Raw genomic sequence first — 57,671 nt, forward strand, 5'->3', positions numbered from 1 at the left:
AGGTGGATGAACGGAGTTCTGAGGTGGATTCATCCAGTTCAAAGGTGGATGAACGAGTATCTGAGGTGGATTCATCCAGTTCAAAGGTGGATGAACGGAGTTCTGAGGTGGATTCATCCAGCACAGCTTATCATTCGCTCAAACCCATGTGCTTATATTGTAGGCTGTGTCTAACCTACAGTTGTACCCTGAACTAGGGTTTTAGCTATGCAGTCTAGAAATTTATTTCAGGGCGGTTAAACAACGCAGATACTTAAACTTACTTACTAGTTTGCAACTAGCAGCCCGGTGCAAAAATTTTTCGCCACATTTTCCTGTACTTGATTCACAATCATAGAAACAAATTCGTCAAGGTCGAATGGCTTAAGTAAATATTCTTCAAACTCTACATCTGGAATTTGGTCACAAGTACCTGTGATAGATGTTGAAGTCACAATGATTGGGATATGCTTACCATTGTTTACTTCCATAGCATCCAATGTGTTTAGCAATGTATAAATACTTTCACCTAAAAACCTAATTTCACAGACAATAATGTTGGGTGTGAACCAACCCAGGATTTCTAAAGCTTCTTTTATAGAACCAGCGCTAATCACATTTGCGCTCAGGTCTTCCAGTAAAAAAGCATACAAATCTCTACTATCGCGATCGTTGTCTACAACGAGTACTTGTACACCTTTGAGTATCCCAACTGCCAAGCAAAAGTCATTGATTAAATTCATAATAAGACCTGCGATTAAGACTTGAAAGGCAAAGCGATCTGAAAAATCCGTAGTCTTAAGGTGATGAGACAAGCAGATAGGTCAAATAAAAGGTAGCAGAGAACCATTTAATGGTTAAAATTACTAGGTTCTATTCTTGTATTATGAGCAGGTATTGTTTTATTTCCTAAATGAATTGATTAACTACGACACAAAACGTAGAAAAACTTTTCAAAAAAGGGTACGGTATGTTCCCTCCAAGAATCTGTGGTTCAATTAACTGAAAATACCTGTAAAGAATTAATCAACAAAACTATTCTCATTCCCTGTCCTTAAGTTCCTTCTAAGGTAAAATAAGGTGGCTTCAATTTCTTGCCTGATAACAGGGGTTACTACTCGATTGCTATGTAAGCAATCGAGTAGTAACTGATTAGCATCATAGTAATGTTGTAACACTTGCTGTTGTTCAAGGCTAAATTATCACTGGTGATTAATATTGCGATAATTAACGATTGTCTTGTTTAACTGTTCAGCCCAGGTTGAATAGTTCGTCCGCCACCACACATCAAACTGTTCTTGACTTTGACGAGAATTGGGAAATTGGTCAGAGAGTTGTTGCAGGATTTATAAAGTCCAACATCCAGAACAATGCCCACAATAGTCGAGAGAGCATCTCCACAGGCGTGGATATGGGCGAAATCCCAATACGGTTCGGTTAAAGGGGAAAGGGGAAAGGGGAAAGGTTTTGAATACATTCTTTACACTTTCCCCAGACCACAAGGAAAGTGAAAAATGCTTATCCGAAACGTATTGGGCGAAATCCTGGCTCCCGTCAATTATAGCTAAGTGCTGAGTGCTGAGTAAAAATCCAGTTTTTTCAAGACTTTGAGCAATCAACACTGTCCTAATCTGTGTGACTACGACTATAATTGCACACTCCAGCAGCAGCTCATCTAATGCGGCATCCAGAAACATCCCTTGGTCGAAGTTGCTGGCTAGAGCGAAGTGAGGAGTCCGACTCAAGCCCAGGTAAAATGCTCGAACTATTGCATCATTGTTGCTGAATCAAGGGATGATTCTTGTAGGGTGGGCGACACGAGCGCCCTGAAATACAAGGGACGGGCAAGATACCCATCCTACAAAACTAGCAAAATCATCCCGCAAATATGCAATGCCGGAAATCCTATATTAGCTCTGCAATTGATTACAAAGCTAATATAGTAAAAGTTTTATTTATCGTAAATTCAAGTTGAATTGTTAACTCACTTTTTCAAAACTACATTGAAAGAATTTAAATATCCAGTAATGGTTTTAGCTAGTGTCTTTTGCTGTTTTTTTGTAGTTATTGCCATTACTTGATATAGTCTTCCTTCGGCAACATACATTCTACTTATAGTGATTTTCCCTCCAGAATTGATATACTGAATTTCTTTGCCGGGATGATTATTGGAACTACGAATGTTTCGTTGACTAATTAAATTGCTTTTCGTAGTCTTTAAAGCCATATCCCGCGCATTATTAAGTACAGCTTGAGGGTCAGCCATTTGACCGTAACTATAAGGAAAATCATTGTAAGCAACTATGTATGCTACTTGCTGTTTTGGTGGTTGAGCGACAAATATTTCTAGGTTAATTTCCCCCATATAAGTTTTTTGGGATTCGGTATTTCTATTGGGGCTTCCCGGCATCAAAATTGTAAAACGTCCATCTGGAGCAGTATATAACTTCCATTGTGGCTGCACGGGTTGAGAAACCTTTGGTTTGACAACAGCTACCGGAGATTTGGGTTGACGCGCTTCCACAAGAACAGAGCCACCACAGACAATGGTGGCGGCTATTAGTGGTAACAGACTTTTAACTGTCATATTTTTTGCCCTTTGAGATGCTGATCTCACTGATGATGCCAGCTGTTATAACCTAGCAGCACATAAAGCAGCACCAATTAGGCCGACTTGTGAGTTGAGGATAATATACACCGGGATCTCTTCGAGGAGGCGGCGCATTCTACCTTTTTGGGTGAAATTTAATAAGAAACCGTTATTTTGGATTAAGGGCAGGATTTTGGGCGCAATTCCACCAGCGATGTATAAGCCACCGTAAGGTAGGAGTTTCAGGGCGAGATTGCCGGCTTCTGCACCATAAGCTTCTACAAATAATTGCAAAGTTTGTTCACTGAGGCGATCGCGTTTTTCTAGTGCAGCTGTACCAATGACAGCACCAGGATCGACACTTTTCTCTTCTTGTCCAGCTTCTTGTTCCCAAATTCTAACGATTTGGGCAATATCTGGTGATTCGGCGGCAAATTTGCGATCGCGCAGAAATTGGTAAATTGCCACAATTCCCATTCCAGAAACCACGCGTTCTACAGAAACGCGCTGGATATCATGTTTACCCAGCAGGTATCTTAACAGTTGAAACTCGATCTCGTTTCGAGGGGCAAAGTCAGCGTGTCCACCTTCTGAGGGAAAAACTTGATAGTGGTTTCCCTGCTTAATTAAAAATCCTTGCCCTAAGCCAGTACCAGCACCAATAATTCCAATGGGGGTTTCGGGTTGAGGTTTGCCAACTTGCAACGTCAGCAAGTCTTCTTTTTGTAAACCTGAAATGCCATAGCCAACGGCGGCGAAGTCATTAATCAAAGAAATATGCGGGATACCCAATTCTGCTTCTAAACGTTCGGTATCTAGGAACCAGGCTAAATTGGTCAGTTTGGCAGTATTTTTGACAATGGGGCCTGCGATCGCAAAACAAGCCTTTTCTGGTATTGGTGTATTAGCTTTGAGCAAAAACTGCTGTACTATGGGTACTAAATCGGGAAAATCAGCACTGTGGTAACTTTCCTGATAAATAGTATGTAAAGCTGGTGAATCTGATTTTTCAACCAATTGCAGAATAGTTTTCGTCCCACCAATGTCTCCTGCTAGTAATAAAGTCATAGAATTTATTCGCGAATTAATTACTTTTTTTTGTAGGATATACCCAACGTAGCAGAAGGCATGAACGCAAATCTCTATCAGAGGTTTAAGCAAATCGAATAACTTCTTCTATGTGGGTTAAATGGGAAGTGTCTCCCGTTAGTTCCAATAACCATTCTGGTTCCTGGCGTACCACTTTTACCAAAGAACATAAAGAAGCTTTAACTTCTGTTTTGGCAATTTCCCCCACTAGTCCCATTGCTCCACCCAACACAGATGCACCATGTGCCACTAGCAGGATATCCTCTGGGAAGAACTCAGTAGCTAAACATCTAGCAGTTTGTCCAGAACGTTCTCGCACTTTTTCGTGAGTTTCAGGATATTTGGCAGCGATGCGCGAGGTGTAGCTGCGGTCAATTCTGGGGAATAACTCTGCTAATGCTGGAGTTGAGAGCCTTTCGGGTTCTTCTGTCATCCAAACTGGATTTAGCCATTCACTCAAACCTGTTTCGAGTTTAATTGGCAAGTCGAGCATTTCTGCAACTGCGTTTGCCGTTTGTACAGTTCGCAGGAAAGGAGAAGCGAAAATATGACCAATATTTTCTTTTTTCAATCGTTTAGCTAACTGCTGTGCCTGCACCATACCATCATCAGACAAGGGTGGATCGTAGCGTCGTTCAGCAGTAAGAAACCAATCAGGGTTTACGAAATCGAGGCGGTTAGCGTGTCTTGCTATCCAGACTATTTGACTCATGGGTTTAATTATTCCGGTGAATATAATTCCCCGCTAAACAAATATATAGATATCTGCAAGGAGGGCTGCAAATATTAATATAGGACAAAAATCGTAATATTATTTAATAATACTAATGATTAGGAAAAGTTATAAGTGCTGTCAAGTAGCTTTTATTAAAGCCTTTTTAGCCATTTTTCTAAAGCTACATCAACAAATCCATTTAGAGGTTCATAGTCACCAAAATCAAATACTACATATCTTTTCATTCCAACAGCATATCTTTCAATATCAACTTCCAGTAACTTACATTCTTCATAAATTATAGGCTCATTATTATTAAGCTTTCTCATGACTCTATTACGATCTTTACAATATTGCCGAATATATTTAAAATCGGTGGTATACAGCATTTTTGGCTCTCTATTGATAATTGTATATAGTTTTGCTATTCTGTTGGAAATTAACTTTTTATATGAAGTTATCTTTTCACCAATTCCACTTGGTACATACCCCTCTAACAAAGCATTACCTTGCCAATCTGTCCAAATTCTTGCTCTACTTATGCGACCGCTACTATTATTTTTTAAACCTAACCATAAAAATATAATTGGCATTCCTTTACTATCAAAGTAAAATTCAGCACAGAATTTACTTGTTTTACTATTACCATTTCCATATTTAAAACTAACAGCAGAAGATATTTCTTCCATCCGTTTATCAAAACTTAGAACCTTTTGACGAATTTTCAATATTCCTTCTTGTTGTTCAGAAGAGCATTTAGCTAGACGGTTCATCAGCCCTCTAGAAGGTGGAGGTATATCTTCATTTTTCTCTCTGTCCTGATGAGGAATTTTTATTTTTGAAACTTTCTCATCATCTAAATTTTTTATCTGTAAATAATAGTTGGATTTATCTAATAAAACTGCAAATTCAAAAAAATCAATAGATAAATGATGATACTTTTTGTCTATAAAATTATCTCTATGAAAATTAGGCTTAATTGCTATTAAGTTAATAGGTTGTTGATAGTCTATTTCGTCTTCTAAAGGTTTTACTTCCTGTAAAGCGTCATAATATCGAGTTAGCTGCTGAATAATATATCTATCTTCAGCATTTTTCAATTCCAACACCACTAACTGTTTATTTTCTCTCAATGCTAAAATATCACAAATTTGACCATTAACATAATATTGTCGCTTTAGGGGAATTAATCCGAAAAGTTCCTTTAAATTAGCCCAGACAAAATCTTCTAAATCAGCTTCAGTCGCAAATTTCCAACTATTACCCGTTTTTATTAAATTTACGAAATCCATTGTCTGGCTCTAAGTTTAGTAAATTACTACCTTTAGTATTCCCAAAACTAGATATGAATATATAGAATTATTTATAATTTTAACCATTCAAATAGTTGCCCTACAGTTAATTTAAAATCGCTAACTAAATCGGGAACTGGTAATATTTCTTGTTCTTCTTGTAAAAGTTCTGGTTGCTGCTTTGGTGGATAGACTAAAACAGAGCGATCGCCTGGATCAATTAACCAACCTAAACGACTACCATGTTTTAAACAGTGCAAAATATTTCCAGTTACTTTAGTCTGGCTTTGATCGGGCGAAAGAATCTCAATTGCCCAGTCTGGATAGGTATGAAAAACATTTGCCACCTCTCCATGTTCATCTAAGGGAATCCGTTCCCAAGCAAATACAGCTACATCAGGGACAATTGAACGTCCGCCAAAAGTACACCTCAATTCTGGGAAAGCAAGGGCAATTTTTCGATTTTCACCTACTTCATTTATACCTGTGACTAACTTACCCTGTAATTTACTATGTTTTCCTTGAGGCATTGGCTTTTGAATAATTTGACCGTTGATGTATTCTGAGCTAGGCTTTGTTTCTGGTAGGCTCAAAAACTCTTCTAAAGTTAGGGGTTTAGTGGGTGATTTTACCATCTGATTGCACCTCCCAAATTTTAATTTAATTATTTACCCTAAATAAGCCTTTTTAACTCGCTCATCACTAATTAATTCTGATGCTGCACCTGTTAAAGTTATAGAACCAGCCTCTAGAACATAACCACGATCGGCAATTTGCAGCGCCAGATTTGCGTTTTGTTCAACTAATAGAATAGTCACCCCTGTAGCCCGGAGATTTTCAATAATTGAGAAGATTTCTCGGACGATCGCAGGTGCTAAACCTAAGCTAGGCTCGTCTAAAAGCAATAGTTGTGGTTTACTCATGACAGCACGTGCGATCGCTAACATTTGTTGTTCGCCACCGCTGAGAGTTCCTGCTAGTTGATTGCGTCTTTGTGACAAGCGGGGAAATAGCTCAAATTGGCGCTGAATATCTGCTTTTATCTCGGCTTGATTGGAGCGAATATAAGCACCCAAAAGTAAATTATCAAATACAGTTTGCCTGGCTAATACTCTGCGTCCTTCAGGGCAATGGGCGATACCAAGTTGTACAACTTCGTGAGTTTGGCGGCGGGTAATATTATGTCCATTATAGATAATTACACCACTATTAGGATTAACTACTTTAGATATGGCACGGAGTGTAGTCGTTTTTCCAGCACCATTAGCACCAATTAGAGTAACTACCTCACCTTTTTGAATAATTAAATTAATCTTTTTTAAAGCTTGGATGCCGCCATAATTAACATCAAGTTCTTGAACTTCTAAAATTGTATAGCTTGGCTTACTATCGGCTTTCATGGGCGGTTTACATCTAGAAATGTTGATTCAAAATCTAAGATACATCAATCATACATTTCTTAAAACAGTGCATAGACGTTGCTTCAACTTCAAACCAACGCCATAATACCGCAATCTTTATGATGTACCATTAATTACTGATAAATATATCAAGCGTCCAGTGGCAAAAGTAGCAGATATTGGTAGCAAGCGACTAATTAATTTAGCTCCCGATGCATGGGTAAAATGGGTGACACAGCGTCCTGAAGTCGTGGCGAAAGAAATTCTCGGCTCTGAGTTTCATTGGATTAGCCGGGAAACAGATGTGTTGGTGAAAGCATACAGTGCTACTCACGGAGATTTTCTAGTATTAAATGAACTACAGTTGCGTTACACGGCACAGATGCCTCTACGGATGAGAGCCTATGCTGCCTTGGCCCAAGAACGCTACCGATTGCCAACTTACCCAGTACTGATCAACATTTTACCGCCTCCATCCACCTTAACTATTGTCAATAGTTACGAGCAGGAATTTTTGGGATTACGTGCTATCCAAGATTATCGCGTAATTAATCTGTGGGAAATCGATGCTGAAATAGTATTTGAGCAATCACTACCATCGTTGTTACCCTTTGTGCCAATCCTGCGAGGAGGGGGAGAGGTATCAGTTGTGCAACGCGCATTACAGGCGCTACGAGCCGATGAACAGTTGAACGAGTTAGAATCATTGCTGGCATTTTTTGCTAGCTTTGTTTTAGACACGCCTTTAGTGCAACAAATCATGAGGTGGGATATGGCAGTATTGCGAGAATCGCCTTGGTATCAGGAAATTGAGCAAAGAGGTATTCAGCTAGGTCTTCAGCAGGGTGTACAACGGCAGTTAGTACGAGTATTACGACGACGCTTTGGCGAAATTCCTCATGAAGTGGAAGCAAGGCTTGAGGGCGAAAGTGTGGAAAAATTGGAAAGCTTAATGGATAGCGCGATCGCTGTGAGTTCTTTAGACGAATTTGTAGTAATTTTGTCTAGATAAATTCATTCATTTCCTAAATAAGCTTCAATTACAGCCGGGTTATTTCTGACTACAGATGGTTCACCCAAAGCAATTAATTGACCAAAATCTAATACCGCAATGCGATCGCACAAACCCATAACTAATGGTACATGGTGTTCAATAAGGACGATCGTCAAATTGAAGCGATCGCGCAGGCTACGGATAAATTCACTCAATTGCTGCTTTTCGTTAGGGTTCATCCCCGCCGCCGGTTCGTCGAGAAGTAAAATTTGCGGTTGTAATGCTAAAGCACGGGCAATTTCTAGTCGCCGCTGATCGCCGTAAGCAAAGTTTTTGGCTTTTTCGTCAGCGCGATCGCTTAATCCCACCAAATCTAATAAATCTAAAGCTTTTTGTTTTGTTTTTAATTCTTCGCGAGGCGCTGGTGGTAATCCCAAAACTCCTGTAATCATATTACTTTTAGTGTGTAAGTGTCGGGCGATTATCACATTTTCTAATGCCGATAATTCCCCAAACAACCGGATATTTTGGAAGGTACGGGCGATACCTAAAGCCGCAATTTGATGGGGACGCAGTTGAGAAACTTCTGCACCTTGATAAATTAATTGGCCGCCAGAAGGTGGAATAAAGGCAGTAATCAAATTAAACAGTGTTGTTTTGCCAGCGCCATTAGGGCCAATGAGTCCAAAAATCTCATGTTTATTTACACTAAAAGATACATTATTTACCGCCACTAAACCACCAAAGCGGCGAGTTAATGCTCTTGCTTCTAAGACTATACTGTTATTATTTACTGAAATGCTATGTGACATTTTTGCATACTATTATAAATATAAAACTTACGCAATCACTCTCTAAAAATCTTATTCTTTTGCACCCCTTGCGGTTCGTTTTTTTATTTGAAAAACATCTGGAGTAATTAGCCCTTGTGGGAAAAAGATTGTACCTATTACTATTAAAAAGCCAAAAATAATTAATCTACCATCTCGCAAAAACTGTGCTAACCAATTAGGTAAACCACCAGTATCAGCTAGGCTTCGCAGAATCTCTGGTAAGGCTGTAAATACCATACCTCCAATTACTGGGCCTAAAAAAGTTCTTGAACCACCAATTAAAACAAAAGTTAAATATATAATGCTGGCATCAAAAGTACCTTGACGAGCATTCCAGGTATTGAGGAAGTGAGCGCTAATTGCACCTACAATCCCTGCAAGCATAGCGCCTAACGTAAACGCTAAAACTTTGTAATAAGTCGGATCGATTCCCATTGCACCCGCAGCCAATTCATCTTCGCGGATAGCGATAAAAGCCCTGCCGACGCGGATACGTTCTAAACGATAAAGTAGCACCATACTAATTAATAGTAATGGCAAAGCAATCCATAAATATTCAAGTTGTGTTTGGAAAGGTTGAGGAATACCAAAAATTCCAACAGCACCGCCTGTAATATCTAAATTGAGAGAGATGACGCGCAGAACTTCCACAAAAGCGATAGTTGCGATCGCTAAATAAATTCCTCGCAACCGTAATGCTGGAATTCCCACTAATATACCCAACAAACCAGAAATTACACCCGCAATTAACATCTCCAATAACAAGAATGGAATTGGGAATAAACTACTGTCAGATGTAAAAATTTTTGTGGATAAAATTGCTGCAATATATCCACCTAAAGCATAAAATCCTGGACTAGCTAAAGACAATTGTCCTGTCATTAGCGGTAAGTAAAGTGATAACCCTATTAACGCCCCCAATACCATAGAGACAATTAAAGAAGCGTAAGTAGCGAAAAAATCAGCCATTTTATTGAATATATTTTGATTAATTTTAATCAAACTATCGCTTTTATTAACTATTAAGCTGTTAATATTTGCTCTGCTGTCAGCGTCAGTTCAGGAAAAGTTCGTGACACTATTCGTTCTGAATCTCTAAAATGTGTGCATTGGTATTTACCCTCAGCATCTAATAGAAAAACAAACACAGCCGGAACTTTTGGATTTCCCAAATACTCTCTTAGCCCAATTGCCAAATAATCTACAATCCAATATTCTGTAATACCTAAGCGTTGATATTCATCTAATTTATCAATGTAGTCATCTTCCCAATTAGTTGATGTCACCTCCACAGCTAATTGAATGGGTTCTTCAAGTGCAGCATAAGCAGAGCGATTTGAGCGCCATTTATCTTTATCTATGACACTTACATCAGGCTTGCGCCCTTGCTCTATGCCATTGGCAGTTATAGTTTTAAAGACTGCTGTATTTTTTACTACGTAATTAAGATTTAAACGTTTAATTTCATCTTTGAAAGAGTCAGCCGTAAAGTCAGCGACATCATCATGATTTCTGGTTGCACGCACTTCTACAATTTCTCCATCTACAAGTTCATATAAACCTTCTTCTGGACACTGTTCTAAAAATTGGTCAAAAGTTAATTTTTGTTCGATGTATGTTTTCATGACACTACGTCTCTTTAAACTTTCTGAATAAACCGCCGCCCTAACAAACCTTGGGGTCTAACTAATAGCATGATAAACAAAATTGCAAAAGCTACTGCGTCTTTATATCCAGAATAATCAGCAGGAACAAACGCCTCTACTAATCCAATTAATAAACCTCCCAAAACTGCACCAGGAATACTACCTAAACCACCTAAGACAATTACTGCTAAACCCCGCAAACCAAAAGCAATGCCGAAATATGGCCCTGCAATACTAACACTAGAGGCAACTAAAGTTCCTGCTAATCCTGCTAAAAAACTGCTGATGAAGAATGTTAGGATGATAAAGCGATCGCTATTAATTCCTAACAAACTAGCTGTGGTTGGATCTTCTGCGATCGCTTGCATTGCCTTACCATATTTAGTCCGATTGATAAAATAGGTAAGAATTGCCACAATCACTACTGATACAGTAAAAATTACCACTTGAACACTGCGAATCGGAATTGGGTTTTCTGGACTACCAAAGTTAATTGCAGGTGGCAAATTACCGTAAGTATTTGCGGGATATGTGTAACTTTCCGCGCCTATTAAATACTGGATTAAATTCACAATTACCACTGCTACTCCCAAGCTGGAAACAACAGTTAGCAAAGGATCGGAACCTTGACGGCGCAAAGGTTGAAAAGCAACGCGTTCCATCACTACCCCTACCAATCCCGCTAAGGTGCTTCCTAAAATTAAGGATATAGCAAATGGTAATTTTATCGGCAAGGCTGCATTAGCCAGCAAGCCATTAAATCCAAAGTTCCCACCCATAAGTGCATAAGTGAAATATGCACCCAAGGTAAAAATCGCGCCATGAGCTAAATTAATAATGCCCAAAATAGAATAAACCAAGGTATATCCCAAGGCAAAAATTGCATAAACACTGCCAATGGATAACCCATTTAATAATTGCTGCAAAAAGATATTGATATTCATGTAGCAACTATTTTAGAAATGTGAATTTACCTTGACTTCCATCTTTTTCCATCTTGATTTGGGCAACATAGAAATCTTTTTGCACAACTTCACCTGTGGGAGTAAAACCAATTTCACCTAATGGTGTATTGTATGTTCCTTCAAGTATTTGTTTGTTTAGCTGCGTCCGTAATTCTGGTAGCTGTAGTTTGTTGATTTTGCTCTTTTTATCTAAAGATTGGAGTGCTTCAACATAAACCTGCACTGCTGCAAAAGCTTGAGCGCTAAATTGGGGTGGTTCTTTTTTATATTCTTCAATATAGGCTTTACGAAATGCCGCGTTAATTTCACCTGGATGTTCTGGACTGTAGGCTTGAGCTATCAATACCCCATCACAAAGTGCTTTACAAACTGGCAATAAATTCGATGTATTTAGACCATTTCCACCGACAATTAAGCCTTTATAACCCAGTTCCCGTAATTGCCTAACTAAATTACCACCATCAGCAGCCAAGCCAGAAATAATCACCAAATCTGGTTTGAGATTAATTGCATTGGTCGCTTGGCTTTGAAAATCTGTATCACTAGTTTGGAATTTTTGGACTGTTACCAATTCTAGCCCTTGATCCTGAACTGTTTGCTGAAATATTTCCGTTTCTGACTTGCTAAATGCATCATTTTGGGCATAGAAAACTGCAACTTTTTTCAGTTGTGGGTTTTGCTTAAGTGCCGCTTTCACCGAATTAGGCGCAACGACGGAAACTGGTGCAGAAACACGAGCAACGTAATCACCAATTTCGGGAATATTTTTAGCAGTATTTGATGGCCCAATAATTGGTACTTTTGCTCGTTCGCCAATGGGATCGGCACTAAAGGCTTGCTGTGACAAAGTTGGCCCGACAATTCCAACAACTTTATCTCTATTAATTAGAGTTTGAAAAGCGTTAATTGCTCCTGCTTCATCACCGCTAGTATCTTGAAAAACTAATTTAATTGGTGTGCCATTAACACCATTTTTACTATTGAAATACTTTTGGGCAAGTTTGGCTCCAGCGACTTGTTCTTGACCCAGTAATGCCACATTGCTAGTTTGGGCAACACCAATACCGATGGGAATACCACCTGATGATGTACCCGTTGTCGCTGGGGTATTGGTTGCAGTGTTATTTGGGGTACTATTTGGAGTATTAGTGGGAGAATTTGTCACTGTGGTAGTGCCACCACCACAACCTGTTAGTAGCAAAGCGCAAGTTGATAATAATGCTGTTGTCCGAGCGATCGCGTTGTTCATCGTTGGATAACCATCTAGTTATGAGATATTCGGCAAGAGTTAATAGCAAAGTTCATAATCTGCAAACAAAATGATGCAGATTTACACTTTTGCACGAATTCTATTAAATCATTCTTATTTCACCATGCAAAGAGAAATATTCAAAGTACTTGTAAATACAAATTATTATAATTAGTAATGATTTTATCATTCCCTGGTTCTAGTGCTATGAAGTCGCTAGAAAACTATCCACGTAATTTTAGGTCGGTTGAGTATTGAGTAAGGAATGTTAAGTGCTTTTTTCATTACCAGTTAATTCTCTCGGTTCGTAGTGACGGCAACCGTTACATGGGCCTTCAGGATTGATCGCACAGCGGATGTAGCCAGACCGAGCATTAAACTTGCAGCTGATATCGCCAATTAAATAACCCACGCCTTCTAAATAATAGCGATCGCCTTCCACAGGTCTGACGTTGTGCCGTCCCTGTACCACTGGAAAATTCATGGCTGCTTGCCTCATCCGTAAGCGCGATCGCTGGGTTTTGCGGATCATCCACAGAGAAAACAAGGACGGTAAAAAACCAACGGCAATCACTAAAAGTGTCTTTAGCACCTTCTTTTTACCTCTTCTGTGCGCTGATTGATTGTCCCTGATGTTACACTCTGGTTTTACGGAAGTGCAAATATTAGGGCGGCTTTGTTTCTTTGTCACCAACTATGGTTGCAAAGAAATAATGGCAGTGTGGTATCTAACAATTTTAATAAATAAGTTGCTTCTGCCACTTCAATCAGCATAACTGTTACAACCCAAGGGTGAGATGCCGTTGAATGTTGATAATTTTAAGATTTGTTGACTAATACCTTTTTGAACAAGCATTTTGTGTCAGCCTCAGCCCCATTCTTGTTTTTTGTCTGTGGCTGCGATGCTATTCTTTTTTTGGTTTGCTGACGAAGTTGCTGTGCTAACTGTGTGGCTTCCCTTTCGGCTCGGAATAAATCAACTTTTCGCGTCGTCAGAATAAATGAGTTGTCAGGCTTTCGTTTCACCCAAGGGACGGTAACTGTAAAATACTGACAAATATTTTTGTATGGCTCCTGATTTAGAATTGGGTAACTTTTTTGAGTATTTAGGGTGTTAGCGATCGCTTTCAACTCGAATATCGCTGCTTCTAACTCTCCTGCCATCCGATTGATACGTTCGACTTGTGCAATCAAACGCTCCCCTTCACTGATGATTTTTTCCTCTTGGGGTCGGAGTGGCACTATTGCAGTAGTTACAGATTTAGGCTGCAACAACGAAACTTTCCGCAAAATGGGCTTTTTGTCAATGTTTTGGATTTTTTGCATACTACCTCAACCAAGGCTAGCTGACTTGTAAGGCATTTTAGCAGCAAATAGTACTTTTGTACTAAAAGTTTTTCTTTGAACATCAGCGAATTTCAAAGTCCCTCTCCCCAGCTTAGGAGAGGGATTTAGGGTGAAAGCTCATTGATTCATGCAAGAAGTCTATTTTGATGAAGCGAGAATAGCACCATCAAATATGCTCCACTGTGAAAACACTTAGACTCATCAACACTGATAATATTGTTAATTAGAGTTATCGCTTGTTAATCACTTTATGAGAATAAGAATATACGAAATAGCTGATACCAAAGAAATTATGAAATTGTTCTACGACACTATTCATGAAGTGAATATTCACGATTACACACAAGAACAAGTAGATGCTTGGGCACCAGCAAATATGGATATTGAAGTTTGGATTAGAAGTTTAGGAAGTAAGTTTACTTATGTAGCAGAAGAAGACAAAATTATTGGTTTTGGAGAATTAGAGGCTAATGGTCATATCGACCGTTTTTATTGTCATAAAGATTTTCAAAGGAAAGGTGTTGGTAAGAAAATCTTAGAACAGATTGAATTAAAAGCACACTCTTTAGGAGTGGAAAAGTTATTTACAGAAGCCAGTATTACAGCTAAACCTTTTTTTGAGAGTCAGGGATTTATTGTTATCAAAAAGCAAGAAGTAGAGCGTAGAGGGCAAAAGCTGATAAATTTTGTCATGGAAAAACACTTCAAAAATTTCTAAATTCATCAGATTGAAGCAATTTCAAAAAAGTTGTTCTAGTTTATGCTTTGTAACCTACAGCCAGCATCACAGAAGCAGGGATTTCCACACCATTTTCTGTGACATACTTTGAGGCTCCCTTGATAATTGCGTTTTCAATATTACGCCGTTGCTCATCGCTTTGGATTGCCAACATCGACCCCAGACGCGCCGAACTTACAACAATCTTTGGCATCACATCTTCAGGTGTAGAGAAAGTCCAATTGATGGGCAGTTCCCTGACAGACACCTGAGTGAATCCCTGAGCGCTTAAAACCATTTCGCATTCAGTGGGGTCGCCAAAGCGGAATAGGGGTGGCCCAGAAGGTAGATCCACATCCATACTGCCATAAGTCTGCACCGAACCCAGTATCAGAGCCATAAACGGATTACGCGTTGGCGGTGTCCAGCAGGTGAAAGCATAGCGCCCTCCCTGTTTGAGTACGCGAAAGGATTCAGCGATCGCTTTTTCTGGGTTTGGGAAATGAAGAATACCCAAGCTACAAACCACCGCCTCAAACTGGCCCGACTCGAAAGTTAGGTTTTCAGCGTCCCCTTGATAGAATGACCCTTGAGGACATCGCACTTTGGCAATGGCCACCATATTCTCTGCAAAGTCTAATCCTGTGACTATAGCTTGCCGCTTTAGTGCTGCGGCACTAAGCCAGCCAGTGCCGCAAGCTACGTCTAGCAATCGAATACCAGACTTAGCTCCCACAGCATCCAATATGGCTTCATCTACCTGAGATGTCACAACAGCGATCGCGCGATCGTATTCTTGAGCTACAAGAGAAAATTTGTCGCGCTCAAATTGCTTGAATGCCTCGTGAGTAATGGTGAAATCATCTGTCATTTATTCACATCTAATAACCGTGAAGTTTGGAACCGACTCATCCACTTCTCTAAATAAACTAGATTGCCTTTTTGCTCATTTGGATCTTTAGTATCTAAAGGATGAGGCATCAGTCCCAAAATCGTTGCTGTCGTCACGCAAAACATCGATTTTTGGAAACTCATACAAATTTGAACTCGCAAATCATCTTCACCCCGAAGACTGCGACGATAAATTTCGTGCAAATATTCTGGAAGATAATGACGCATATCTTGCATCAACAAGGTAGGAGGAATACCTGCGCCACCAATGGGTAAAGGATCGGCATACAATGCACCATATTGAAATCGACTTTGATCGGGAGAGATTTGATAAGCTTGGGCGTTGTATGAAACAGTACCGTGGAAAGGAGTTCCCCGGAAAAATACTGCCTCTACATAAGGTATTGCTGTATCTGCTAAGAAAGTCAAACCAACGCTTTTAGGAATGATTTCATAGACCTTACCTCGAACTTTGACAGCATAAGTAATTGGGTTTGATGCATTTGCTACTAACCCTGATTTAATGTGGTCTACAACTTGGGGAATCGATTTGATTTCGCCTCGGTCGTAGCGGTCTGATAAGTTGAGGAACATATCAGCCATGACTCGCCAGAATTGACCTAAACCGGTGTAGTAAGCAGAGACACGTAACTGTTCTGTTAAAAAATCTGGAAACAGTTGGTTAATACCCAGAATCAAGGGATTATTTTTAAATTTTGCGTTAATAACGGCTTGCGCTCTTTCTTGAAATTCTTGTGTATCTAAATACGTATCTAATCCGCCGCCACCATGCCACATCATGCCTTTCATGCAATATTCGGCATATTCAAAATTAATTCGGTCATGCCACCAGTGACGAAGTAATTTCTGAAAAGAAACCTCTCCATTAAAGTATTTAAAAAATGGGAAAAATACTAAAAACTGATGCTCGGCAATATAGTTAAGATTTATTGAGTAAGCATCTAAAACTACTCCATAGCTTTTAAGAATACCAACAACTTCCAGGACATTCTCTGGACTATCGGGGACTAATGCATCTCCTTTTTGTAGGCGTTCAATATACTCAGCTAAGGGATTGTGAGGAGCTTTTTTTTTAATAGTTACCATTGCCATCTCTCCAAAAAGTTTAGGGATTGGGGCATTGGGTATTGGGCATTGGGTATTGGGTATTGGGTATTGGGCATTAGGAAAACTCTTCCCTATTCCCGATTCCCCATTCTCCATTCCCCATTCCCTACTCCCCATTCCCCATTGCTTTATCCAAGGACACTGCTAATACTACGTTTTGGGTATTTACCATTGCTGTAATTGTTGGTTCAGTCCAACGTACTAACCAACCAGGTTGAATGCCGAAAATCACAATCAGCACAGCTAAAATTGCGGCTGGGATGCGATCGCTCCAATACACACGTGGTAAGTTGGTAACTGGTGCAGATAGGCGTCCAAAAAAGGCGCGGTTGACGAGAATTAAGAAGTAAACTGCTGTTAAACCAGTACCAAGCATACATAACAGGGTTTGCACTGGAAAAACTGGAAAACTTCCCCGATAAACTACGAATTCAGAAATAAACCCTAGCATTCCTGGTATACCAGTGCTGGCCATGACTCCGACAATCATCAAGCTACCGATTACTGGCATACCCCGTTCCGGGTTCAGTAATCCTTGAATAATTGCTAAATCACGGCTTCCGGCTTTTTTATACACAACTCCTACCAGCAAAAACAGCATGGCGGAAATCAAGCCGTGGCTAATCATTTGCATCACAGCACCCAATACACTTAAAGGTGTGGCCGCCGCAGCCGCTAAAAGCACGTAACCCATGTGCCCAATGGAGCTGTATGCTACCATTTTTTTCATATCGGTTTGGGCGATCGCACAGGATGAACCATACAGTACACTCACTACTGCCCAAATCGCCAACCAAGGGGCTAGATAAGCCCAAGCTTCTGGTAACAAGTTCATGCCAAATCGCAGTAAACCGTAAGTTCCCAACTTCAACAGCACCCCAGCCAATAGCACGGAAATCGGTGTGGAAGCTTCAACGTGAGCATCTGGCAACCAAGTGTGGAAGGGAACCAAGGGAATTTTAATTCCAAAGCCGATCAAAATTCCTGCTAGCAATAAAAGCTGTGTTCCTAGAGGTAAAGTTGTCGCGTTCAAGGTTGCTAGTGCAAAGCTAGAGGAACCACTCAGCCAAACCATACCGAGGAAACTTGCTAAAAGCAGGATTCCCGAAACGGCTGTATAAATGAGAAATTTAGTCGCAGCATAACCGCGTTTGGCGCCACCCCAAATGGCTATCAACAAATACAGCGGAATTAGTTCCAATTCGTAAAACAGGAAAAATAAGAGTAAATCCTGTGCTAGAAAGGCTCCTGTCACCCCAGCGCTTAATAATAGTACCAAAGAGTAATAAAATTTAGGACGCTGTAGCGATTCATCGCTGCTGTAGATGGCAATGGCAGTTAACAATCCATTTAAAACCAGTAACGGCAAAGATAAACCATCTATCCCAAGGTTATAGTTCAAGCCTAAAGCATCTACCCAAGGGAGAGACTCGGCAAACTGTTGAGTGATTTCCCCTGGATGAAACTGAATTGCTAGTACGATTGTCCATAAGAAAGCGATAATGGCAAAAACCAAAGCCACCCCACGGGCAAATTTCCCACTGATGCCAGAGGGAGAGAAACCAATTAAAGCTGCGCCGATTAACGGCACTAGAATTAAAACACTAAGCATAGACTTTAGGTAAGGAAAGCAGGGGGCAGCACTTCGGCTACGCTCAGTGACCAGGGGAGCAGGGAGAAAATAATAAATTTTTAACTCCTTAACTCCTTAACTCAGCACTCAGCACTCAGCACTCAGCACTCTTAAAAAGGCAATTTATCTAGTAAACCCAATGACCAACTGATGAAAAAACCCAGGACGCTGACAACTGCTAGGATGGTCAACATATAGCCCTGAGATTGCCCAGAAATGCTGTACTTTAAGGTTTGTCCGCCGAAAATGGTTGCAAACCCAACCAAGTTTACTAAACCGTCAACCAAGTAGCGATCGCTCCAAGCAGAGATTTTAGATAGCAGTCCTACTATACTTACCACGGTTACATAATAAACTCGGTCAATATAAAAATCATAACCTAACAGGTCTTGCAGAAATCTCCACGCCAGGATTCTGGATCTTGACCAAGCTTTGTGCAGGTAAACTGTACACCCTACACCTACCCCCACTACGGTAGAACTAAACAAGGCTAACACCACATACCAATTAATACTTTCCCAATCTGGTAGTAAGTACCATTGCTGTAACATTAGAGGTAAAAGCAGAGTCAGCACTGTTAGAAACACCATTGGGAAGGCCATCTGCCAACCAACTTCTGGGGTGCGACGGGTTTTTTGTTGCGGTTTCCCCCAAAAGACTAATCTAAATACTCTTGTCAAATTCAATGCTGTCAAACCATTGACTAATATTAAAACCCCAATTACCCAAGGGCTAATATTCACGAAACCGTCAGCCCATGATAGCATTGCCCAGAAGCTTCCCAAGGGTAGCAGTGTCACCATCCCGGCTGAACCAACTACAAAGGCTGTGGTGGTGGCTGGCATCCGCGACCACAAACCGCCCATTTCTGTTAAGTCTTGGCTTTGGGTAGTTAAGATGACTGAACCAGAACTCATAAATAATAATGCTTTGGCGATCGCATGAGCTAACAGCAACATCAAGGCTACACCCCCTTGCTGTAACCCCACTGCTAAAAACACTAACCCCATGTATGCACTGGTGGAGTGAGATAGCGATCGCTTAATGTCAATTTGAGCTATGGATACTAATGTCGCTCCAATCGCCGTTACTGTACCCATGATTACCAAGGCATTCAAGGCAACTGGCGACAGGGCTAATAATGGTTGAAGTTTATACAGTAAATAAGCACCACCAGCTACGACTAGAGAGTTCCGCATTACCGAGGCGGGATTGGGCCCTTCCATTGCCTCATCTAACCACAGATGCAGTGGAAATTGGGCACATTTACCAGCAGGCCCAGCAATTAGTGCCAACCCTAGCAACGTCGAGGTCATTGGACTTAAATTAGCTGTTTGCGCCCACTCATATAAATCCGAAATGTTCAAACTCCCAGCTAAGGTAGAAAGTGTCACTACAGCCATCAGCAGCAACAAGTCTCCTACCCGTTTAGTCCAAAATGCATCCCGCGCCGCCGTCACTACTAGTGGTTGAGCGTACCAGAAACCCACCAGCAAGTAAGTTGAAAGCGTCAAGACTTCCAAAAGCGCATAGCTGAGAAACAAAGAATCACTGATTGCTAGACCACATAGCGCTGCTTCAAAAAATCCCAGTAGCCCAAAAAAACGCGCTAACGACCAGTCCTTTTCCATGTAACCCAGAGCGTAAACTTGTGCCAGTAAGCTTAACCCTGTAATTAAAACTGTTGCCCCAATGCTGACTGGGGATAGTTCCAAGGAAAAAGATAAATCTAAATCTGCTGCTTTGAACCAATTGATTAGTAAGGTTTCTGGTTCTCTATCCCAGACATTTTTAAATACAAACAGGCTATGAACAAAAGCTAAAACGGTCGTCAACAAGTTGAAGTATGCCGCAGGCCTTGGCCCTGTTCGCCGAATTATTCCTATTCCCCACGGCAATGTCAAAATTGCGCCCGATAAGCTATACAAAGGCACAAACCAACTTGTTGAAAATAGAAATTGCTCCATTTAAATTTCCCTTAATGACTCAGCCTTGATTTAAAAAAATTTAATCAGTTATTTATTTAATAAAATTAATTTACCAAAATATTGATGTTTTTTTACTATTATTTTAACTTAGACTTCAGAAGTACTTTTACTTAACGCTACCCTATTAAATATTAAGTAAAATATAACTTTACATAAGCAAAAGCATTTACTTGTCTTAATATCACCGACCTTTTTACATTTGTATTTCTACTTTGACCAAAGTACTTTATACGATATATTTGAAAAAATTATATATGTTTCACCTAGTCATTGTACACTTAGTGATATTTGAGAAAAGTATAGATACAGCAAAACATACAGCCGCTGCTTACCTTTGATTAGATAAGACTAGCCTTGGTTATGAATGTCGTTTTGTAAATGTGATAAAGAAATTATAAAGCATAAGTGCCTGCTCAAGGAATCTGTAAACTTTAATTGCTCAGAAGCCTAGATAACTTTTTGTTAAGTTTTTTAAAACTTTCTTATCATAAACTATTATAGTAATTTATATTGCCAGGAACGCCAAGCTTTCCTATGCTTAATTTGGAAGTGTTTTCTTAGCTATAAGATCAGGCTCTCCCCGTCAAAAAATTCAAACGACAGTACAGATTGCATTAATTTTGTAGGAGTTCTGCGATGCCAATTGCAGTTGGAATGATTGAAACGAAAGGCTTTCCAGCAGTGGTGGAAGCTGCTGATGCGATGGTGAAAGCCGCCCGTGTCACCTTAGTAGGGTATGAAAAAATTGGTAGCGCTCGCGTCACCGTGATAGTTCGGGGAGATGTATCGGAAGTGCAAGCTTCTGTAGCAGCTGGGGTTGAAGCGGCAAAAAGAGTCTTTGGTGGTGAAGTGTTATCCACTCACATCATTGCTCGTCCTCACGAAAACCTGGAATACGTCTTACCGATACGTTACACAGAAGCGGTGGAACAATTCCGTACTTAAAAGCTGTTTAAACAAAGTAATTAACGCTCTTTGTCTAATTGAGCATCACTTTTGTCCAAGGCTAAAAACTTTGAAATAGGGATTAAAACTAATGTCAATTGCAGTGGGAATGGTTGAAACGCTAGGCTTTCCAGCAGTAGTGGAAGCTGCTGATGCAATGGTGAAAGCTGCCCGCGTCACTTTAGTAGGTTATGAAAAAATCGGTAGTGGTCGGGTGACGGTAATTGTTCGGGGTGACGTTTCAGAAGTGCAAGCTTCTGTGGCCGCAGGAGTTGAATCTGTAAAGCGAGTTAACGGTGGACAAGTGCTGTCTACTCATATCATTGCTCGTCCTCACGAAAACTTGGAATACGTCCTCCCAATTCGTTATACCGAAGACGTAGAGCAGTTCCGGGAAAATGTGAATGCAATTCGTCCTTTCGGTAGAAGACCGTAATTTGTAATGCAAATTGCCAAAGTTCGCGGCACAGTAGTTAGCACCCAAAAAGAGCCAACTCTTAGAGGTGTGAAACTACTGTTGTTACAATTGGTAGATGAAAACGGCAATATCCTACCAGAGTATGAAGTAGCAGCAGATATTGTGGGAGCAGGAGTAGATGAGTGGGTACTTGTCACTCGTGGTAGTGCCGCTCGTCAAGTTGTTGGCAATGAACAGCGTCCATTGGATGCAGCAGTGGTGGCGATCATAGATACTATTTACGTTGAAGATCGCCTCATTTACAGCAAAAAAGATCAATATTGATAGTCATTGGTCATTAGTCATTAGTCATTAGCTGTCGACAAATGACAACTGACAAATGACAACTGACAAATGATAATAGAGGAGGAATCTCGCGATGGCAGTCCGCAGCACGGCGGCACCCCCAACCCCGTGGTCAAGGAATTTAGCTGAACCCAAAATCCATGAAACTGCTTTTGTACATTCATTCTCCAATCTGATTGGGGATGTACGAATAGGTGCAAATGTAATCGTTGCTCCGGGGACTACGATTAGAGCGGATGAAGGCACACCTTTTTATCTGGGTGAAAACACCAATATTCAAGATGGTGTTGTCATTCATGGGTTGGAGCAAGGCCGAGTAATTGGCGATGACCAAAATAAATACTCAGTATGGATTGGTAAAAACGCTTGCATTACTCACATGGCTCTAATTCACGGGCCAGCTTATGTAGGTGATAATTCCTTCATTGGCTTTCGCTCTACGGTGTTTAATGCCAGGGTGGGTGCAGGTTGCATCGTAATGATGCACGCTTTGATTCAAGACGTAGAGATTCCCTCTGGTAAGTATGTACCTTCGGGAGCGATAATTACCAGCCAGCAGCAAGCCGATCGCTTGCCAGATGTGCAAGATCAGGATAAAGAATTTGCTCATCATGTGGTTGGAATTAATCAGGCATTACGAGCTGGTTATCTCTGTGCTGCGGATACTAAATGTATAGCACCCATTCGGGATGAGAACGCTAAATCTTATACAGGTAATGGTATTACTGTTTTAGAGTTGGAAAGGAGTAGTGAAGTGTCGAGCAATAGCTTGGGTGCAGAAACAATAGATCAGTTACGGTATCTATTGGGGCAAGGGTATAAAATTGGTACGGAACATGTAGACCAAAGACGTTTCCGCACGGGTTCTTGGACTAGTTGCCAACCAATCGAACCGCGATCACTCGGTGAAGCGATCGCAGCATTAGAAAGCTGTGTAAATGACCATAGCGGCGAGTATGTCCGACTGTTTGGCATTGACAAAAATAGGCGACGTGTGCTAGAGTCCATCATCCAACGTCCCGATGATGATGCAAAACCAGCTACCAGCTTTAAAGCGCCGACTGGTCGTAGCAATAGCAGTTACAGCAGTAGTAATGGTAACAGTAACGGTAACGGTTCTAGCAGTGGCAGAGTCAGTGGCGAAACTCTAGAGCAAATCCGCCAACTCTTGGCAGGTGGTTACAAAATTGGCATGGAACACGTGGATGAGCGTCGTTTCCGCACCGGTTCCTGGACTAGTTGCACGCCAATTGAAGCAACTTCCACAAATCAAGTCATCTCCGCTTTGGAAGAATGTATAGCAAGCCATCAAGGCGAGTATGTACGTTTAATCGGTATTGACACCAAAGCCAAACGGCGGGTATTAGAGACCATTATCCAACGTCCAAATGGTCAAGTAGCTTCCTCTGGTGGTCAGAAATCATTCACTACTAGTGCAGCATCCTCTGGTACGGGAACAGGTACCAGTACCCGCTTGAGTAGTGAAGTAGTAGACCAACTCCGGCATTTATTGGCTGGCGGCTCAAAAATTAGCCTTGAACACGTAGATGAGCGCCGCTTCCGAACTGGTTCCTGGACTAGTACCGGTCAAATTCAAGCCTCCTCAGAAAGAGAAGCGATCGCAGCCGTAGAAGGACAACTCGGCGAATATCCAGGGGAATATGTACGCTTAATTGGTATTGACCCAAAAGCTAAACGGCGGGTATTAGAGACCATTATCCAACGTCCAAATGGTCAAGCAGCTTCCTCTGGCACTCAGAAATCATTTACTACTAGTGCAGCACCCTCTGCTACAGCAACAGCAACAGCTACTGCTACCCGCTTGAGTAGTGAAGTAGTAGACCAGCTCCGGCAATTATTGGCTAGCGGCTCAAAAATTAGCATTGAACACGTAGATCAACGGCGATTCCGTACAGGTTCCTGGACTAGTACTGGTCAAATTCAAGCCTCCTCAGAAAGAGAAGCGATCGCAGCCGTAGAAAAACAACTCGGCGAATACCAAGGGGAATATGTTCGCTTAATTGGTGTTGACCCCAAAGCCAAGCGTCGCGTATTAGAAACGATTATTCAACGACCATAATAGTGCTGAGTTAAAAGTGCTGAGTGCTGAGTTAACACTTTAAAGACACCAGTCACACCAACTGTAAACTCAGATTTTAGAAGATACTAATTACTCAGCACTCACCACTCACCACTCAGAACTTCATCCGGCTTCCGAGGTTAAAATTTCCATGTCTGTGCCGCTACTGCGCCTCAGCAATAACTTTGATACTTATATTAGTGGTGAGGTGACTATTCATCCAAGCGCGGTACTTGCACCTGGGGTAATCCTCCAAGCGGCTGTAAACAGCAAGATCGTCATTGGACCAGGGGTCTGTATTGGCATGGGAACAATTCTCCAAGTCCATGAAGGCACCTTAGAGGTAGAAGCAGGTGCAAATCTAGGAGCCGGTTTTTTGATGATTGGCAAAGGCAAAATTGGCGCAAATGCTTGTATTGGTTCAGCGACTACAGTTTTTAACTATTCGGTTGAACCTGGGCAAGTAGTACCGCCTGGTTCAATTTTAGGAGATACCAGTCGGCAGATTGACCTGACAAAGCAGCTAGAACCATCTACAAATAACCCAACTTCTACTACAAATACACCACCACCGAAGGAAGAGGAAAATGGCTCAGGTGGAGTTAAGGAAAAAGCAGTTTCCTCAACTAACTTCTCAGCTTCGGCTTTTGTAGATTTTAAGCAAAACAAGTCGATTTCTTACTTTAAATCTCCCGTCACTCCCGAAAATCAGTCCCCTCCCGTAGAGGAAGCGACTAATGATGCTGACTCCAAAGTGGAGTCAGCCGCCCAACCGTCTACAGAACATAACTTAGACCCCAGTCAGCCCGTCGCAGAATCCCCTAACGGTTTTGGGACTCAAATTTATGGACAAGGGAGTATAAGCAGACTGTTGACTACATTGTTTCCTCATAGACAATCCTTGAGCGACCCAAACTCTGACGATTAGTTCGAGTAAGTGTTAATTGTAAGTTGTCGGCTTTTTCCGTATTTTGGAGAATTCATCATGGAAACATACAATCAACGGCCTATTCGCACTATCCAAGGAGCGAGTAGTCAAGAAACCTTTCAGGATACTGCTTTGGGTTTAGTTTCTACCCGTAGTTTTCCGGCGATCGTTGGGACGGCGGATATGATGCTCAAATCAGCGGGAGTTCACCTGGTTGGGTATGAAAAAATTGGTGGTGGTCATTGTACTGCGATCATCCGTGGTGGAATTGCTGACGTGCGTCTAGCGGTAGAATCTGGCGTGCAAACAGCTGAACAGTTTGGTCAGTTAGTTTCTAGTTTGGTGATTCCCCGACCTTATCCCAACCTAGATATAGTGCTTCCCATCACAACTCGTTTCACTAAATTAATGCAAGAGGGCAATTCCAGCCGTCTGAGTAACCAAGCAATTGGTTTGGTCGAAACGCGAGGATTTCCCGCGATGGTAGGGGCGTGTGATGCCATGCTCAAAGCTGCTGATGTTCATTTAGCAGCTTATGAAAAAATTGGTGGGGGTTTGTGTACAGCTATTATTCGGGGTTCCGTAGCCAATGTGGCGGTAGCAGTGGAAGCGGGAATGTTTGAAGCAGAACGCATTGGGGAATTGAATGCAGTGATGGTAATTCCTCGACCGTTGGACGAAATGGAGTTAACCTTGCCATTAGCAAGCTGCTGGATAGAAGAACGCGAACCGTTAAACTTGCCAGTGAATATTAAAGAACAAGTTGCGGAACTTGAGGTATTAAGATTACCAGACTTAACCAAGTTACCTACAAAAGTTCAAGAAGAATTATGGAATGATGAATGATGATAGATGAATTTTGTCAAATTATCATTCAGCATTCATCGTTTAGATGGAAGGCATCTTACGCTTAAGCTATTCTGAATAATAGCTTTTTCAATCCATAAATAAAATACCTTTATTTTAATCTAAATGATAGAGTTTTATCTATGATAAAACTCGTAACTTTCTGTGAGCATCACTATATCATTTGCCAGTGTTCAGCAATACTAGTTTTATATCTATTAATCGCTATATATAGGAGAATCACCCTTGAACCAAGCGACGCTGCACCAGTTAAAGGTGTTTGAGGCGGCGGCACGGCACAGTAGCTTTACTCGTGCTGCTGAGGAATTGTTTCTCACCCAACCTACCGTTTCTATGCAGATCAAGCAACTCACAAAATCGGTAGGTTTACCATTATTTGAGCAAGTGGGGAAGCGATTGTATCTGACGGAAGCAGGACGGGAATTATTTGCTACTTGTCGGCAAATTTTTCACAATATAGCCCAGTATGAAATGAAGGTGGCAGATTTAAAAGGGCTAAAACAGGGGCAATTACGTTTGGCAGTAATTACAACAGCAAAATATTTTATCCCACGTTTGTTAGGGCCGTTTTGCGAACTTTATCCGGGGATTGATATCTCGCTGCAAGTAACAAATCACGAACAAATTTTGGAACGGATGAGTCAAAATCTGGATGACTTATACATTATGAGTCAAATTCCAGACACTATAGATGTGACTTGTGAACCATTTCTAGAAAACCCTTTGATAGTCTTTGCACCGGCTAATCATCCTTTATCCAAAGAAAAAAATATTCCTATACAACGCCTGTCTAACGAACCTTTTATTATGCGGGAACCAGGTTCAGGAACTCGTCGTGCCGTCCAAAAGCTATTTGAAGAAGAAGGGGTAGTAGTAAAAGTCAAGTTAGAATTGGGAAGTAATGAAGCGATTAAACAAGCGATCGCAGGTGGTTTAGGAATTTCTGTTCTATCCCGTCATACCTTACTATCAGACGCTCCAGAGTTTAGCATTTTAGACGTGCAACACTTTCCCATTCAGCGGCATTGGTACATGGTTTACCCATCTGGCAAGCAGCTGTCTATCGTCGCTCGTGCCTATTATGAGTATCTACTAGCTGCGGCAAAAAATATTGTTGAGCAAAAAGCTGATACTACTTTTAATACTCTTTAACCTGATAAGGTAAGCGTTCAGGGAGGATACGAAGTTAAGAGGGTTTGAGCGACTAAGTATTTAGGCATAAATAAATTTAAAGTTTGTAGTAAGGACTTTAGTCCTGATAATCCTTGCTCTGAGCGATAAATCGCTCACTACAAACTTGGAGTTTATTTTATATTTAATAATGTCTACCTACTTATTAAGCCCTAGAGTAGGAGGAAACAAGCTTAACTTATGTCACTAATTTGCCTGTAACTCTTATTTTCTCGTTATCGCCGTGAACAGCTACCTTGTTCACCTTCAAGTCAAGAACTGGCGTGCTTATATTACTCTATATTTAATGGTAAGTTTTTTCTTAGAGTAAATCTATGCCTGGTTTTGCCTACTGCTTAACCTTATCCCAATTCAATTAATGATTGCAACGCATCCTTGGGTAAATATGTGATTTATCGGGTCTCTACAGATAATTGTCAAATTCTTTTTTTTAAGTGGTATTACATCTACAATTTGTTAGATCAATTCTATCCTAGAGGATATTTTAAAACTTATTTGCGATCTATCCAATACTTCAATACATAGCACTCATGCTGGAGTTTTAAATATTAAAAAGTTTTTCTAAACCTTCTTGAGATGTCTTAGACTCGTTAAAAATAAATTCCTCTGGTCTTTTATAGGTTTGAAAAATATTCAGAATCCGGTCTAGAGATAATGGCTCCATAAAATCTGCTATCCTTTCGGTAGTTAGCATTTCGGTCTTATTAATGTAGTTACTAATCTTTGAAGGATGATTACTAATTCCAATATTAGGAACCCCTAATATGTCAGCAAGTATTATAGAGTGCAGACGATTTCCCAAGTGAAAATCCATTTTGCTAAGGATTTCAAGAAACTCCTCTGGTTTGTTCCGTGAATGAATCACACAATTTTGTTCGGGTAAATACTTTTTCAGAAATTTATGAAAGTTATTGTCGTTTTTCTCATCTCCTATATGTGCTGGTAGTAAATGAATGACTGAATTAAACTTCTCAACCAATGGCATTAACTGTTCTGCATAAAACTTGCCTCTACCTTCGCCCCACCAATATGTTCCAGAAAAAGATATATTATTTATATTATTGGATATTGATTTTTTCTTTAAATATTTTTCATAAATATTTAAATTTAAAAATGCTAGATCGCCACCCATACAAAAGGGTTTCTTGTATTTAATTTTTTGTTGAACTACTTGATACGAATCTTTGTCTCTAACATATAAAAAATCTGCATTTTCATATATCTGCGTTACGTTATCTTCTGCTTTGACACCTTCTAAACCTACGCCTATAAAGCAAAAACGCTTACCCATTAATTTTGATAAAAATTGAAGTCTGACTAAATATTTCGGTTTAATGCTGAGGTTTAAGCTACCTCCACCCCAAACGATATAGTCACTTTTTAAAATTAACCAAAGCCTGTGTAATCTAGTTAATTTATAAATGCTAAAAATTTGGATTTTACTGTCTGAATTATCATAATAATTCTTTTGACACATAACGAATACTTTTTCTACAACTTCTTGCGCTTTCCAAAAAGTTGTTAATTGCTTTACAAATATATCATCACCTACATTACCTTCACCATAATAGCCTATAAGGAAAATATTCATATTGATACAATTTTAAACGTTAGTAATTTATTATGACATCGCATTAGTCAAGCAAAATTAAAAATTTAAATTTTTAATGACCTAAAGGGGTTGACGGTTAGACCGAGAAGCATTGACAATTAACCAGCAGAGTTACTAGAAATAGGGGAAAACTGGCAGTGGTTAACCCGGAAATACCGTCTTGGCGCAAAACAGTACAAAGCGAGATTGTAGCTGTTACCGTGTATACTGACAGAGCATTGGTTACACGGCGTGGTGTAGTTGATTTAACAGGAATTGAACAGGAATTAGTAATTACCCCAGTGCCAATAACTCTAGAAACTGAGTCTGTCAGGGTTAGCGGTACAGGTAGGGTAGGGGTGCGCTTGGTAGGCATTAGTAGCGATCGCATCTATACTACTGAACCTGTAGCGGAGCGAGTAGCACATTTGACCAGGCAAATTCAGCAATTAGAAGCAGAAAAACGCCACCTCCAAGCTCAGGTGGATGCTTTAGCGTTGCAATCTAGTTTTATCGCTGGCTTACGTGAAAAAACAGAAGAACCCTTTTCACAGAGTTTGTCTCGGAAAAATCTCAGCCTCAGCGAGACTTTGGATTTCCTCAACTTCCTCGGAAGCCAGTATAGTGAGTATGCGATCGCATCTGGAGAGTGCAAAACCCAACAGCAGGAGTTAGACAAACAACTGCAAGCACTTTACACCTCATTGCAAATAATCCAAACACCCCATCCCAAAGAAAGTTTTAGCTTAGTTGTAGCAGTTGAAGTAGCGGGTGAAGGCGAATTTGAATTAGAGGTGTCTTACATCGTAAATCGCGCTAGCTGGAATCCGCTTTATGACTTACGGTTTAGCACTACCAGCGATATTGTCCATCTGAGTTACCTTGCAGAAATCACTCAAAGCACTGGCGAAGATTGGATAGGTGCAAATCTCACCCTTTCTACTGCTAAACCAGGATTAGGTACACTTCCACCTAAACTTGAACCTTGGTATATTGATGCGCCACGTCCCCAAATGTTACGACGATCTCGACTAGCTGCCCAGCCACCGCTGTTACCTACCATACCAGAACCACCTGCTGCTGCCAGAGCGGATTGGGAAGAACAAGACGAAGTTACACAGGATAGTCTTATCATCCCAGCAGAAACCGTTACAGCAGAAGTATCCAAAGAAGGTAGTGTAGTTAGCTTTAAACTGAATGGTGGTGGTAACATTCCCAGCGATGGCGCACCTCATAAAACTACTATTTTCAACGATGATTATCCTTGTAGCTTCGATTATGTAGCAATGCCGCGCTTAGTAAGTTTTGCTTATCTACAAGCTAATGTGAAAAATAATCCCAACGGTGCGACTTTGTTAGCAGGTAAAGCAAATATTTTCCGCGATAACGTTTTTGTCGGCACTACTGAGTTAGAAAATATTGCACCAGCACAAGAGTTTAAACTGAACTTAGGAATTGACGAAGGTTTAAAAATTGAGCGCGACTTAGTTGAACGTCTGGTAGATAAAAGATTAATTAGCAACCAGCGCCGGATTACTTATAGTTATCGGTTGATTGTTACTAACTTGCTAGAGAAAGAAGTAAATCTAAAATTAACTGAACAATTGCCAGTTAGCCGCAACGAGCAAATTAAAGTACGCCTCAGTCGCAGCAACCCACAAATTCAACTTGGTGAAATGGGAATTTTAGAATGGCTGTTAACTCTTCCACCTCAAGAGCGACGAGATATATATTACCAGTTTAATGTTGAATATCCACCCGACTTAATGGTAGTTGGGTTAGAAATTTAGGGAATCCCAAAAATTGAAGGAGGCAGAAAGAGCCAATCAGCTATAGGATTCGATTCCTTTTGATTTAGAGCCACTGACATAGCTAAGTCGAAGGAAGGTTATCAGGCTCAGAAACGTCTTATGCCCCCAATTTACTGGGGTTTTTTATGGCAATTAAGTTAAAAAACTCTTTAGACGCGCAGCGACGAGCTAAGAGACATCCGGTGTTGGCAAACTCGAATCACTTTGCCAGAATCCGCGATCGCTGATAAGTCAGTTTTATTAGTAGCATCAGTCTTTATTTGTCAAGTGGTGTTGACTGTTTGTAACGAAACTGTTATATTTAGTTACATAAGATAACAAAACAACAAAAAAAACTATGTATACCACCACTAACGAAGACGGCATTCTCAACAACTACGCAGCAGAACCCAAGATGTACTACGCTGAGTACCCTGCAATTTGGGAACAACGTAAATACGTTTTACAGAGTCTTTTTGCAACTTTAATCGTCACCGCTTTAGTTTTGGTTGGTTTTAGCGTTAGCTAAGATTTTTTGGTTTCAGTATCGCTGTATCTTATTGTCATTCATACTTCTCTGTGTCACCTCGGTTAGTTTCGCCGGGGTTTTTTGTGTTTTACATATCCTAAACGGCAGTAGTATCCTGATAAGTCAGTTTTATTATTAGCATCAGTCTTTATTTGTCAAGTGGTGTTGACTATTTGTAACGAAACTGTTATATTTAGTTACATAAGATAACAAAACAACAAAAAGAAAACTATGTATACCACGACTAATGAAGACGGCATTCTCAACAACTACGCAGCAGAACCCAAGATGTACTACGCTGAGTACCCTGCAATTTGGGAACAACGTAAATACGTTTTACAGAGTCTTTTTGCAACTTTAATCGTCACCGCTTTAGTTTTGGTTGGTTTTAGCGTTAGCTAAGATTTTAGATTTCAGTATCGCTGTATCTCATCGTTAATCTCAGTTCTCGACTTTACCTCGACTAATTTAGCCGAGGTTTTTTGTGTTTTATGCATTCTAAAGTGCGAGTAGTAGCGTTTTAAAATAACAGCGTTGCTCCTGACAACAAAGCACTGGTCAGCCATAAAATAAAGACAAATTAATAAAAGGAGGTGTTTATGACAACCCGACTCGGTGAAGCTAAATCTTTAAGACCCAAATGGCGGTTTGTTGGAATTTTACCAACTCGAAAATAGGCGCTACGAGTTAAAGCAACCTGATGAAACTGGTCGTCATTGGATTGATTCAATGGATTTATTTCTGGGAACTTGGCAAGGAACAAAAGAAGCCAGAACTGATTATTGGTTGTGCTGGTGGGATGAGGGAGGTAATTTGTTAATTTGGGCAGTAGAACAAATTGAACAGGAACGCCAGCAAAAAGAACGGCTAATTGCCTATTTACAATCTCAAGGTATCGATCCAAATAATTTGCCTTAGTATATATGCGTAGGTGTCCGCAGAATGAAACGAATTCTTCGCACCCAGGCGGTGGTGAGCGAGTGATTTAGAAAACCTGATTAGCCGTAATAGCTACAACCCTTATGCCTACGAAGAAGTGGGGCATTATGCAGAAATTCAATCACGGGTGAAAAAGCTAATTGCCGAGAAAAAAGCAAGAGAGAAAAAAAATAAGTTTTTGCTGAATCAAAAGCCAGAATTATTCGTCACTTAAACTATCAATTCCCTACTTAATTTCTCCTGGAGGATGATTTATGTCATCACAAATGCTGCGGTTGATAGCTTTGGGCAGTCTTGGCTTATCTTTGTGTCTGGGCAATTCGGCAGCAATGGCGCAATTTGATTCTAATGGCGATGGTGTAGTGGTACCAACAGTACCATCAGGCGGCACATCAGCACCAGTTCCAATAGACACATCAACAGGTGTACCATCTTCACCCTCAGCTGACGGTACAACTCGGTTTACCTGTCAGACTTATAATGGACAGTATACTGTCATGTACCAGCCACAAAGTCAACCAGGACAATTCTTTCCTTGGGCAGCGCCTGCGGCTTTGGGTGGTGGTTGGGACGCACAAAGGCGTTGTACAGCAATTGCCAGTCGCTTGGAACTTTATCGCCCAGATGGTTTACAAGAACTTCAGACATCCGTAGAGAATAATGAAAATATTGTCTGCGTCACAACTGAAGCTAATCCAAACTGTAGAATTGTGCTAACAGTCCCCAGTGGGAAAGATCCTGTTGTTATCCGCAATAGCATTTTTCAAAACTTGACTACTGCTGATAGCGGACAACAAACTATAGCCGTTAACACTTATGGCAATCGCAGTAGTGGAGGCAACGAATTATATAATTTAGGACGTACACTTCTAGGCGGTGGCAATAATCGGATTAGTTCATCTAGAGGTGGGATTAATTTGAAGCCTTTCCTCGATCGCAAAGATGGTGGTACTGGAAACAATTTACGTGGTGGAGTAGCAATTCGTCGTCAATCTCAGCCTAATGGCGCTCGTCTAAGCCCTGGTAAGTTCCGGTAAGCAAGAGTGGCTTTTAATACAAAATGACTTTCAAATAAAAAATATCCAACTACTTATTGTGAGGCGGGCATCTTGTCCGCCTCTTTTATGGGCGTAAAATTGCTGCCCTCCAGCCTTCTTCGAGAAGTCGGATATCTAAATCCAACTGTATATTAGACTTCTTGCAAAAGTCGGGGTAAAGGGGAAGGGGAAAAGGGTAAAGAAACTCAAAATCCTTTCCCTTTAACCTTTTTCCTTTTCCCTCTCTTGCAAAAATATATTTTTGCAAGAGGTCTATTAGACATCTTGCAAAAGTAACAAATGCCAAGATGTTGGGGTGGATGTTAAAGGGTAAGGGAAAATTTCATACCTTTACCCTTTTTCCCACTTCTGCAAGAAGTCTATTCTAAACGCAATTCAATGCCAAATATTTGTTCTTTTAACCTTTTGCTAGCAGTTTCTTAATATTGCTGAGATAACTTGAGGTTGCTGAATATGGATTAATACTAGTAAAATACGTAGCTTTTTTGACTACAAAATAGTTTTTATTAATAGTGATATTGCGATTGTCAATGTAACTTGATTATGTTTGCAAATTATTACTGAACATCAGCTTTTCAGGCGATTTTCAAACAACACAAAAGAAATTGAAGGAGACGTTATTAATGGCTTTGACACAAGGCGATATTGCTTTTATCTCTTTCAATGCCGATGAAGATGGCTGGTCTATGGGCAGCACCACTTCCAAAAATATTACGATTACCAACAATAACTCCAGTATTTTGCAGAAAGTTGGCAACTTCACCAGTACTAATGGAGCCGAAATATCTGCCTTTGATTCTGGAAGCGATCGCTTATTTGTCGTTGCTGGCAGCATAGTTGAAATTTATAATGTCAGCAATACAGGGACGCTAACCTCGGCTGGTTCTTTGACAACAGGATTTACTCCCCCCGCAGGGACACAAGCTATTCCCAACAGCGTTGCGGTGAAAAATGGTATTGTCGCAGTCGCCTACGCCGTCCAAAACACCAGCACAAACGCCCAACAGACAGGAAAGGTGAGTTTCTACAATGCCGCCAATGGCAACTTTTTGAACTCGGTGGCGGTGGGTGCATTACCCGATATGCTTACCTTTACGCCCGATGGCACGAAGGTATTAGTAGCAAATGAGGGAGAACCCAACAGCTACGGACAACCAAATTCGGTAGATCCTGAAGGTTCAGTCAGTATTATTAACATTGCTGGTGGCGTGGCGAATGCAACCGTTGCCCAAGCCTCATTTACAAGCTTCAATAGCCAAATCGCCACACTCAAAGCCGCAGGTGTACGGATTACTGGCCCCGGTTCGACGGTGGCACAAGACTTGGAGCCAGAATATATTGCTGTATCTCCAGACGGTCAAACTGCACGGATTACCTTACAAGAAAACAATGCGATCGCTATTCTGGATATTGCTAGCGCCACCATCACCAATATTTTGCCCCTTGGTGCAAAGAATTACAATCTCCCAAGTAACGGATTAGATGCTAGCGATCGGGATAGTGGCATTAATATTCAGAATTGGCCGGTGGTTGGGTTATATCAACCCGATGCGATCGCTAGTTTCACAGCCAACGGACAAACTTACTACATTACCGCCAACGAAGGAGATTCCCGCGATTATACTGGTTTTAGTGAGGAAATCCGAGTGGGCGCAGCCGGATATGCTTTAGATCCCACAGTTTTCCCCAATGCGGCTACCCTGAAGCAAAATACCAACCTGGGACGGTTGACAGTTACAAATGCCACAGGAGACTCTGACGGAGACGGAGATTTTGACCGCATCGAAGCATTTGGGGGGCGTTCCTTTTCGATTTGGGACGCAAGCGGTAATCAGATATTCGACAGTGGCGACCAATTTGAACAAATCACCGCAACCAAAGTACCAACTTTGTTTAACTCAGATGGTGCGGCTGATACATTTGACACCCGCAGCGATAATAAAGGGCCTGAACCCGAAGGCGTGGCGATCGGAGTCATCAACAACCGCACTTATGCTTTTATTGGTTTAGAACGCACTGGTGATGTCATCGTCTACGAGGTGACAAACCCTCAAGCCCCAACCTTTGTTCAATATATCAACACTCCAGAAGATACTGCGATCGAAGGATTAACCTTTGTCTCGGCGGCTGATAGTCCCACAGGCAAGCCTTTGTTAGTTACTACAGCCGAAGTCAGTAAGACAATTGCGGTGTTTGAAGTCACTCCATCCCTTCGGATTAGCGACATTCAGGGAACGGCACATATCTCATCCTTTAGAAATCAAACCGTCAGCAATGTAGCGGGAATTGTCACAGTGAAAGCAAGTAACGGTTTTTACTTGCAAGACCCTACTCCAGACGGCGATGATCGCACTTCCGAAGCCATTTTTGTTTTCACCTCATTAGCGCCAACCGTATCCGTCGGCGATTCCATATTAGTCAGTGGAACAGTTGCAGAGTTTCGTCCCGGCAACGATACCAATAATTTAACCAAAACACAAATCACCACTCCCACAATTGTTACCGTTTCCACTGGCAATGCCCTACCCGCTGCTACAATCCTTGGCAATGGTGGCAAAACTATTCCGACAACGGTAATCGATAACGACACGATCGCTAATATTGAAACTGGAACAACCACCTTCGATCCTGCACAGGATGGCATCGACTTCTATGAAAGCTTAGAAGGAATGCTGGTACAGGTGAATAATCCGATCACCACTTCACCCACTGCAAACTTTGGCACATCAGAAGAAATTTGGGTATTAGCAGACAATGGCGCAAATGCCACAGGGCGAACGGTTCGCGGTGGTAGCCTGATTAGTGCTTCAGACTTCAATCCTGAGCGAATTCAGATCGACGATCTGAATAATTCTTTAGTGTTACCTCAAGTTAATGTTGGTACGCAACTTAGTAATATTGTTGGTGTCGTTGACTACAGCTTTAACAACTATGAAGTTTTAGTATCGGCTGCTCCTACAGTAGTACAGAACAGTAACATTCAAAAAGAAGTCACTAACCTAACTCCCAGCACCAACCAACTGACGATCGCTACCTACAACGTCGAAAACCTCGATCCAGGTGACGAGCAAACCAAGTTTAATAACTTGGCTAATCGCATTGTTAATAATCTCAAATCACCAGATATCATTAGTCTCGAAGAAATTCAGGACAATAACGGTGTAACAAATGATAGCGTAGTTGATGCCAGCACTACCTTCCAAAAGTTAATTGATGCAGTTACTGCTGCTGGTGGCCCGACGTATCAATATCGCCAAATTAACCCAGTAGACGATACGAACGGCGGTGAACCTGGTGGAAATATCCGGGTAGGATTCTTGTTTAATCCTAATCGTGTCAACTTTATAGATCGTCCCGGTGGTAGTTCCACTACCAGCACCACAGTTACCAATGTCTCTGGTGTTCCTACAGTTTCTAATAGTCCTGGTTTAATCGACCCCACCAACTCCGCCTTTACTAGCAGTCGTAAGCCGTTAGTTGGTGAATTTACTTTCAACGGTGAAACTGTTTATGTAATTGGCAACCACTTTAATTCTAAAGGTGGCGACCAACCATTATTTGGGCCGAATCAACCACCAACTCTCAGCAGTGAAACCCAGCGCCAGCAACAAGCTACCCTGGTGAAGAACTTTGTCAGCAATATTTTAGCGATCGCCCCCAATGCCAATGTAGTAGTAGCAGGTGACTTAAATGACTTTGAGTTTTCCAACCCTGTCAACACACTAGAAAGCGCTGGACTGACTTCTTTAATTGAAACTTTGCCGCAAAATGAGCGTTACACGTATAACTTTCAAGGTAATGCTCAAACCCTTGACCACGTTTTAGTTAGTAACAACTTGCTCAACAAGCTGGATGGGTATGATGTAGTTCACATCAATTCAGAGTTTGCCGATCAGGATAGCGATCATGACCCTAGCGTGGCTCGGTTTAATCTCCCTAAAAATAATGCTCCCACGGTAGTACAACCAATTGACGACCAAATCATTTCTACTAATAAAGCTTTTTCTTTCAATATCAGCAACAAATTTGCTGATGTAGATCCAGGTGACACCCTGACTTACAGTGCTACAGGTTTACCCACAGGTTCTAGTATCGTTGCCAACACAGGTGTGATATCCGGCACTATCTCCCAAATCGGCATTTTTGCAGTCAGAGTTACCGCTGCTGATGGTAAAGGCGGTAATGTTAGCGATACCTTTGACCTGACTGTTGCCAATAACAAGGCGACATCTGGCAACGATATCATTTTTGTCAGCGAACTTACTGGTTTGAACAAATACATAGTCAATGCTCTCGTTGGGAGCGATCGCGTCATCGGCACTAATACCAGTGAATTAATCGACGGAGGAATAGGCAATGATTACCTGGATGGCAAGGGAAGCATAGATGTACTCCTTGGTGGCGATGGCAATGACACAATCTTAGGTGGACTTGGCAGTGACGCACTTTCTGGGAGCAATGGCAATGACCGCCTGATTGGTTGGGGCGGTGGCACAAACGAAATTGACCTCCTCAACGGCGAACAAGGTGTAGATACTTACGTTTTAGGTGATGCCACTTCAGCTTTCTATACCAGTTCTCGCAACAATGATTATGCCGATATTCTCAACTTTCAAGCAAGCGATCGGATTCAACTTCAGGGAGTTGCTAACAATTACTCGCTAGGGTCAGTGAGATCGGCTGTAGGCATTTTCACCAACAATGGAACGGAATTAATTGCTGTTGTGGAAAACGGGTTAAACCGCAATACAAATTTGGCAACAGATACTCGTTTCGTCTTTATTTAACGCAGATTTAATCGAACTCCGGTTTCTCTGTGTACTCTGCGCCTCTGCGGTTCCCTATTTCTAATTTTCAAAACAGTCTCATGTCTAGAATCTATCTCAGAATTAAACATGGTAACTACTAATACAATTCGCTTTTCTCAATTCAACGCTTCTTTGAATCGTAATGCCAACGGTCAGTTAGTCAGCGATTTGTCTACCCCTGGCAATGCTCAAGCAAAGGCAGTTGCAGAAATTATCCAGCGTAATAACCCGGATGTATTGCTAATTAACGAGTTTGACTATTCGCCGGAGGCAGTTCAACTATTCCGGCAAAATTACCTAGCCGTCAGCCAGAATGGTACAACACCCGTTGACTACCCTTACTTCTACATCGCTCCTTCCAACACGGGTATTGCCTCTAGGTTTGACTTAAACAACAACGGCGCAGTAGTGACAACCCCAGGCGCAACCGGATACGGCGATGATGCTTTTGGATTCGGGAATTTCCCTGGTCAATATGGGATGTTGCTATTGTCCAAATATCCCATTGATACTGCCAACATTCGCACCTTCCAAAATTTTCTGTGGAAGGATATGCCCAATGCTTTGCTTCCTGACGATCCAACAACACCACAGCCAAATGATTGGTATTCTCAGGAGGAATTGGCAGTTCTACGCCTTTCTTCTAAAAGTCACTGGGATATACCCATCCAGGTAAACGGTGAGATAATTCACATCCTCGCTAGCCACCCCACACCTCCAACCTTTGATGGCACGGAAGATCGCAACGGTAAGCGCAACCACGACGAGATCCGCTTTTGGGCAGACTATATTACCCCTGGTAATGGTAATTACATTTATGATGATAAGGGTAAAACTGGCGGTATTGCTGCTGGATCGAGCTTTGTGATTGTGGGCGATCAAAATGCAGATCCGTTGGATGGTGATAGTTTTGACAACGCTATTCGCCAACTGTTGCAAAATCCTAATATCAATACTAATATCATCCCTACCAGCCTGGGTGCGCGCCAACAAGCAGACTTACAAGCTGGTGCAAACACTAGCCAAAAGGGTAATCCTAGCTTTGACACCGCAGACTTTGCTGATAACACTCCCGGAAACCTGCGGACTGACTATGTGCTGCCCTCAGCTAACCTGAAAATTGCCAACTCAGGAGTATTTTGGCCTCTGAATACTGATTCAACGTTTCCTTTGGTAGGTACTTTTCCCTTCCCTAGTTCTGACCATCGCTTAGTATTTACAGATGTGCAAACTGGGCCAAATGAACCAGGTAAAACCATTCCTCGTGCAGGATTCCTGGAACAAACTACCTTTGCTACTGGCTTTATTCCTGCTGGCGTTGCGGGAACTGTGAATGGGGTACAGACTCCGGTGGGCGGATTATCTGGTATCACTTACGATGCTGTTAACAACCGCTATTACGCCATCTCAGACGATCGCTCCCAAGTTGCCCCTGCCCGCTTTTATACCTTTACTGCCGCTGATTCCGGGGTGAATTTTACCAATGTCACCACCCTGAAAGATACAAATGGCAACTTTTTTGCAACCAACAGCCTTGACCCAGAAGGTATCGCTTTAACCAACAATGGTACAGTCTTTATCTCTTCCGAGGGTGAAGTTAATCCTGGTGCTGGTCGCGTTAGCAATCCTTTTATTAAAGAGTTTTCACTAGCTACAGGGCAAGAAATAGGCTCGCTATTTGTCCCCAAGAAATTCCTACCAGTAGTTGAAGATACCAACAGCAACGGTATTATCGATGCAGGTGACACGCAGACATCAGGTGTTTACAATAATTTAGCTTTTGAAAGCCTCACCATCACACCTGACCAGAAAACCCTATTCACCGCCACTGAAAACGCGCTTTCCCAAGATGGATTAAGGGCTTCGCTCAGTAGTGGCAGCCCTTCCCGAATTCTGCAATACAATCTGGTTAGCGGACAACCAGAAAAAGAATATCTTTATATTACGGATGCGATCGCCCAAGCACCCAACCCTAGTACAGGCTCGGCTGACAATGGCTTGACAGATTTACTTGCGATCGATAATCGTGGCACATTACTGGCCTTAGAACGTTCCTTTGCCCAAGGTGTAGGCAACACCATCAAAATCTATGAAGTTTCTTTGCAAGGTGCAACTGACATTAGTTTCTACGATTCTCTCAACAATCTGAGTGCTGAACAACTAGCAGCTATTAAACCTGCTCAAAAGCGCTTACTGTTGAATTTAAATGACTTAAACTTGCCTAACGGTACAGATAACATTGAGGGTATTACCTTTGGCCCAAAACTAGCAGATGGTAGCCAGTCGATTGTGCTGGTAAGTGATAATAACTTCAATCAAAGCCAATTTACCCAAATCCTCACTTTGGATGCAGACTTAGTTCCAACTGCTGCACCCAAACTAGAAACTCGTCCCGATTTATTGGACGATGAAACCCTACCAGTGGATCAACGTGCCGATGCTGACGATCCTGCAATCTATGTGAACGCCACAAACTCTGCCGATAGCCTAGTATTAACCTCAGTTAAAAATGCTGGATTGCGGGTTTATGATTTGTCTGGTAATTTGTTGCAAACAGTTAATCCCAGTGGCATTCGCTACAACAATATTGACTTGCAATACGGTTTTAAATTAGGCAATCAATCAGTTGATATTGCAGTAGCTAGCGATCGCAACAATGATAAACTAGCAATTTTCAAAATTAACCCCAACACCCCCGGACAATACCTGGAAGAGATCACTGATAGCAGTATTGCTACTCTCTTCCAAGCAGCACCTTTTGCAGAACCTTATTCTGCATCAACTCGCAGTTCTTACGGGCTTACCTTATACCGAAGCCCCATCACCAATGATTACTATGTTTTTACCAATCGCCGAGAAACCGGAGATGTGGCTCAGTTTAAACTGATTGACAAAGGTAATGGCAAAATTGGGGCTGAACGGGTGCGGGAGTTCACCATACCGACAATTGAGGGTCGCGATCCTCAAACTGAGGGTATGGTGGTAGACCAGGAAACTGGCTTCCTCTACATTGGACAAGAAAATGTAGGTATCTGGAAGTTCCAAGCAGAACCAAACGGAGGCACAACTGGTAAGTTAATTGATAAAGTCAGAGATTTGGGGGGTACTTATCTCACAGATGACGTAGAAGGACTGACCATTTATTACGGCAAAAATGGCACAGGCTACTTATTAGCATCTAGTCAAGGTGACAATACTTTTGTTGCCTACACCCGTGAAGGCAACAACGAATATGTGGGTAACTTTGCCGTTGGTAATAATGGCCCAATTGACAGCGTACAAGAGTCAGATGGTGCTGATGTAATTAACGTGCCATTGGGGCCTAACTTCCCATTTGGTTTATTTGTCACTCAAGATGGCTCTAATGAACCTGCCAAAATAGTTAGTGATGAAGGTGAAGAAGAAAACATTAGTTCTAACTTTAAGCTGGTACCTTGGGAAAATATTGCCAATGCCTTCCCCAATACTCTCAATATCGACACCACTAGTTACGATCCACGAAATCCTGTAGCTCAACCCAAGCTGACTATTTATGAATTTGAAAACCTACCAAAGTTAGGTACGACCTCTGAGAATCAAGATATTTTCTTAGGTGGTTTTTCTGGGTTATATTTCCAAGGGTTTGCAGCAAATGGCAACCTGAAATTTGTCACCAATACAGACCGTGGCCCCAATGGAGAACCTGATGGTGTTAAAAGACCATTTTTATTACCTGACTTCCAGCCAGAAATAGTTAACTTTGAACTCAACCGCACCACAGGCGAAATCACCATTACCAACAGAACAGGACTATTCCGCCAAGATGGAACGACCCCATTAACAGGATTGCCTAATTTGCAAGCTGTAGGAAACGGTTTAGCCTACACAGATGAAATTGCCGTTGACTTAGACAACAATGTTTTAGCTAACGATCCTTTGGGTGCTGACTTAGAAGGAATTGTAATTGCGGAAAATGGAGATTACTGGTTGGTAGATGAGTACCGTCCGGCAATTTACCACTTTGACACTAATGGAAAATTGATTGACCGCTTTATTCCTCAAGGAACCGCTACTGCACCCAACCCAGATCAATCTGCTGAAACTTTTGGCACTGAGGTATTGCCAGCAGTTTATGCCCAACGCCGGAATAACCGAGGATTTGAAGCTGTAGCACTCGAAGGTAATAAATTATATGCCTTTATTCAGAGTCCAATTGATAATCCAGATGTTGCCAATGATGCGACATCCAAAGCTTCTCTCAATCTGCGAATTCTGGAGTTTAATATTGTCAGCAAGCAGGTAACAGGAGAGTATTTATATCGCCTAGAAGGTCTACCAGGAACCGATAAGATTGGCGATGCAGTATCCTTGGGTAACGGCAAGTTTGCAGTAGTTGAACGAGATGACAATGGTACATCTGCTGGCAATAAACTAATTTATCAAATTGATTTAGCTGGGGCGACCAACATCAACAACTCTGCTAACTTTACTTTGCCAACTGGTAAAACTATTGAGCAACTGACCTCTACGGAGTTAGCTACTGCCAATATTACCCCTGTCAGCAAGAGTTTGATTGCTAATGCTGCTCAGTTGGGTTATACCGGGGTGGAAAAATTAGAAGGTCTAGCATTAGTAGCACCCAATACTCTAGCCTTACTTAACGATAACGACTTCAACATTACGGGTAATACGGCTGCTGAGAAACTTGGCATTCTTGAACTACCCAATAATCTTACAACTGTACAGCCTACTTTCCCGAATGGTTTTGGTTCTAACAACAGCGATACTGTCAATCTTGAGCCAGGACAATTCTTTAGTGCAGGTGATGGAGCAGATTTTGTAGAAGGTACTCAAGGTAACACAATTGAGGCTGGAAACGGTGATGACATAGTGCTTGCAGGTAGCGACTCTTCAGTTTTTGGGAATAATGGTAGCGATCGCATATTTATTGGTCAAAATGGCCCGGCTCAAAATACCAGTGCTGATGGTGGCAGTGGTGATGATGTTATTACCGTAGTAGAAGCCAGTGGTAGTAATAATTTGTTTGGAGCGGCAGGTGATGATACTCTCACGGTAATTGAAGATTTTCGTCAATCATTATTCGGTGGCTTAGGTAACGACACCCTCAGGAGTAATGGTAGCTATAACCGTCTCTACGGTGGGTCTGGAGATGACAAACTCTTCTCTAATGTCAATGACTCCCTGTTTGGTGGCGCTGGTGATGATGTACTATTTGCTGGTCAACAGGGTAGCAATAGCCTCAGTGGTGGTACTGGTGCTGACCAATTCTGGATTGCTAACGCCAGTCTGGCAACTAGCAAAAATATTGTTACTGACTTTGCGATCGGCATTGATCAAATCGGGCTGGGCGGTATTGGTGTAACTCAGTTTAGTAGATTAACACTGTTACAACAGGGCAGTGATACTTTAGTGAAAACAGGAAATGCTGAGTTGATTTCATTAGTTGGAATTACATCAACTAGCCTCACAGCAAATGATTTTACTTTCTCAGCTAGTGTAGTTTAGCCTGTTGGCATAGCCTAATTGTTACAGCTTCATTACATAGCCAAAGTTAATGAAGCTGTACTGATTATTTATTGTGGATTCATATAAAAATTAGAGATTTTCATCTTACTAAGGATAGATAATATCAGGCTTTTAAAACAATTTTTTATGTTATCAAAAATATCCAGCAAGTTCTTAGCAATAGATTTAGCAAAAGATTGCAATACAAGGTTTCTTAACCATTCCACAATATTTTCACAACTTTTGCTGTGTATCTTAATTAAGGTGAAAATAACATTGTCAATTTTGTTACTTAAAAGCTCTAGTGAGATGTCAATTGTGGTGGCTGACATTTAATAGTTCAGAATCAACAAGCTTACAAGTCAACTACATCTTTAAAGCAAAACCTATTAGTTTTAACTCACCATATTCTTTTTTTGAATTCACTGGAGCTAACACCATCTCAACAATTAAACACAGGGAGATTCTCTTTCATGGCTAAGAACGTCATTCTTATGATTGGGGATGGTATGGGCTGGCAAATGGCTCGTGCTGCATCCATCTACAAAGAGATTCAAAATGGTAAGACAGGCGCTAACCTGAGTGATTTTTATACACAAGGTAAGGGTCAAGGACTCAACTTTCAAACACTCCAAGGCTACGGTTTGGCAACCACCTATGGGACGACGATCGCTGATAGTAATGGAGTTTTTAGTACTGGTAATTCAGCTCTTGACGGCACTAATCCGATCACAGGAGAAAGCCCAGTTCGCCCTGGTTTCACTTTTAATCCAACTTTTAACCCAGGCGATACCCCAACAGGTGGTGCAAAAGTCAGTGATGGTGCTGTTGGAAACCTAGTAGGTTATGACCCTACCAGAGGTGGCGTTAACCCTTGGACTCCCGGTAATGACCCCGAATATATTAAGTACAGCTATCCTGACTCTGCAAACACCGCTACAACTCTGTACACTGGGGTCAAGAGTTACAACAACGCTATTGCCGTTGATATTTTCGAGAATCCTCTAGAAACAATTCTCAAAACGGCGAACCAAGTTGGTAAATCTACTGGTCTGGTAACTTCAGTTCCTATTGACCATGCAACACCTGGTGCTGCTGCTGCCAACGTTAACCGTCGCAATAAGTATGATGGTGACTATCCGGCATTAGACAACATTCTGCAACAGGAACTCCGTGTCTATCAACCGACAGTATTACTTGGTGGTGGACACCCACTCTCTGCCCCTGGAGACTTACTACCAAGTGGGGTTGAGCCAAATAGGAGCAATGAATACATTAGCCAATCTACCTACACAGAACTTAGCACTAAACCAACAAACAACCTCTACGATTACACCTTTTTAGAGCGGGGTGAGAATGCCGCCCAGAAACTAGCTGAAACTGCGGCGGCAATCGATCCAGAAAAAGGCGATCGCCTCTTCGGTCTGTATGGTGCGCGTGGTCAAAATGGTAACTTGCCTGTAAGTTCTGCCAACGGCGACTACAGCACTACTGGTTTAGATATGTTCAGCGTTTTCACTAACCAAGGTGATAACGCCAAAGTAGACACCACACGTCCACTGCTTCCGGGAGAGACGGATGCATCTTTCATTGCCAAAGAGGTTAACGAAAACCCAACCCTCAATGACTTGACAAATGCTGCGTTAGATGTATTGGAAAAAGATCCCGATGGTTTCTGGTTGATGGTTGAGGGTGGCGATATCGATTGGTCTGCCCATGATAACAACATAGACAACTTGATCGGCACCACCTTGGACTTCGATAAGGCAGTTGGATCTACGATTGACTGGATCAACAACAATGGTGGTTGGGATGAAAACCTACTAATTGTTACTGCTGACCACGATCACTACCTGACTCTCAACGGTGATTTTCCGACTGTAGTACAAAATCAAGGTGCTGAAGCGTTAACCAATTTGGATACTCCAGCAGATGTTGGACATTACTGGGGGTCTGATCCCACTGTTAAGTATGGTTGGGGAAGTCACACCAACCGTCCGGTACCTGTTTACTACCAAGGTGCTGGTTCGGAAGTGCTAAATAGCTTGGTAGGTCAAGGTTATAATGCCTACGGTTCTGATATTCCGGGAATTGCGGGTTTAAATGATCAAACCCACATCTACCAAACGATGTTTGCTTCAATAAAGCCAAAAGTTGAGTTAGTAGGTTTTGCTTCTTTACCTGCTGATACCTATAGTGATGGGCCAGCTTCTGGTGCAGAAATTTCAGCCAATGGTAGAACCGGGCCTTTCCCAGGACAGCCAATACAGGGTTTCAGTGGTGTCCAATTTGCTAACAGTAACTCTTTGTACTTCCTATCAGATAACGGTTACGGTAGCAAAGATAATAGTGAAGACTTTCTACTGCGGATCAATCGTCTAGACCCGAATTTTAAGGGAACAGAAAATGGTGACGGCAGCGTTAAAGTTTTAGACTACATCCAACTATCTGACCCTAACAACAAAGTTCCTTTTCAAATTGTGAATGAGGGAACTACTGGAAGATTACTAACTGGTGCAGACTTTGATGTTGAGTCATTCGTCTTTGACAAAGACGGTACAATCTGGGTTGGAGACGAGTTTGGCCCCTACCTACTACATTTTGATGCCAGTGGTAAGTTATTAGAGGCTCCCATTGCTACACCCGACCAATTTAAAACTTTAGATGGAGAAGCACCTAAAGTCATTGGTCACAGAGGCGCAAGTGGCGATCTTCCAGAACATACCTTAGAGGCATACAGACGGGCAATTGAGGACGGTGCTGACTTTATTGAACCAGACTTAGTAGTAACAAAAGATGGTGTGTTAATTGCTCGCCATGAGCCAGCTTTAGCAATTTTAAACGCTGATGGTACTGTTAATCTCAGCAATACAACCACAGATGTTTACGATGTTACCAAGTATCCACAGTTTGCCGATCGCAAGAAAACAGTCAGTCTAGATGGAACAGAAATCACAGGTTGGTTTGCTGAAGACTTTACTTTAGAAGAAATCAAGACTTTAAGAGCTATACAGCGTGTACCTTTCCGTGACCAATCCTTCAATGGTCAATTTGAAATTCCCACCCTCGCCGAAATCATCGACTTGGTTAAGGAAGTAGAAGCCGAGACAGGTAAAAAGATTGGCATCTATCCCGAAACTAAGCATCCCACCTATTCTGCCGAAGAAGCTACTTATGTAGGCACTACGGACAAAATTAATAGAAACACGAGTGAAATTCTCATCGATACACTCAAGGCTGAGAACTTCACCGATCCCAGCCGCATCTTCATCCAATCTTTTGAAGTCGGTAATCTCAAGGATCTCCACGATCGCATTATGCCTAATGCAGGTGTAGATATTCCCCTGGTTCAACTTCTAGATGCAGCTGGAATTGAGCTAAATGGTGAGATCATAGAGACTCAGCCTTATGATTTTGAAGTCAGTGACGACCTTCGGACTTATGGTGATTTACGGACTCCAGAAGGTTTGGCTGAAATCGCTACCTATGCTGATGGCATTGGCCCCTGGAAGCGGTTAATTGTCAGTGTCAAGGGTACAGATGCTAATAACGATGGTTTGGCAGATGATGTCAACAACGACGGCACAGTAAATGATGCTGACAAAACGCTGTTAGCTCCCACGACCTTAGTTCAAGATGCTCACAATGCAGGTTTACAGGTTCATCCCTACACCTTCCGGGACGAAGACCAGTACTTAGCAGCAGATTACAAAGGTAATCCAGAACTAGAATTTCAGCAGTTCTTTCAATTAGGCGTAGATGCACTCTTCACAGACTTCCCAGAGACAGGTGATAAAGTCCGAGATTTCTTGAGCGATCCTCAGAATAACTTAGTGCGATCGCCACAAAACCCTGATGTGCTTTCAGAAGATGCTTTTGCTAACTTAGGCGGCTCCAAAGGTTTTGAAGGCGGAGCAATTAATGCCAGCAAAACCAAGCTCTATATGCTATTAGAAGGTACAGTTCAAGGCGATCCTGTCGCTACTTTGCGGATTAACGAATTTGACATCGCCAGCCGCCAATATACCGACAATAAGCTCTACTACAGACTGGAAAATCCTGCATATGCGATCGGGGATTTAGCAGTCATTAATGACAATGAGTACCTAGTTATTGAGAGAGATGGTGGTCAAGGAACTGCTGCTCAATTCAAGAAAATCTACAAAATTGACTTGTCTAAAAAAGACTCTGATGGCTACGTAGCTAAAGAAGAAGTTGCAGACTTGTTGAATATCCAAGACCCCAACGACCTCAACGGCGATGGCAAAACTACCTTTGACTTCCCATTTGTCACAATTGAAAATGTTTTAGTTGTTGACAAAAACACCATTTTGGTAGCTAATGACAACAACTACCCGTCTTCAACAGGTCGTCCTGGGAATGACCCGCAAAATCCAGTTATAGACAACAACGAAATCATTTTACTGAAACTGGAGAAGCCCCTGAACCTTGCTCCTGGCTTAGGTCAACCTCAAGCTGAAGAAATTAATTTTGGCTCCACTAACAGTGATAACGTTACACTTGAGCCAAATCAAACCTTATTCACAGGTGACAGAGCAGACTTTGTAGAAGGTACTACAGGTAACACAGTTCAGACTGGAAACGGTGAAGATAGTGTGCTAGTTGGCAGTGACTCTTCTGTGTCCGCAGGAGACGGTGATGATAGTATCTTTGTTGGTCAAAATGGTGCTGCTAACAACACGAGTGCCGATGGTGGCAACGGTGATGATCGAATTACCGTAGTCGAAGCCAATGGTAGTAATAACTTATTGGGAGGCGCAGGCGCTGATACTCTTACAGTAGTTGAAGGTTCGCGTCAATTATCCTTTGGCGGTTCCGGTAATGACACCCTCAAGAGTGAAGGTAGCAATAACCGCCTGTATGGTGGTTCTGGAGATGATAAACTCTTCTCCAATGTCAATGACTTGTTGTTTGGTGGCGATCGCGATGATATCTTATTCGCTGGTCAACAGGGTGGTAATAGTTTGAGTGGTGGTACTGGCATTGACCAGTTCTGGATTGCTAACGCCAGTTTGCCATCTAGCAAGAACATTGTGACTGATTTTGCGATCGGTATTGATAAAATCGGGCTGGGCGGGATTGGCGTCACTCAGTTTAGTGCTCTAACCCTATTGCAACAGGGTGCTAACACTATTGTAAAAATCGGAAATACAGAGTTGGCTTCATTACTACAAATTACCTCAACTAACCTGACAGCAAATGACTTCGTTTTCTCTGCTAGTGTTGTGGCTTAGTCTGTTAGCCTTGTGCAGCACGGCAGAAATCACTATCAGTTGAAACAGCGATTTTCAATTACGTAGACTACAGCAAATAGTTGGTTATTGTGGGGTGGGCATTGTAATGCTCACCCTATTCTCGTTTTGCTGGAGTCCAACCTACCTCGAAGAGTTTACATTACTTATCAGTTGCTAAAATCGCAGTATTCCTTGTTCCTCAAGGTATTAATTCTTCTTGTTATCTCAAAATAAGCCTGCGTACAGTTAATATTCCCATTGCAAACATCTCTAAAGTTTTAATTTTCAATGAAGATGTATTGAAAATAACTACGATTTGGAGGAAATAGGTCAGAATGAGAGAACTAAATCTTAGAGTCAGTGCCCTTTCACACAAATATTGTAGGATTGCGGCATAATTTTTTGTCAAATTAATCTTTTCATATAATTTTAAAGCTAATAATGTACCCTAAACTCTACGTATAAACCCTAATAGATAAAATAAAAATGCTTTCCCACTTTTTATTTTATCTGTTTCTCTAAATACGAAAAATAAACATCTCATCTTAAATTTAAATACACCCAATTCCTTGTTTCTTATTGATACAAGTATTTTTCTTCAACTTAAAAATGAAATTAATAACTAATTCATTATCTAAAGATAAAAATGAATTACTAATGAATAATAATGGTCAACCTTTATTATCAAAAAACAACTTAGAGAAAGATAATTTAACATTACCTACTTTGAAAAAATCTGAAACCAACCTACTAATAGAGTGGAATCATACTCAAACTGATTATCCTCAACAAGCATCTATTCATCAGTTGTTTGAAGCACAAGTCGAGAAAACGCCTGATGCTATAGCACTAATTTTTAATAATCAGCATCTTACTTATAGAGATTTGAATAATCGTGCTAATCAACTAGCAAAACATCTACAATCACTAGGGGTAAGAACAGAGATTCTTGTAGGAATCTGCATAGAGCGCTCTTTAGAAATGATTGTAGCACTCTTAGCTATCCTTAAAGCAGGTGGAGCTTATGTACCATTAGATCCAGGGTATCCACAAGAACGTTTAGCTTTCATGTTGTCAGATACCCAGGTATCTGTACTATTAACTCAAAAAGAACTAGTTAGCAAATTACCTACTCACACAGCACTTGTAATTTGCCTAGATACAGATTGGAATACAATCGCCCTAAATAAAAAAGAGAACCTAAGTACTAGTGTCACTGCTGATAACTTGGCTTATGTCATGTATACATCAGGTTCTACAGGTACACCCAAAGGTGTTAGCGTTATCCATCGTGGTGTAGTTAGGTTAGTCAAAGAAACTAATTATGCTCAACTCACGCCTGAAGAAGTAATTCTGCAACTTGCTCCTATTTCCTTCGATGCTTCCACTTTTGAAATTTGGGGTTGTTTACTTAATGGCGGGCGACTAGTAATTTACCCTCCTAATACACCATCTTTAGAAGAATTAGGGCAGATTATTCAGCAATACCAAGTTACTACTCTTTGGCTAACAGCCGGTCTATTTCACCTAATAGTAGATGAAAAAATTGATGCTTTAAAATCCTTGCGTCAACTTTTAGCGGGTGGTGATGTCTTATCTGTTCCCCATGTGCAGAAGTTTCTCCAAACAGTAAACAACTGTCAACTAATTAATGGTTATGGCCCAACTGAGAATACAACTTTTACCTGCTGCCATCCGATAACAGCCCCACTACAACCAGATATTTCGATTCCTATTGGTCGCCCAATTGCTAACACCCAAGTTTATATATTAGATAAAAACCTCCAATCAGTATCAATTGGAGAAGCTGGTGAATTGTACATTGGTGGTGATGGATTAGCTAGAGGCTATTTTAACCGCCCTGACCTAACTGCCGAAAAATTCATTTCTCACTCATTTTATAACAATTTAGCAACGCGCCTTTACAAAACAGGAGATTTAGCTCGTTATCTTCCAGATGGCAATATCGAGTTCTTAGGTCGGATTGACAATCAGGTAAAAATTCGCGGTTTCCGCATTGAACTAGGGGAAATTGAGCGAGAAATTGCACAACATCCTGATGTTCGGGAAATTGTCGTTTTAGCTCGTCAGGATGAAGCAGTTGAAAAACAGTTAACGGCTTATATTGTTCCTCACTATAACAGTGGATACACGCACAATAAATTACGTGATTTCTTGCAACAGCGACTACCTAATTACATGGTGCCATCGGCATTTGTGATGTTAGAATCACTCCCTTTGACTGCAAATGGCAAAGTAGATAGACATAAATTGCCAGCACCAAGTAGAGAACGTCCGCAACTGGAACAAGCGTACATTGCTCCGCAAACAGATTTAGAACGTCTGCTTGCAGGTATTTTATCTGAACTGCTCAAAATCGATCGCGTTGGGATTGATGATAATTTCTTTGATTTGGGAGCAACCTCAATCTCAATTCTCCAAGTTGCTGCGCGAATAAAACAGGAACTTGGTATTGAATTATCTGCTGTAAAGCTATTTCAGTATTCAACAATTGGCTCTTTAGCAAACTATTTGGATTCAAACCAGAACAGCCAACCGTCTTCTGACAAGCTGCAAAATCGCGCCCAACGCCAACAAGCAGCTCGTGCTCGTCGCCGTAATCATCAACAAGGTGTTTAAGCAATGGTAAATATGCAAGCATCCGATAACCAAGATCCTATTGATGGTGTTGCCATTATTGGCATGGTAGGAAGATTTCCTGGCGCTGGAAATGTCGATGAATTTTGGCGCAATCTCTGTGAGGGATTAGAATCAACGACTTTCTTTCAAGATGAAGAACTAGATCCTAGTATCGATCCGAACCTTTGCAAAGATCCTAGCTATGTAAAAGCTAGAGGGATAATTCCTGGGGGCGAAACCTTTGATGCCGCTTTCTTTGGCATTAATCCACTTGAAGCTGTGGTTATGGACCCACAGGCTAGAGTATTCCTAGAGTTGGTTTATGAAGCCCTAGAAAATGCTGGTTATGAATCAGAGTCTTTTGAGGGTTTGATTGGTTTATACGCTGGTTGTGGTCAAAATACTTATTTTGCTAACCATATTGCTGGTCGTATGGAAATTGTCGATCGCATCGGTGAGTTCCAAACGATGTTAGCCAATGAAAAAGACTTTTTAACCACCCGTGCTGCTTACAAACTCAACCTCAAAGGCCCAGCTGTCAGCGTCAATACAGCCTGTTCCACTTCTTTGGTTGCAGTCATTCAGGCTTGTCAAGCCTTAACCAGCTATCAGTGCGATTTGGCTTTGTCTGGTGGTGTATCTATGACTACACCCCAAAACAGCGGTTATGTGGCACAAGAAGGCAGTATGCTCTCTGGGGATGGGCATTGTCGTCCCTTTGATGCCAACGCTCAGGGCACAATGTTCAACAATGGTGCAGGAGTAGTTGTCCTCAAGCGTTTAGAAGATGCACTCCATGATGGCGATCGCATCTATGCTGTAATTCGAGGTTCTGGTATCAATAATGACGGCGCTGATAAGGTGAGCTTTACCGCTCCCAGCGTAGACGGACAAGCAGAGGCCATTGCAATGGCGCAAGCTTATGCCAACTTCCATCCAGAAACCATCTCTTATATTGAAGCTCACGGCACAGCTACACCTTTAGGCGACCCAATTGAAATTGAAGCGCTGACGCAAGCATTCCGGGTGCATACAGATGCTAAACAATTTTGTGCGATCGGCTCTCTTAAAAGCAATGTCGGACATTTAGTTGCGGCGGCTGGAGTAGCAGGGTTAATTAAAACCGCTCTCGCCCTGCATTATAAAAAGATTCCACCTAGTTTAAATTTTGAGGCTCCCAATCCCAAGATTGACCTTGCCAACAGCCCTTTCTATGTAAATACCAAACTAGCTGAATGGTCGGAGGGTGAAACTCCGCGACGAGCCGGTGTGAGTTCTTTTGGTGTCGGCGGGACTAATGCTCATATTGTGCTAGAAGAAGCGCCACAAATCCAAAGTTCTGGATCTTCTCGCCCACAGCAGCTATTGTTGCTCTCGGCAAAAACTAGTCAAGCTTTAGAGGCTGCAACCGCGAATTTACAGCAGCATTTACAATACAATGCCGAAATCAACTTAGCTGATGTAGCTTATACCCTACAGCGAGGACGCAAATCTTTTAACTACCGACGCAGTGTAGTTTGTCACGATCTTACAGATGCGATCGCAGCCCTGCAATCTTTAGATCCAAATCAAGTAAATACTCGTCATACAGAAATCCGCAATCCAGCCGTTGTCTTCATGTTCCCCGGACAAGGATCGCAATATGTGAACATGGGACTGAATCTCTACAACCGCGAACCTGTGTTTCAGGAAGTAGTGGATGAATGCGCTGAAATCCTTAAGCCTTTACTGGGTAGGGATTTACGAGAAATCATTTATCCAGCACCCAGCGATGCCTACGGCGGGCTACGCCTACAGGAAACTGCGGCTATCTCCCTGCGACAAACCTGCTTTACCCAACCAGCACTATTCGTCATTGAATACGCTTTAGCGCAACTATGGCAAAGTTGGGGAGTCAAGCCCCAAGCCATGATTGGTCACAGTATTGGCGAATTTGTCGCCGCCTGTATTGCGGGTGTATTCACTTTAGAAGATGCGCTGATGTTGGTTGCAACTCGCGGTCGCTTAATGTGGGAGTTACCGGCAGGGGCTATGCTCTCAGTGCGCTTACCAGCCAAAGAGGTAGAGCCGCGATTGAGTGCAGAACTAGCGATCGCTGCAATTAATGGCCCTTCCCTGTGTGTAGTTTCTGGTCCTACAGAGGCGATCGCATCTCTGCAAAAACAATTAGAAAGCGAAGAAGTTATCTGTCGCCATTTACACACTTCCCACGCTTTCCACTCCCCAATGATGGATAGCATCATAGCCCCTTTTGCTGAGGTAGTTAGGAAAGTTAAATTATCGCCACCCCAAATTCCCTTTGTATCCACAGTTACCGCCGACTGGATTACAGCCCAGCAAGCAACCGATCCGATGTATTGGGCTACACATCTACGTCAGACTGTGCGATTTGCAGAGGGCGTACAAACTCTATGGCAGCAGCCAGAACGCCTACTGTTAGAGGTAGGGCCGCGAATCACAACTACGACCTTAGCCCGCCAACAAGCAAAAGATATTAAACAACAGATAGCGATTCCTTCTCTAAATGATAACGCTGAAAACGAAGCCGAATGGACGGCATTACTCAAAGCAGTAGGACAACTGTGGTTAGCAGGAGTATCTATTGACTGGAGCAACTTCTATCAAAGGGAAACGCGACAACGAATTCCTCTACCTACTTATCCCTTTGAACGCCAACGCTTCTGGATCGATCCTCCACCTCATCCCAATCGGGCAACAACTCCCAAACTTCCAAATCCCCAATTATTAGAAAAGACTCAAACTATGACAACATCCCCTCAGCAAAAACTTATTCCTCTGCTCAAACAAATTATCGAAGAAACATCAGGATTGGAAATTGCTAGTGTTGACGACTCGATAACATTTTTAGAAATGGGATTAGATTCCTTATCTTTGACACAAGTCGGGCTAGCGTTAAAGAAAAAATTTCAAGTCAAAGTCACACTTAGGCAGTTACTAGAAATTTACCCCAATTTAGGAACACTGGCCGACTTTATCAATTCAGCCTTGTCTCCCGAAACTTTATCCGCATTAGGATTAACAGAAACCGTTGCAGATATCGTTCCCGAAGCCCCACTGCCAGAACCTGCACCTGTAACCACATCACCTACCTTGGTAGTTCATGAAGTTCATACAAATGGATCAAATGGATCTGCACCTAAGATTTCCCTCCAACCTGCTGCATCTAGTAGCGTCCTAGAAGGTGTGATTAATCAGCAGCTACAAATTATGAGCCAGCAATTGGCGCTATTGGGGAATAGCAGTCAATCTGTAACAGTCCCAGTTGTACCTGCGGCGATATCTCAAAATAATGGTGTCAAGCCACAAAATGCTGTATCTGTCCCCCCAAGCCAAACCAGCAAAGAATCAGCATCAGTAGAAACAGAGTCAAATGGTGCTAAAAAGGCATTTGGTGCGGCTGCGCGAATTGAAAAGACCCAGACTAAAACTTTGACAGCCCAACAACGCACTCATCTAGATAAAATTATCCAAAGATATACAAAACGGACTCAAAAATCCAAAGAATATACTCAAACTCATCGCCCTTATCTGGCAGACCCCAGAACTGTTTCCGGGTTTAACCCGACGATGAAAGAGATGGTTTACCCCATCGTGGCGTCTCGTTCTTCAGGTTCTAAACTTTGGGATGTTGATGGCAATGAATATGTCGATTTAAGCAATGGCTTTGGCTTGAATTTGTTTGGTTGGTCGCCACCTTTCATTACTGAAGCAATTGAAGCACAACTGAAACTCGGCATGGAAATTGGGCCGCAAACTCCCTTAGTTGGAGAAGTGGCAAAGCTGATGTGTGAGTTGACCAACTTTGACCGAGCAGCCTTTTGCAACACAGGTTCAGAAGCGGTTCTAGGAGCGATGCGGATGGCACGTACCATCACAGGACGTAACTTGATTGCCATATTTTCTGGAGCTTATCACGGTATTTTGGATGAAGTAATTGTTCGAGGTACAAAGAAACTCCGGTCAATTCCTGCTGCTCCTGGTATCCCACCGGAAATGGTAGAGAACATTTTGGTGGTGGACTATGATTCGCCTGAGTCTCTAGAAATCCTCAGAAGTCGGGCTGATGAGTTAGCAGCAGTGATGGTGGAATCTGTGCAAAGCCGTCGTCCTGAATACCAGCCTAAAGAATTCCTTCAGCAATTGCGTGATTTCACACAAGAAGCTGGTATTGCCCTAATTTTTGATGAAATCGTTACCGGATTCAGAATTCATCCAGGTGGCGCTCAAGCACATTTCGGTATCAAGGCGGACATAGCAACCTACGGTAAGATTGTGGGCGGTGGGCTACCAATTGGAGTCATTGCTGGCAAATCACAATATATGGATGCTTTGGATGGTGGCTTTTGGCAGTTTGGCGATGACTCCGTTCCAGAAGTAGGCGTGACTTACTTCGCTGGCACTTTCGTCCGCCATCCTTTAGCACTAGCAGCCGCCAAAGCAGTGCTTCAGCATTTAAAACAGAGTGGCCCCAGCTTACAGCAAAATCTCAATGCCAGAACCGATAAGTTTGTAGCGGAACTCATGGGCTATTTCCAGCAAGTTCAGGCTCCGTTTACAGCTTATAATTTCGGCTCCCTCTTCATGGTGAAGTCTTTACCAGAGTTTCCCTACGGAGATTTACTGTTTTACTTGTTGCGGGATAAGGGAGTGCATACTTGGGATCACCGTCCTTGCTTCTTGACAACAGCCCATTCCGAAGCCGATCTGGCTTTCGTAATGGCAGCCTTTAAAGAAAGTATTGCCGAAATGCAGTCTGCTGGCTTGTTGTCTGCACCGCCTATAGAAGTAACAAACCGCGAAATCAATAACAGTTTACGTAATCGTCCTCCCCAACCTGATGCCAAATTAGGACGAGATCCCCAAGGAAACCCCGCTTGGTATATCCCCGATACCGAGCGTCCTGGGAAATATTTACAAGTCGCAAGTGTTTTCTGAAGTGCTTTAAAAAATCGAGTGTATAGAAAGTGTAGTAAGCGTCAGTAATTTTTGCAAATAGTAAATACTCATCCATCCAGGTTTTGTATGTCAGTTGATAATCTACTTGAACCGAGTTCTATTAAGTCCGATCTGAAAATTCCCGAACAAATCATTGAAACTGATGTTTCAAACTTCCGGGAAAACTTCAACTCTTCTCACTTCATGTTTTCGCATAACCTTGCAGGACATCCTTTATTTGAGATCCCCCGCTTAGTTGAGCTTGCAAATACCATGCTAAGTCAGGGTAGAACAAATAAAATCCAGTCTTATATCAGCAAAGTTCCTGTTGAGCAAAAGTGGAATCAGCGACCTGGAATCAAGCAAATTAACGAGGCGATCGCACATATTGGAGAATCGGATTCTTGGGTAATGCTTGAAGATGTTCAAGCAGACCCAGAATATGCTGCCTTGGTCAACCAGATTATAACTGAACTCGAAACTCTTACAGGTAAACCCCTTCGGCAGCAGATGACGTGGCTAGGTGCTTACATCTTTATTGGTTCCCCAAATTCTATTACACCTTACCATATCGATAGTGAGTTGAATTTCCTGTTTCAAATTCAGGGCAAGAAAGATATGAGCCTCTTCAATCAAAGCGATCGTTCTGTACTGAGCGAAGAGGAGATTGAAAAATTTTATGTAGGCGACCTGAATGTAGCAAATTATAGAGAGGAGAATCAGAGCAAAGCAAGGGTTTACCATTTACAACCAGGCAAGGGACTCCATCATCCGATATTGGCACCCCATTGGGCTAAAAATGGTAATAATGTCTCTGTAGCTTTGAGTATCCTCTTTTATCTGCGACCTTACGATCTCAAAGCCAGAATATATCAAGTCAACAGCTACTTACGCAGACTGGGATTAAAACCCACTCCACCAGATCAATCTGCTTTGAAAGATCGGCTCAAAATTTTTGCTCTCGGTCTTCTATCGGATCGCCGACCGAAAAGTAAATTTATGATCCTGCGCTCTGGTGTATTAAAACTAAAATCTATTGAGGGAAAGTTAAAGCAATTTATCAACAAGATTGTGAAAAAAATCTAATTTTTATCAAATGACTAATTATTAATTAGTCTTAATACTGAATCGGTGTTTTATAGCAATTCGAAATCATTTGTAAAATTTTCTCTTTTAGATGTTTTGCGTAGCTTGGTTTTATACAAAATCAGTGCTTTCGGCATTCTTTGTTTAACCAAAATAAATCAACTACGCATCTAATTTTAAAAAGAATTTTTACAATTTTAATCGGATTGCTATAGATAGAAACTAAAACCAAAAATCTCAATGTATAAACACATAAAATCGCTCACTTCTTTACGCGGTATTG

General features: G+C 41.7%; 40 protein-coding genes and 2 pseudogenes (1 of these 42 running past the window's edge). 21 read left to right on the forward strand and 21 right to left on the reverse strand.

Annotation, left to right across the window (positions count from 1 at the left end; genetic code table 11):
• Positions 1–266 precede the first annotated feature (266 nt).
• The 9 genes and pseudogenes from RMY27_RS01415 to RMY27_RS01450 form a co-directional block, all read right to left on the reverse strand.
• Complete coding sequence (locus tag RMY27_RS01415; protein WP_322659805.1) at positions 267–722, reverse strand: response regulator; 456 nt, start codon at positions 720–722, stop codon at positions 267–269.
• Between the two features lie 279 nt (positions 723–1,001).
• Positions 1,002–1,265, reverse strand: a pseudogene (locus RMY27_RS35425) (NACHT C-terminal helical domain 2-containing protein).
• Positions 1,223–1,456: a hypothetical protein gene (locus RMY27_RS01420; RefSeq protein ID WP_322659807.1), complete on the reverse strand. Its 234-nt coding sequence runs from the start codon at positions 1,454–1,456 to the stop codon at positions 1,223–1,225. Before RMY27_RS01420 ends, RMY27_RS35425 begins: the two are co-directional and overlap by 43 nt.
• Positions 1,457–1,963: 507 nt before the next feature.
• Positions 1,964–2,566, reverse strand: coding sequence for a hypothetical protein (locus RMY27_RS01425; protein WP_322659809.1), 603 nt, complete (start codon positions 2,564–2,566; stop codon positions 1,964–1,966).
• A 45-nt stretch (positions 2,567–2,611) separates the two neighbouring features.
• A complete protein-coding gene (locus RMY27_RS01430) occupies positions 2,612–3,637 on the reverse strand; it encodes a glucokinase (RefSeq protein ID WP_322659811.1) in 1,026 nt (341 codons plus the stop codon).
• 85 nt (positions 3,638–3,722) lie between these two features.
• Positions 3,723–4,370 carry a histidine phosphatase family protein gene (locus tag RMY27_RS01435; RefSeq protein ID WP_322659813.1) on the reverse strand — a complete coding sequence of 216 codons (648 nt, stop codon included), beginning with the start codon at positions 4,368–4,370 and terminating at the stop codon, positions 3,723–3,725.
• 155 nt (positions 4,371–4,525) lie between these two features.
• Positions 4,526–5,665 (reverse strand): endonuclease NucS domain-containing protein, encoded by a 1,140-nt coding sequence (locus tag RMY27_RS01440; protein WP_322659815.1) that lies wholly within the window; start codon positions 5,663–5,665, stop codon positions 4,526–4,528.
• A gap of 71 nt (positions 5,666–5,736) precedes the next feature.
• On the reverse strand, positions 5,737–6,300 hold the full coding sequence (locus RMY27_RS01445; RefSeq protein WP_322659817.1) for a Uma2 family endonuclease: 564 nt from the start codon (positions 6,298–6,300) through the stop codon (positions 5,737–5,739).
• Positions 6,301–6,333: 33 nt separating this feature from the next.
• Positions 6,334–7,065, reverse strand: a complete 732-nt coding sequence (locus tag RMY27_RS01450; protein ID WP_322659819.1) for an ABC transporter ATP-binding protein — start codon at positions 7,063–7,065, stop codon at positions 6,334–6,336.
• A gap of 160 nt (positions 7,066–7,225) precedes the next feature.
• Here RMY27_RS01450 and RMY27_RS01455 point away from each other — a divergent pair, with 160 nt between their 5' ends.
• Positions 7,226–8,077 carry a DUF4351 domain-containing protein gene (locus RMY27_RS01455; protein ID WP_322659821.1) on the forward strand — a complete coding sequence of 284 codons (852 nt, stop codon included), beginning with the start codon at positions 7,226–7,228 and terminating at the stop codon, positions 8,075–8,077.
• Between the two features lie 2 nt (positions 8,078–8,079).
• Here the strand turns inward: RMY27_RS01455 and RMY27_RS01460 are convergent, their stop codons facing one another.
• The 7 genes from RMY27_RS01460 to RMY27_RS01490 form a co-directional block, all read right to left on the reverse strand.
• Positions 8,080–8,871 carry an ABC transporter ATP-binding protein gene (locus RMY27_RS01460; RefSeq protein WP_322659823.1) on the reverse strand — a complete coding sequence of 264 codons (792 nt, stop codon included), beginning with the start codon at positions 8,869–8,871 and terminating at the stop codon, positions 8,080–8,082.
• A 51-nt stretch (positions 8,872–8,922) separates the two neighbouring features.
• A complete protein-coding gene (locus tag RMY27_RS01465; protein WP_322659825.1) occupies positions 8,923–9,861 on the reverse strand; it encodes a branched-chain amino acid ABC transporter permease in 939 nt (312 codons plus the stop codon).
• Between the two features lie 53 nt (positions 9,862–9,914).
• The gene (locus tag RMY27_RS01470) at positions 9,915–10,517 is read right to left on the reverse strand and encodes a Uma2 family endonuclease (protein WP_322659827.1); all 603 of its coding nucleotides are present in this window, start codon (positions 10,515–10,517) and stop codon (positions 9,915–9,917) included.
• A gap of 14 nt (positions 10,518–10,531) precedes the next feature.
• Entirely contained in the window at positions 10,532–11,482 is a 951-nt protein-coding gene (locus RMY27_RS01475; protein ID WP_322659829.1) for a branched-chain amino acid ABC transporter permease, read from the reverse strand.
• 7 nt (positions 11,483–11,489) lie between these two features.
• Complete coding sequence (locus RMY27_RS01480) at positions 11,490–12,752, reverse strand: ABC transporter substrate-binding protein (protein WP_322659831.1); 1,263 nt, start codon at positions 12,750–12,752, stop codon at positions 11,490–11,492.
• 268 nt (positions 12,753–13,020) lie between these two features.
• The gene (locus tag RMY27_RS01485; RefSeq protein ID WP_094351658.1) at positions 13,021–13,344 is read right to left on the reverse strand and encodes a DUF6464 family protein; all 324 of its coding nucleotides are present in this window, start codon (positions 13,342–13,344) and stop codon (positions 13,021–13,023) included.
• A 227-nt stretch (positions 13,345–13,571) separates the two neighbouring features.
• Entirely contained in the window at positions 13,572–14,078 is a 507-nt protein-coding gene (locus tag RMY27_RS01490; RefSeq protein ID WP_322659833.1) for a hypothetical protein, read from the reverse strand.
• A 271-nt stretch (positions 14,079–14,349) separates the two neighbouring features.
• Here RMY27_RS01490 and RMY27_RS01495 point away from each other — a divergent pair, with 271 nt between their 5' ends.
• Positions 14,350–14,817 (forward strand): GNAT family N-acetyltransferase, encoded by a 468-nt coding sequence (locus tag RMY27_RS01495; protein ID WP_322659834.1) that lies wholly within the window; start codon positions 14,350–14,352, stop codon positions 14,815–14,817.
• Positions 14,818–14,857: 40 nt separating this feature from the next.
• Here RMY27_RS01495 and RMY27_RS01500 read toward each other — a convergent pair whose 3' ends face one another.
• The 4 genes from RMY27_RS01500 to RMY27_RS01515 all read right to left on the reverse strand — a co-directional run bounded on the left by RMY27_RS01500 (position 14,858) and on the right by RMY27_RS01515 (position 20,436).
• Positions 14,858–15,688 (reverse strand): class I SAM-dependent methyltransferase, encoded by an 831-nt coding sequence (locus tag RMY27_RS01500; protein WP_322659837.1) that lies wholly within the window; start codon positions 15,686–15,688, stop codon positions 14,858–14,860.
• Positions 15,685–16,815 (reverse strand): CO2 hydration protein, encoded by a 1,131-nt coding sequence (locus RMY27_RS01505; protein WP_322659838.1) that lies wholly within the window; start codon positions 16,813–16,815, stop codon positions 15,685–15,687. Before RMY27_RS01505 ends, RMY27_RS01500 begins: the two co-directional genes overlap by 4 nt.
• 127 nt (positions 16,816–16,942) lie before the next feature.
• On the reverse strand, positions 16,943–18,448 hold the full coding sequence (locus RMY27_RS01510) for an NADH-quinone oxidoreductase subunit M (RefSeq protein WP_322659840.1): 1,506 nt from the start codon (positions 18,446–18,448) through the stop codon (positions 16,943–16,945).
• Positions 18,449–18,579: 131 nt separating this feature from the next.
• Positions 18,580–20,436: an NAD(P)H-quinone oxidoreductase subunit F gene (locus RMY27_RS01515; protein WP_322659842.1), complete on the reverse strand. Its 1,857-nt coding sequence runs from the start codon at positions 20,434–20,436 to the stop codon at positions 18,580–18,582.
• Between the two features lie 657 nt (positions 20,437–21,093).
• Here RMY27_RS01515 and RMY27_RS01520 point away from each other — a divergent pair.
• From RMY27_RS01520 to RMY27_RS01550, 7 genes are all read left to right on the forward strand, one after another.
• On the forward strand, positions 21,094–21,402 hold the full coding sequence (locus RMY27_RS01520) for a carbon dioxide-concentrating mechanism protein CcmK (RefSeq protein ID WP_012410633.1): 309 nt from the start codon (positions 21,094–21,096) through the stop codon (positions 21,400–21,402).
• 91 nt (positions 21,403–21,493) lie between these two features.
• The gene (locus RMY27_RS01525) at positions 21,494–21,838 is read left to right on the forward strand and encodes a carbon dioxide-concentrating mechanism protein CcmK (protein WP_010995041.1); all 345 of its coding nucleotides are present in this window, start codon (positions 21,494–21,496) and stop codon (positions 21,836–21,838) included.
• 6 nt (positions 21,839–21,844) lie between these two features.
• The gene (locus RMY27_RS01530; protein WP_322659844.1) at positions 21,845–22,144 is read left to right on the forward strand and encodes a EutN/CcmL family microcompartment protein; all 300 of its coding nucleotides are present in this window, start codon (positions 21,845–21,847) and stop codon (positions 22,142–22,144) included.
• Between the two features lie 94 nt (positions 22,145–22,238).
• Positions 22,239–24,245: a ribulose bisphosphate carboxylase small subunit gene (locus RMY27_RS01535; RefSeq protein ID WP_322659846.1), complete on the forward strand. Its 2,007-nt coding sequence runs from the start codon at positions 22,239–22,241 to the stop codon at positions 24,243–24,245.
• 151 nt (positions 24,246–24,396) lie between these two features.
• Positions 24,397–25,173: a transferase gene (locus tag RMY27_RS01540; RefSeq protein WP_322659848.1), complete on the forward strand. Its 777-nt coding sequence runs from the start codon at positions 24,397–24,399 to the stop codon at positions 25,171–25,173.
• 57 nt (positions 25,174–25,230) lie between these two features.
• Positions 25,231–26,019, forward strand: coding sequence for a BMC domain-containing protein (locus tag RMY27_RS01545; RefSeq protein WP_322659850.1), 789 nt, complete (start codon positions 25,231–25,233; stop codon positions 26,017–26,019).
• Between the two features lie 246 nt (positions 26,020–26,265).
• Positions 26,266–27,192 (forward strand): LysR family transcriptional regulator, encoded by a 927-nt coding sequence (locus RMY27_RS01550; RefSeq protein WP_322659852.1) that lies wholly within the window; start codon positions 26,266–26,268, stop codon positions 27,190–27,192.
• Between the two features lie 580 nt (positions 27,193–27,772).
• Here RMY27_RS01550 and RMY27_RS01555 read toward each other — a convergent pair.
• A complete protein-coding gene (locus RMY27_RS01555) occupies positions 27,773–28,822 on the reverse strand; it encodes a polysaccharide pyruvyl transferase family protein (RefSeq protein ID WP_322659854.1) in 1,050 nt (349 codons plus the stop codon).
• A gap of 158 nt (positions 28,823–28,980) precedes the next feature.
• Between RMY27_RS01555 and RMY27_RS01560 the strand changes: the two genes are divergently transcribed.
• The 12 genes and pseudogenes from RMY27_RS01560 to RMY27_RS01615 form a co-directional block, all read left to right on the forward strand.
• On the forward strand, positions 28,981–30,612 hold the full coding sequence (locus RMY27_RS01560; RefSeq protein ID WP_322659856.1) for a mucoidy inhibitor MuiA family protein: 1,632 nt from the start codon (positions 28,981–28,983) through the stop codon (positions 30,610–30,612).
• A gap of 358 nt (positions 30,613–30,970) precedes the next feature.
• Entirely contained in the window at positions 30,971–31,141 is a 171-nt protein-coding gene (gene psb34, locus RMY27_RS01565) for a photosystem II assembly protein Psb34 (protein ID WP_292736552.1), read from the forward strand.
• A gap of 231 nt (positions 31,142–31,372) precedes the next feature.
• Positions 31,373–31,543: a photosystem II assembly protein Psb34 gene (psb34, locus tag RMY27_RS01570; protein WP_292736552.1), complete on the forward strand. Its 171-nt coding sequence runs from the start codon at positions 31,373–31,375 to the stop codon at positions 31,541–31,543.
• A 231-nt stretch (positions 31,544–31,774) separates the two neighbouring features.
• A pseudogene (locus RMY27_RS01575) lies at positions 31,775–32,059 on the forward strand (hypothetical protein); the annotation flags it as partial.
• Positions 32,060–32,334: 275 nt separating this feature from the next.
• Positions 32,335–33,117, forward strand: coding sequence for a COP23 domain-containing protein (locus RMY27_RS01580; protein WP_322659858.1), 783 nt, complete (start codon positions 32,335–32,337; stop codon positions 33,115–33,117).
• A gap of 644 nt (positions 33,118–33,761) precedes the next feature.
• Complete coding sequence (locus RMY27_RS01585; RefSeq protein WP_322659860.1) at positions 33,762–37,925, forward strand: choice-of-anchor I family protein; 4,164 nt, start codon at positions 33,762–33,764, stop codon at positions 37,923–37,925.
• Between the two features lie 108 nt (positions 37,926–38,033).
• Positions 38,034–43,451 carry a phytase gene (locus RMY27_RS01590; protein WP_322659863.1) on the forward strand — a complete coding sequence of 1,806 codons (5,418 nt, stop codon included), beginning with the start codon at positions 38,034–38,036 and terminating at the stop codon, positions 43,449–43,451.
• Positions 43,452–43,924: 473 nt separating this feature from the next.
• Positions 43,925–48,706: an esterase-like activity of phytase family protein gene (locus RMY27_RS01595; RefSeq protein ID WP_322659865.1), complete on the forward strand. Its 4,782-nt coding sequence runs from the start codon at positions 43,925–43,927 to the stop codon at positions 48,704–48,706.
• A 609-nt stretch (positions 48,707–49,315) separates the two neighbouring features.
• Positions 49,316–51,346 carry a non-ribosomal peptide synthetase gene (locus RMY27_RS01600; RefSeq protein WP_322659867.1) on the forward strand — a complete coding sequence of 677 codons (2,031 nt, stop codon included), beginning with the start codon at positions 49,316–49,318 and terminating at the stop codon, positions 51,344–51,346.
• 3 nt (positions 51,347–51,349) lie between these two features.
• The gene (locus RMY27_RS01605) at positions 51,350–56,302 is read left to right on the forward strand and encodes an aminotransferase class III-fold pyridoxal phosphate-dependent enzyme (protein WP_322659869.1); all 4,953 of its coding nucleotides are present in this window, start codon (positions 51,350–51,352) and stop codon (positions 56,300–56,302) included.
• Positions 56,303–56,389: 87 nt separating this feature from the next.
• The gene (locus tag RMY27_RS01610) at positions 56,390–57,388 is read left to right on the forward strand and encodes a cupin-like domain-containing protein (protein WP_322659871.1); all 999 of its coding nucleotides are present in this window, start codon (positions 56,390–56,392) and stop codon (positions 57,386–57,388) included.
• 240 nt (positions 57,389–57,628) lie between these two features.
• Positions 57,629–57,671, forward strand: partial view of an acyltransferase gene (locus RMY27_RS01615; protein WP_322659873.1) — the 5' end (the start) only. The gene runs 1,100 nt beyond the window's last position; only the first 43 of its 1,143 coding nucleotides appear in the window; it begins with the start codon at positions 57,629–57,631; its stop codon lies off the right edge, out of view.

It is taken from the genome of Nostoc sp. DedQUE09, from assembly GCF_034530915.1.
Taxonomy (GTDB): domain Bacteria; phylum Cyanobacteriota; class Cyanobacteriia; order Cyanobacteriales; family Nostocaceae; genus Nostoc.

What these genes read in the sequence shown, in the direction of transcription:
- RMY27_RS01490 (WP_322659833.1), bottom strand. Translation starts at nt 14,078, where the DNA reads ATGCAAAAAATCCAAAACATTGACAAAAAGCCCATTTTGCGGAAAGTT.
- RMY27_RS01440 (WP_322659815.1), bottom strand. Translation starts at nt 5,665, where the DNA reads ATGGATTTCGTAAATTTAATAAAAACGGGTAATAGTTGGAAATTTGCG.
- RMY27_RS01535 (WP_322659846.1), top strand. Translation starts at nt 22,239, where the DNA reads ATGGCAGTCCGCAGCACGGCGGCACCCCCAACCCCGTGGTCAAGGAAT.
- RMY27_RS01510 (WP_322659840.1), bottom strand. Translation starts at nt 18,448, where the DNA reads ATGCTTAGTGTTTTAATTCTAGTGCCGTTAATCGGCGCAGCTTTAATT.
- RMY27_RS01590 (WP_322659863.1), top strand. Translation starts at nt 38,034, where the DNA reads ATGGTAACTACTAATACAATTCGCTTTTCTCAATTCAACGCTTCTTTG.
- RMY27_RS01520 (WP_012410633.1), top strand. Translation starts at nt 21,094, where the DNA reads ATGCCAATTGCAGTTGGAATGATTGAAACGAAAGGCTTTCCAGCAGTG.
- RMY27_RS01445 (WP_322659817.1), bottom strand. Translation starts at nt 6,300, where the DNA reads ATGGTAAAATCACCCACTAAACCCCTAACTTTAGAAGAGTTTTTGAGC.
- RMY27_RS01605 (WP_322659869.1), top strand. Translation starts at nt 51,350, where the DNA reads ATGGTAAATATGCAAGCATCCGATAACCAAGATCCTATTGATGGTGTT.
- RMY27_RS01470 (WP_322659827.1), bottom strand. Translation starts at nt 10,517, where the DNA reads ATGAAAACATACATCGAACAAAAATTAACTTTTGACCAATTTTTAGAA.
- RMY27_RS01595 (WP_322659865.1), top strand. Translation starts at nt 43,925, where the DNA reads ATGGCTAAGAACGTCATTCTTATGATTGGGGATGGTATGGGCTGGCAA.
- RMY27_RS01505 (WP_322659838.1), bottom strand. Translation starts at nt 16,815, where the DNA reads ATGGTAACTATTAAAAAAAAAGCTCCTCACAATCCCTTAGCTGAGTAT.
- RMY27_RS01465 (WP_322659825.1), bottom strand. Translation starts at nt 9,861, where the DNA reads ATGGCTGATTTTTTCGCTACTTACGCTTCTTTAATTGTCTCTATGGTA.
- RMY27_RS01500 (WP_322659837.1), bottom strand. Translation starts at nt 15,688, where the DNA reads ATGACAGATGATTTCACCATTACTCACGAGGCATTCAAGCAATTTGAG.
- RMY27_RS01475 (WP_322659829.1), bottom strand. Translation starts at nt 11,482, where the DNA reads ATGAATATCAATATCTTTTTGCAGCAATTATTAAATGGGTTATCCATT.
- RMY27_RS01515 (WP_322659842.1), bottom strand. Translation starts at nt 20,436, where the DNA reads ATGGAGCAATTTCTATTTTCAACAAGTTGGTTTGTGCCTTTGTATAGC.
- RMY27_RS01495 (WP_322659834.1), top strand. Translation starts at nt 14,350, where the DNA reads ATGAGAATAAGAATATACGAAATAGCTGATACCAAAGAAATTATGAAA.
- RMY27_RS01450 (WP_322659819.1), bottom strand. Translation starts at nt 7,065, where the DNA reads ATGAAAGCCGATAGTAAGCCAAGCTATACAATTTTAGAAGTTCAAGAA.
- RMY27_RS01430 (WP_322659811.1), bottom strand. Translation starts at nt 3,637, where the DNA reads ATGACTTTATTACTAGCAGGAGACATTGGTGGGACGAAAACTATTCTG.
- RMY27_RS01415 (WP_322659805.1), bottom strand. Translation starts at nt 722, where the DNA reads ATGAATTTAATCAATGACTTTTGCTTGGCAGTTGGGATACTCAAAGGT.
- RMY27_RS01460 (WP_322659823.1), bottom strand. Translation starts at nt 8,871, where the DNA reads ATGTCACATAGCATTTCAGTAAATAATAACAGTATAGTCTTAGAAGCA.
- RMY27_RS01480 (WP_322659831.1), bottom strand. Translation starts at nt 12,752, where the DNA reads ATGAACAACGCGATCGCTCGGACAACAGCATTATTATCAACTTGCGCT.
- RMY27_RS01525 (WP_010995041.1), top strand. Translation starts at nt 21,494, where the DNA reads ATGTCAATTGCAGTGGGAATGGTTGAAACGCTAGGCTTTCCAGCAGTA.
- RMY27_RS01555 (WP_322659854.1), bottom strand. Translation starts at nt 28,822, where the DNA reads ATGAATATTTTCCTTATAGGCTATTATGGTGAAGGTAATGTAGGTGAT.
- RMY27_RS01610 (WP_322659871.1), top strand. Translation starts at nt 56,390, where the DNA reads ATGTCAGTTGATAATCTACTTGAACCGAGTTCTATTAAGTCCGATCTG.
- RMY27_RS01585 (WP_322659860.1), top strand. Translation starts at nt 33,762, where the DNA reads ATGGCTTTGACACAAGGCGATATTGCTTTTATCTCTTTCAATGCCGAT.
- RMY27_RS01530 (WP_322659844.1), top strand. Translation starts at nt 21,845, where the DNA reads ATGCAAATTGCCAAAGTTCGCGGCACAGTAGTTAGCACCCAAAAAGAG.
- psb34 (WP_292736552.1), top strand. Translation starts at nt 30,971, where the DNA reads ATGTATACCACCACTAACGAAGACGGCATTCTCAACAACTACGCAGCA.
- psb34 (WP_292736552.1), top strand. Translation starts at nt 31,373, where the DNA reads ATGTATACCACGACTAATGAAGACGGCATTCTCAACAACTACGCAGCA.
- RMY27_RS01600 (WP_322659867.1), top strand. Translation starts at nt 49,316, where the DNA reads ATGAAATTAATAACTAATTCATTATCTAAAGATAAAAATGAATTACTA.
- RMY27_RS01545 (WP_322659850.1), top strand. Translation starts at nt 25,231, where the DNA reads ATGGAAACATACAATCAACGGCCTATTCGCACTATCCAAGGAGCGAGT.
- RMY27_RS01420 (WP_322659807.1), bottom strand. Translation starts at nt 1,456, where the DNA reads ATGTATTCAAAACCTTTCCCCTTTCCCCTTTCCCCTTTAACCGAACCG.
- RMY27_RS01435 (WP_322659813.1), bottom strand. Translation starts at nt 4,370, where the DNA reads ATGAGTCAAATAGTCTGGATAGCAAGACACGCTAACCGCCTCGATTTC.
- RMY27_RS01425 (WP_322659809.1), bottom strand. Translation starts at nt 2,566, where the DNA reads ATGACAGTTAAAAGTCTGTTACCACTAATAGCCGCCACCATTGTCTGT.
- RMY27_RS01580 (WP_322659858.1), top strand. Translation starts at nt 32,335, where the DNA reads ATGTCATCACAAATGCTGCGGTTGATAGCTTTGGGCAGTCTTGGCTTA.
- RMY27_RS01540 (WP_322659848.1), top strand. Translation starts at nt 24,397, where the DNA reads ATGTCTGTGCCGCTACTGCGCCTCAGCAATAACTTTGATACTTATATT.